55 protein-coding genes and 1 pseudogene (1 of these 56 running past the window's edge) are annotated in these 55,079 nt (G+C 65.3%); 35 read left to right on the top strand and 21 right to left on the bottom strand.

Going from position 1 to position 55,079, the window contains the following annotated elements; translation table 11 throughout:
* The 3 genes from BZL41_RS08165 to BZL41_RS08170 form a co-directional block, all read left to right on the top strand.
* The coding region (locus BZL41_RS08165) for an RHS repeat-associated core domain-containing protein (protein ID WP_305884103.1) at positions 1-771 on the top strand (771 nt) is incomplete at its 5' end.
* Between the two features lie 4 nt (positions 772-775).
* A complete protein-coding gene (locus BZL41_RS27890; protein WP_143518045.1) occupies positions 776-1,402 on the top strand; it encodes a hypothetical protein in 627 nt (208 codons plus the stop codon).
* Positions 1,403-1,679: 277 nt separating this feature from the next.
* On the top strand, positions 1,680-1,910 hold the full coding sequence (locus tag BZL41_RS08170; protein WP_095598830.1) for a DUF1161 domain-containing protein: 231 nt from the start codon (positions 1,680-1,682) through the stop codon (positions 1,908-1,910).
* A 24-nt stretch (positions 1,911-1,934) separates the two neighbouring features.
* Here BZL41_RS08170 and BZL41_RS08175 read toward each other — a convergent pair whose 3' ends face one another.
* The gene (locus tag BZL41_RS08175) at positions 1,935-2,477 is read right to left on the bottom strand and encodes a gamma carbonic anhydrase family protein (RefSeq protein WP_095598831.1); all 543 of its coding nucleotides are present in this window, start codon (positions 2,475-2,477) and stop codon (positions 1,935-1,937) included.
* A gap of 139 nt (positions 2,478-2,616) precedes the next feature.
* Between BZL41_RS08175 and prlC the strand changes: the two genes are divergently transcribed.
* The 6 genes from prlC (at position 2,617) to BZL41_RS08205 (ending at position 9,254) form a co-directional block, all read left to right on the top strand.
* On the top strand, positions 2,617-4,665 hold the full coding sequence (gene prlC / locus BZL41_RS08180) for an oligopeptidase A (RefSeq protein ID WP_095598832.1): 2,049 nt from the start codon (positions 2,617-2,619) through the stop codon (positions 4,663-4,665).
* Positions 4,662-4,943 (top strand): YheV family putative zinc ribbon protein, encoded by a 282-nt coding sequence (locus BZL41_RS08185; RefSeq protein WP_095598833.1) that lies wholly within the window; start codon positions 4,662-4,664, stop codon positions 4,941-4,943. The genes prlC and BZL41_RS08185 overlap by 4 nt, the downstream gene beginning before the upstream one ends.
* Before the next feature lie 163 nt (positions 4,944-5,106).
* A complete protein-coding gene (locus BZL41_RS08190) occupies positions 5,107-6,168 on the top strand; it encodes a PA0069 family radical SAM protein (RefSeq protein WP_095598834.1) in 1,062 nt (353 codons plus the stop codon).
* A 315-nt stretch (positions 6,169-6,483) separates the two neighbouring features.
* Positions 6,484-7,218 carry a carbonic anhydrase gene (locus tag BZL41_RS08195; protein ID WP_095598835.1) on the top strand — a complete coding sequence of 245 codons (735 nt, stop codon included), beginning with the start codon at positions 6,484-6,486 and terminating at the stop codon, positions 7,216-7,218.
* A 159-nt stretch (positions 7,219-7,377) separates the two neighbouring features.
* On the top strand, positions 7,378-8,907 hold the full coding sequence (locus tag BZL41_RS08200) for a SulP family inorganic anion transporter (protein WP_095598836.1): 1,530 nt from the start codon (positions 7,378-7,380) through the stop codon (positions 8,905-8,907).
* A gap of 89 nt (positions 8,908-8,996) precedes the next feature.
* Positions 8,997-9,254: a hypothetical protein gene (locus BZL41_RS08205; RefSeq protein ID WP_174706144.1), complete on the top strand. Its 258-nt coding sequence runs from the start codon at positions 8,997-8,999 to the stop codon at positions 9,252-9,254.
* A 29-nt stretch (positions 9,255-9,283) separates the two neighbouring features.
* On the opposite strand, the gene BZL41_RS08210 is transcribed toward BZL41_RS08205, so the two are convergent.
* From BZL41_RS08210 to BZL41_RS08235, 6 genes are all read right to left on the bottom strand, one after another.
* The gene (locus tag BZL41_RS08210; RefSeq protein WP_095598837.1) at positions 9,284-10,276 is read right to left on the bottom strand and encodes a LacI family DNA-binding transcriptional regulator; all 993 of its coding nucleotides are present in this window, start codon (positions 10,274-10,276) and stop codon (positions 9,284-9,286) included.
* 76 nt (positions 10,277-10,352) lie between these two features.
* Entirely contained in the window at positions 10,353-11,861 is a 1,509-nt protein-coding gene (locus tag BZL41_RS08215) for a glycoside hydrolase family 32 protein (protein ID WP_174706145.1), read from the bottom strand.
* Positions 11,858-12,991, bottom strand: a complete 1,134-nt coding sequence (locus BZL41_RS08220; RefSeq protein ID WP_095598839.1) for an ABC transporter ATP-binding protein — start codon at positions 12,989-12,991, stop codon at positions 11,858-11,860. The genes BZL41_RS08215 and BZL41_RS08220 overlap by 4 nt, the downstream gene beginning before the upstream one ends.
* A 25-nt stretch (positions 12,992-13,016) precedes the next feature.
* Positions 13,017-13,859: a carbohydrate ABC transporter permease gene (locus tag BZL41_RS08225; protein WP_095598840.1), complete on the bottom strand. Its 843-nt coding sequence runs from the start codon at positions 13,857-13,859 to the stop codon at positions 13,017-13,019.
* The gene (locus BZL41_RS08230) at positions 13,856-14,824 is read right to left on the bottom strand and encodes a carbohydrate ABC transporter permease (RefSeq protein ID WP_095598841.1); all 969 of its coding nucleotides are present in this window, start codon (positions 14,822-14,824) and stop codon (positions 13,856-13,858) included. Before BZL41_RS08230 ends, BZL41_RS08225 begins: the two co-directional genes overlap by 4 nt.
* A gap of 16 nt (positions 14,825-14,840) precedes the next feature.
* Positions 14,841-16,115, bottom strand: coding sequence for an ABC transporter substrate-binding protein (locus BZL41_RS08235; RefSeq protein WP_095598842.1), 1,275 nt, complete (start codon positions 16,113-16,115; stop codon positions 14,841-14,843).
* A 155-nt stretch (positions 16,116-16,270) separates the two neighbouring features.
* Here BZL41_RS08235 and BZL41_RS08240 point away from each other — a divergent pair, with 155 nt between their 5' ends.
* The 3 genes and pseudogenes from BZL41_RS08240 to BZL41_RS08250 all read left to right on the top strand — a co-directional run.
* On the top strand, positions 16,271-17,863 hold the full coding sequence (locus tag BZL41_RS08240; protein ID WP_095598843.1) for a carbohydrate porin: 1,593 nt from the start codon (positions 16,271-16,273) through the stop codon (positions 17,861-17,863).
* 83 nt (positions 17,864-17,946) lie between these two features.
* Positions 17,947-18,888: a carbohydrate kinase gene (locus BZL41_RS08245; RefSeq protein WP_095598844.1), complete on the top strand. Its 942-nt coding sequence runs from the start codon at positions 17,947-17,949 to the stop codon at positions 18,886-18,888.
* Between the two features lie 36 nt (positions 18,889-18,924).
* Positions 18,925-19,953, top strand: a pseudogene (locus BZL41_RS08250) (glucose-6-phosphate isomerase); the annotation flags it as partial.
* Between the two features lie 19 nt (positions 19,954-19,972).
* On the opposite strand, the gene BZL41_RS08255 reads toward BZL41_RS08250, so the two are convergent.
* Positions 19,973-20,629 (bottom strand): hypothetical protein, encoded by a 657-nt coding sequence (locus BZL41_RS08255; protein WP_095598845.1) that lies wholly within the window; start codon positions 20,627-20,629, stop codon positions 19,973-19,975.
* Positions 20,630-21,003: 374 nt separating this feature from the next.
* On the opposite strand from BZL41_RS08255, the gene coxB reads away from it, so the two are divergent.
* The 4 genes from coxB to BZL41_RS08275 are packed head-to-tail and all read left to right on the top strand — an operon-like array spanning position 21,004 to position 25,196.
* Entirely contained in the window at positions 21,004-22,128 is a 1,125-nt protein-coding gene (coxB, locus tag BZL41_RS08260; RefSeq protein ID WP_095598846.1) for a cytochrome c oxidase subunit II, read from the top strand.
* Between the two features lie 11 nt (positions 22,129-22,139).
* Positions 22,140-23,735 carry a cytochrome c oxidase subunit I gene (gene ctaD / locus BZL41_RS08265; RefSeq protein ID WP_095598847.1) on the top strand — a complete coding sequence of 532 codons (1,596 nt, stop codon included), beginning with the start codon at positions 22,140-22,142 and terminating at the stop codon, positions 23,733-23,735.
* A gap of 10 nt (positions 23,736-23,745) precedes the next feature.
* Positions 23,746-24,294, top strand: a complete 549-nt coding sequence (locus BZL41_RS08270; RefSeq protein WP_084338996.1) for a cytochrome c oxidase assembly protein — start codon at positions 23,746-23,748, stop codon at positions 24,292-24,294.
* A gap of 14 nt (positions 24,295-24,308) precedes the next feature.
* Positions 24,309-25,196, top strand: a complete 888-nt coding sequence (locus BZL41_RS08275) for a cytochrome c oxidase subunit 3 (protein WP_095598848.1) — start codon at positions 24,309-24,311, stop codon at positions 25,194-25,196.
* A gap of 39 nt (positions 25,197-25,235) precedes the next feature.
* Here BZL41_RS08275 and BZL41_RS08280 read toward each other — a convergent pair whose 3' ends face one another.
* Complete coding sequence (locus BZL41_RS08280; protein WP_095598849.1) at positions 25,236-25,439, bottom strand: twin transmembrane helix small protein; 204 nt, start codon at positions 25,437-25,439, stop codon at positions 25,236-25,238.
* A 71-nt stretch (positions 25,440-25,510) separates the two neighbouring features.
* Here BZL41_RS08280 and BZL41_RS08285 point away from each other — a divergent pair, with 71 nt between their 5' ends.
* Genes BZL41_RS08285 through BZL41_RS08305 form a run of 5 tightly spaced genes read left to right on the top strand, consistent with a single transcriptional unit; the run spans position 25,511 to position 29,421 of the window.
* Complete coding sequence (locus BZL41_RS08285; protein ID WP_095598850.1) at positions 25,511-26,242, top strand: SURF1 family protein; 732 nt, start codon at positions 25,511-25,513, stop codon at positions 26,240-26,242.
* On the top strand, positions 26,217-26,798 hold the full coding sequence (locus BZL41_RS08290; RefSeq protein WP_095598851.1) for a hypothetical protein: 582 nt from the start codon (positions 26,217-26,219) through the stop codon (positions 26,796-26,798). Before BZL41_RS08285 ends, BZL41_RS08290 begins: the two co-directional genes overlap by 26 nt.
* A gap of 18 nt (positions 26,799-26,816) precedes the next feature.
* Positions 26,817-27,893, top strand: a complete 1,077-nt coding sequence (locus tag BZL41_RS08295; protein WP_095598852.1) for a heme A synthase — start codon at positions 26,817-26,819, stop codon at positions 27,891-27,893.
* A complete protein-coding gene (cyoE, locus tag BZL41_RS08300) occupies positions 27,890-28,789 on the top strand; it encodes a heme o synthase (RefSeq protein ID WP_095598853.1) in 900 nt (299 codons plus the stop codon). Before BZL41_RS08295 ends, cyoE begins: the two co-directional genes overlap by 4 nt.
* On the top strand, positions 28,786-29,421 hold the full coding sequence (locus BZL41_RS08305) for an SCO family protein (RefSeq protein ID WP_084339006.1): 636 nt from the start codon (positions 28,786-28,788) through the stop codon (positions 29,419-29,421). Before cyoE ends, BZL41_RS08305 begins: the two co-directional genes overlap by 4 nt.
* Before the next feature lie 174 nt (positions 29,422-29,595).
* Here the strand turns inward: BZL41_RS08305 and BZL41_RS08310 are convergent, their stop codons facing one another.
* Entirely contained in the window at positions 29,596-30,021 is a 426-nt protein-coding gene (locus tag BZL41_RS08310; RefSeq protein ID WP_095598854.1) for a VOC family protein, read from the bottom strand.
* 107 nt (positions 30,022-30,128) lie between these two features.
* Between BZL41_RS08310 and BZL41_RS08315 the strand changes: the two genes are divergently transcribed.
* On the top strand, positions 30,129-30,998 hold the full coding sequence (locus BZL41_RS08315; protein WP_095598855.1) for a LysR family transcriptional regulator: 870 nt from the start codon (positions 30,129-30,131) through the stop codon (positions 30,996-30,998).
* A gap of 162 nt (positions 30,999-31,160) precedes the next feature.
* Here BZL41_RS08315 and BZL41_RS08320 read toward each other — a convergent pair whose 3' ends face one another.
* The 7 genes from BZL41_RS08320 to zur form a co-directional block, all read right to left on the bottom strand.
* Positions 31,161-31,931, bottom strand: a complete 771-nt coding sequence (locus BZL41_RS08320; RefSeq protein WP_095598856.1) for a MetQ/NlpA family ABC transporter substrate-binding protein — start codon at positions 31,929-31,931, stop codon at positions 31,161-31,163.
* Positions 31,932-31,980: 49 nt separating this feature from the next.
* Positions 31,981-32,646, bottom strand: coding sequence for a methionine ABC transporter permease (locus BZL41_RS08325; RefSeq protein WP_095598857.1), 666 nt, complete (start codon positions 32,644-32,646; stop codon positions 31,981-31,983).
* Positions 32,646-33,653, bottom strand: a complete 1,008-nt coding sequence (locus tag BZL41_RS08330) for a methionine ABC transporter ATP-binding protein (RefSeq protein ID WP_095598858.1) — start codon at positions 33,651-33,653, stop codon at positions 32,646-32,648. The genes BZL41_RS08325 and BZL41_RS08330 overlap by 1 nt, the downstream gene beginning before the upstream one ends.
* Before the next feature lie 148 nt (positions 33,654-33,801).
* Entirely contained in the window at positions 33,802-34,635 is an 834-nt protein-coding gene (locus BZL41_RS08335) for a PA5502 family lipoprotein (RefSeq protein ID WP_095598859.1), read from the bottom strand.
* A gap of 80 nt (positions 34,636-34,715) precedes the next feature.
* Positions 34,716-35,504, bottom strand: coding sequence for a zinc ABC transporter permease subunit ZnuB (gene znuB / locus BZL41_RS08340; protein ID WP_095598860.1), 789 nt, complete (start codon positions 35,502-35,504; stop codon positions 34,716-34,718).
* Positions 35,497-36,270, bottom strand: coding sequence for a zinc ABC transporter ATP-binding protein ZnuC (znuC, locus tag BZL41_RS08345; protein ID WP_095598861.1), 774 nt, complete (start codon positions 36,268-36,270; stop codon positions 35,497-35,499). The genes znuB and znuC overlap by 8 nt, the downstream gene beginning before the upstream one ends.
* On the bottom strand, positions 36,267-36,749 hold the full coding sequence (gene zur, locus BZL41_RS08350; protein WP_095598862.1) for a zinc uptake transcriptional repressor Zur: 483 nt from the start codon (positions 36,747-36,749) through the stop codon (positions 36,267-36,269). The genes znuC and zur overlap by 4 nt, the downstream gene beginning before the upstream one ends.
* Before the next feature lie 63 nt (positions 36,750-36,812).
* On the opposite strand from zur, the gene znuA reads away from it, so the two are divergent.
* The 4 genes from znuA to BZL41_RS08370 all read left to right on the top strand — a co-directional run bounded on the left by znuA (position 36,813) and on the right by BZL41_RS08370 (position 41,107).
* Positions 36,813-37,775, top strand: coding sequence for a zinc ABC transporter substrate-binding protein ZnuA (znuA, locus tag BZL41_RS08355; protein WP_095598863.1), 963 nt, complete (start codon positions 36,813-36,815; stop codon positions 37,773-37,775).
* A gap of 98 nt (positions 37,776-37,873) precedes the next feature.
* Complete coding sequence (locus BZL41_RS08360; protein ID WP_095598864.1) at positions 37,874-40,015, top strand: adenosylcobalamin-dependent ribonucleoside-diphosphate reductase; 2,142 nt, start codon at positions 37,874-37,876, stop codon at positions 40,013-40,015.
* Between the two features lie 15 nt (positions 40,016-40,030).
* Positions 40,031-40,711, top strand: coding sequence for an NrdJb (locus tag BZL41_RS08365; protein WP_095598865.1), 681 nt, complete (start codon positions 40,031-40,033; stop codon positions 40,709-40,711).
* Between the two features lie 69 nt (positions 40,712-40,780).
* Entirely contained in the window at positions 40,781-41,107 is a 327-nt protein-coding gene (locus BZL41_RS08370) for a hypothetical protein (protein ID WP_143518046.1), read from the top strand.
* A 12-nt stretch (positions 41,108-41,119) separates the two neighbouring features.
* Here the strand turns inward: BZL41_RS08370 and BZL41_RS08375 are convergent, their stop codons facing one another.
* Complete coding sequence (locus tag BZL41_RS08375; protein WP_095598867.1) at positions 41,120-42,070, bottom strand: homoserine kinase; 951 nt, start codon at positions 42,068-42,070, stop codon at positions 41,120-41,122.
* A gap of 15 nt (positions 42,071-42,085) precedes the next feature.
* Complete coding sequence (locus BZL41_RS08380) at positions 42,086-42,370, bottom strand: DUF2782 domain-containing protein (protein WP_095598868.1); 285 nt, start codon at positions 42,368-42,370, stop codon at positions 42,086-42,088.
* Positions 42,371-42,444: 74 nt separating this feature from the next.
* Here BZL41_RS08380 and polA point away from each other — a divergent pair, with 74 nt between their 5' ends.
* Complete coding sequence (gene polA, locus BZL41_RS08385; RefSeq protein WP_095598869.1) at positions 42,445-45,183, top strand: DNA polymerase I; 2,739 nt, start codon at positions 42,445-42,447, stop codon at positions 45,181-45,183.
* Between the two features lie 339 nt (positions 45,184-45,522).
* Here polA and yihA read toward each other — a convergent pair whose 3' ends face one another.
* Positions 45,523-46,170: a ribosome biogenesis GTP-binding protein YihA/YsxC gene (gene yihA, locus BZL41_RS08390; RefSeq protein WP_095598870.1), complete on the bottom strand. Its 648-nt coding sequence runs from the start codon at positions 46,168-46,170 to the stop codon at positions 45,523-45,525.
* Between the two features lie 195 nt (positions 46,171-46,365).
* Here yihA and BZL41_RS08395 point away from each other — a divergent pair, with 195 nt between their 5' ends.
* From BZL41_RS08395 to BZL41_RS08415, 5 genes are all read left to right on the top strand, one after another.
* Positions 46,366-46,659 carry a cytochrome c5 family protein gene (locus tag BZL41_RS08395; RefSeq protein ID WP_095598871.1) on the top strand — a complete coding sequence of 98 codons (294 nt, stop codon included), beginning with the start codon at positions 46,366-46,368 and terminating at the stop codon, positions 46,657-46,659.
* A 43-nt stretch (positions 46,660-46,702) separates the two neighbouring features.
* The gene (locus BZL41_RS08400; protein ID WP_084338567.1) at positions 46,703-47,308 is read left to right on the top strand and encodes a cytochrome c; all 606 of its coding nucleotides are present in this window, start codon (positions 46,703-46,705) and stop codon (positions 47,306-47,308) included.
* Between the two features lie 142 nt (positions 47,309-47,450).
* Positions 47,451-48,092 (top strand): thiol:disulfide interchange protein DsbA/DsbL, encoded by a 642-nt coding sequence (locus BZL41_RS08405; RefSeq protein ID WP_095598872.1) that lies wholly within the window; start codon positions 47,451-47,453, stop codon positions 48,090-48,092.
* 16 nt (positions 48,093-48,108) lie between these two features.
* Positions 48,109-48,993, top strand: a complete 885-nt coding sequence (locus tag BZL41_RS08410) for an endonuclease/exonuclease/phosphatase family protein (protein ID WP_168190967.1) — start codon at positions 48,109-48,111, stop codon at positions 48,991-48,993.
* On the top strand, positions 48,986-50,866 hold the full coding sequence (locus tag BZL41_RS08415; RefSeq protein ID WP_095598873.1) for a diguanylate cyclase: 1,881 nt from the start codon (positions 48,986-48,988) through the stop codon (positions 50,864-50,866). Before BZL41_RS08410 ends, BZL41_RS08415 begins: the two co-directional genes overlap by 8 nt.
* Here BZL41_RS08415 and BZL41_RS08420 read toward each other — a convergent pair whose 3' ends face one another.
* Complete coding sequence (locus BZL41_RS08420; RefSeq protein WP_095598874.1) at positions 50,867-52,288, bottom strand: DASH family cryptochrome; 1,422 nt, start codon at positions 52,286-52,288, stop codon at positions 50,867-50,869.
* 273 nt (positions 52,289-52,561) lie between these two features.
* Between BZL41_RS08420 and BZL41_RS08425 the strand changes: the two genes are divergently transcribed.
* The 3 genes from BZL41_RS08425 to BZL41_RS08435 all read left to right on the top strand — a co-directional run.
* Positions 52,562-53,155 (top strand): MarC family protein, encoded by a 594-nt coding sequence (locus tag BZL41_RS08425; protein ID WP_095598875.1) that lies wholly within the window; start codon positions 52,562-52,564, stop codon positions 53,153-53,155.
* The gene (locus BZL41_RS08430) at positions 53,152-53,979 is read left to right on the top strand and encodes an N-acetylmuramoyl-L-alanine amidase (protein ID WP_095598876.1); all 828 of its coding nucleotides are present in this window, start codon (positions 53,152-53,154) and stop codon (positions 53,977-53,979) included. Before BZL41_RS08425 ends, BZL41_RS08430 begins: the two co-directional genes overlap by 4 nt.
* Positions 53,980-54,180: 201 nt before the next feature.
* A protein-coding gene (locus tag BZL41_RS08435; RefSeq protein ID WP_095598877.1) for an EAL domain-containing protein crosses the window boundary here: on the top strand, positions 54,181-55,079 show its 5' portion. 706 nt of this gene lie beyond the right edge of the window; the window shows 899 of its 1,605 coding nt (coding positions 1-899); it begins with the start codon at positions 54,181-54,183; its stop codon lies beyond the right edge, outside the window.

Below are 55,079 nucleotides of genomic sequence, written 5' to 3' on the forward strand. Positions count from 1 at the left end.
GAACTGAGCTACGCCAGCGACGGCACCACCCTGGCGAGCAACCGCCTGTACTACCTGCACGCCGACCACCTCAACACCCCGCGCCTGGCCACCGACACCCAGCAGCGCCTGCTGTGGAGCTGGAACAGCGACGCCTTCGGCGTCGGCCCCGCCAACCCCGACGTGGACGGCGACGGCATCGCCATCGACATCCCCCTACGCTTCCCCGGCCAGCTCTACGACGCGCACAGTGCGCTGCACTACAACTACTTCCGGGACTACGATCCGGAGACTGGGCGGTATGTGGAAAGCGACCCCATCGGCCTGAACGGCGGGTTGAATACGTATGGGTATGTAGAAGGTAATCCGATTTACTATTCGGACCCAAGTGGGTTAGAGCCACACGTCCCATACGATACTTTCGCGGAGGCTCGAATCGAAATGCTTAAAGATCTACGCGAAAGAGGTATTAAAACAGGGTTCGAGTGGACAGCATATATTTACAGACTCCCCTCAGAAGGCTGTGTTTTCTGGGCCTACACTGAGCAATCGACTATTCAAAACCCGTCAAAGGTTCCACCGCAACCTCCTATTGACTCGGAGACCCCGCCTTATGAGCATGGTCACAACCATCCAAGTAATAATGGTTTTTCTCCTGAGGACCGAGCGGTATCAGAGAAATTACATGTCCCAGTTTCTGTAATAACCCATGACGGCCGATATCGAGTCTACTACCCATCGAGCCCCAAAGGTCCTGCAAGGGAAACAGCGTTCAGGGATTTGCCGAGATAAGAATATGAAGCTAAAGCTCCTGCTACTCACCGTTTTCCTTATGGTACAGCCACAATTAACCTGCGTCTCCTATGGAAGCGAACCTTACTCGACATCTTCAGAAACGGCTGGGGAGATTGAACTTAGGTCTTATGCAGAGTCGCAAGACACAGACTACAAAGCGTTCAGGTTTACATTGTTAAGAGGAGAGCTTGAGGACAAGCTTATTTATACGCTGATATTAAGAAATGGAAATGAAAAGCCGAGCTTGACAATAAAGAAATATAGAAATGGGAAAGATCAGTTTGTCGAGAAAAAAATCTGGCTAACTGAAAGGCAGCTTATTAATCTCCGCAGCTTTGAGCGGGCCTCGAATTTCTGGAAGCTACCAACCGAGCATGGGGTAAAAGGATTCGATGGAGCGACATGGACTTTAGAAGGAGTAGATGGTCCTATCTATCATCGGACCAATAGATGGTCTCCACTCCCTCCCTATTACAGCTCAGTAATGGATCCCAAGACTCACGAGCTTGTTAAATCTCCTCACACTCCGCCAGGGAGTGACTTTAAGTATTCTGATGAGGTTGGCTTGGATATGTTTTGTCTGCTGATAATTTTAATGCAGCCCGGGTTCGATGACTTGATCTATTAACTGGGCGGTTGCAGGAGCTGAGTGCAACACGGTTATTGAATTGAGGCGGGTACCAAAAAGTAAGCTGATAATCCTTGCGAGCCGAGGTGCTGTGACGTTAGCGCTTGGCGCGGCTCGTATGTTTACCTGTTTTTCTGGTGACCGCTTATTCCATACATTGACGGTCGGCATTGATCCTTTCAATGTCGACCCTGCTTCCTTCACAGGTGCTTCATCGCGTGGCTGTTTCTTCTCGGTTGACGTCTCAACTTCACCCTATCCGAAACCAGAGTCTCCCATGCCCCGCTACCCTTTTGCCCTGACCCTCAGCCTCCTGGCCACGCCGCTGCTGGCCGCGCCCAAGCCCTGTGAGGCGTTGAAGGAAGAGATCGAAGTGAAGATCCAGGCCGCTGGCGTCACCACCTATACGCTCGAGATCGTGCCCAACGACGAGGTGGAGGATCAGAGCATGGTGGTGGGCAGTTGCGACAACGGCACCCGGAAGATCATCTACCAGAAGAACGGCTGACGGCGCGCCGCCAGCCATCCCGCCTCACCCCTGATACCCCTCCACCAGGTGCTGGTCCTTCAGCCGCACGTAGTTGTCGGCGCTGTAGCGGAAGTAGCTGCGTTCCTTGTCGGTGAGCGGGCGGGCCTGTTTGGCCGGGCTGCCGACGTAGAGGTAGCCGCTTTCCAGGCGCTTGCCTGGCGGGACGAGGCTGCCGGCGCCGAGGACGACTTCGTCTTCGATCACCACGCCATCCATGACGATGCTGCCCATGCCGATCAGCACGCGGCTGCCGATGCTGCAACCGTGGAGGATGACCTTGTGGCCGATGGTCACGTCGTCGCCGATGGTGAGGGGGTAGCCGCCGGGGTTGAAGGGGCCGGCGTGGGTGATGTGCAGCACGCTGCCGTCTTGGACGCTGGTGCGTTCGCCGACGCGGATGCTGTGCATGTCGCCGCGGATCACCGCCAGGGGCCAGACGGAGCTGTCGGCGCCGATCTCCACGTCGCCGAGTACCACGGCGGAGGCGTCCACGAAGACCCGCTCGCCGAGCTGCGGAGTGAAGTGCTGGTAGGTGCGAATCGACACGATAGAAACCTCTTGGGCTGCGGTGGAAGGCGATTGTAATTAAGATGGCGCGCATAGCCCGCTGTCAAAACGGTGCCGGGGAGCAACCCCGGTCGACCGTGGTCACAGCTTGAAGTCCATTGCCACAGGTGAAGACGCCGTGTCTGCGAACAACCCCTTGCTGCAGCCTTTCGACCTGCCACCCTATTCCGCCATCCTTCCGGAACACGTCGAGCCGGCCATCGATGCGATCCTCGCCGACAATCGTGCGGCTATCGCCGACCTGCTTTCCCGACAGTCTGGCACACCGAGCTGGGACGGGCTGGTGCTGGCCCTGGACGAACTGGGCGAGCGCCTTGGCCGCGCCTGGAGCCCGGTCAGTCACCTCAATGCAGTGCGCAACAGCCAGGACCTGCGCCAGGCGTATGAAGCCTGCCTGCCGAAGCTGTCCGCCTACTGGACCGAACTGGGCCAGAACCGCGCGCTGTTCGATGCCTACAAGGCGCTGGCCGAAAGCCCCGCGGCGAGCGCGTTCGACGTGGCGCAGAAGACCATCCTCGACCATGCCCTGCGCGATTTCCGGCTGTCCGGTATCGATCTGCCGGAAGCCGAGCAGAAGCGTTACGCCGACATCCAGATGAAGCTGTCCGAGCTGTCCAGCCGCTTCTCCAACCAGTTGCTCGACGCGACCCAGGCGTGGACCAAGCACGTCACCGACGAAGCCGCCCTGGCCGGGCTGACCGACTCGGCCAAGGCGCAGATGGCCGAGGCCGCCAAGGCGAAGAGCCTCGATGGCTGGCTGATCACCCTGGAGTTCCCCAGCTACTACGCGGTGATGACCTACGCCGAAGACCGCGCCCTGCGCGAGGAGGTCTATGCGGCCTACTGCACCCGCGCTTCCGACCAGGGGCCGAACGCCGGCCGGTTCGACAACGGTCCGCTGATGGAGGAAATCCTCGACTTGCGCCAGGAACTGGCCAAGCTGCTCGGCTACGCCAATTTCGCCGAGCTGAGCCTGGCGACCAAAATGGCCGAGTCCAGCGAGCAGGTGTTGCACTTCCTCCGCGACCTGGCGGTGCGCAGCAAGCCGTTCGCCGAGCAGGACCTGGCCGAGTTGAAGGCATTCGCCGCCGAGCAGGGCTGCACCGACCTGAAGAGCTGGGATGTCGGTTATTACAGCGAGAAGCTGCGCCAGCAGCGCTACAGCATTTCCCAGGAAGCGCTGCGCGCCTACTTCCCCATCGACAAGGTGCTTTCCGGGCTGTTCGTCATTGTCGAGCGCCTGTATGGCATCCAGATTCAGGAGCTGTCCGGCTTCGACAGTTGGCACCCGGACGTGCGCCTGTTCGAGATCCGCGAGAACGGCCAGCACGTCGGCCGCTTCTTCTTCGACCTCTACGCCCGCTCTAACAAGCGCGGCGGTGCCTGGATGGACGGCGCCCGCGACAAGCGCCGCACCGTCCAGGGCGAGCTGGTCAGCCCGGTGGCCAATCTGGTGTGCAACTTCACCCCGCCGGTGGGCGGCAAGCCGGCACTGCTCACCCATGACGAAGTGACCACCCTCTTCCACGAGTTCGGCCATGGCCTGCACCACCTGCTGACCCGCATCGAGCATGCCGGTGCCTCCGGCATCAACGGCGTGGCCTGGGACGCGGTGGAGCTGCCCAGCCAGTTCATGGAGAACTGGTGCTGGGAGCCGGAAGGTTTGGCGCTGATCTCCGGCCATCACGAAACCGGCGAGCCGCTGCCCCAGGACCTGCTGGACAAGATGCTGGCGGCGAAAAACTTCCAGTCCGGCCTGATGATGGTGCGCCAGCTGGAGTTTTCCCTGTTCGACTTCGAGCTGCATGCCACCCATGGCGACGGCCGCAGCGTGCTCGACGTGCTGGAAGGTATCCGCGACGAGGTAGCGGTGTTGCGTCCGCCAGCGTACAACCGCTTTGCCAACAGCTTCGCCCACATCTTCGCCGGCGGTTATGCAGCCGGTTACTACAGCTACAAATGGGCCGAGGTGCTGTCCGCCGATGCCTTCTCGCGCTTCGAGGAAGAAGGCGTGTTCAACCCCGAGACCGGCCGCGCCTTCCGCGAGGCGATCCTGGCCCGTGGCGGTTCCCAGGAACCGATGGTGCTGTTCGTCGCCTTCCGCGGCCGTGAGCCGTCCATCGATGCCTTGTTGCGCCACCTCGGCCTGAGCCAGGAGGCGGCATGAGCGACGCGCCTTCCAAGGTGACTGCGAAGCGCTTCATCGCCGGTGCCGTATGCCCGGCGTGCAGCCAGATGGACACCATCAAGATGTGGGACGAAGACGGCGTGCCGCACCGCGAATGCGTTGCCTGCGGCTACGCCGACACGCTCAACGCCCAGGGCCAATCGGTACCCAGGGAGCTGAGCACGCGGGTCAACAAGACCACGCCCAAGCCGGCCAACCCGAAGGTGCAGCCGGTGCAGTTCTTCCCCAATCCGAAGCTGAAGAAGCCGAAGGAATAGCGCGCTGGCGATCCCCGGATTGCGCTGCGCTGATCCGGGCTACGGATGTAGGAGCGAATTCATTCGCCCAACGAAGTCACGTCAGGACGCTGGTCGGGAAGGGCTGACGAAAACGAAAAGGCTCGCCATACTGTATGGATAAACAGTGTTCGTGAGCCTTGCCATGTCCCATCCAACCCTTCCTCCGCGTGGCCGCGGCACGGCCAGCAATCCACACAACCGTTTCGCCCCGACCCGCGCCGAAGCCTACGACGACGGCTGGTTCCAGGAAGTCCCGCCCTGCCGCGCCACCGAGGTGCGCAGCGAGACGGCGAAGACGGTGATCACCCGCAACAAGTCCCCGGACGTGGGTTTCGACCGTTCGGTGAATCCCTATCGTGGCTGCGAACATGGCTGCATCTACTGTTTCGCACGCCCCAGCCATGCGTACTGGGATATGTCGCCGGGGATCGACTTCGAAACCCGGCTGATCGCCAAGACCAACCTCGTCGCTTCCCTCGAACAGGAGCTGAGCAAGCCGGGCTACGTGCCGCAGCCCATCGCCCTGGGTATCAACACCGACGCCTACCAGCCGATCGAACGGGAGCAGCGCCTGACACGCGGTGCGCTGGAGGTGTTGCTGCGCTACCGCCATCCGGTGCACATCATCACCAAGAGTTCGCTGATCCTGCGCGACCTCGACCTGCTCAGCCAGTTGGCCGAACAGCGGCTGGTCAGCGTGGCGCTGAGCCTGACCACCCTGGACGACGAATTGAAACGGATCATGGAGCCCCGCGCCGCCTCGCCGTCGGCGCGCCTGCGGACCCTGCGCGTGCTGCACGAGAACGGCGTGCCGGTGAACGTGCTGTGCGCGCCGATCATCCCGATGATCAACGACATGGAACTGGAACGCATGCTGGAGGCCGCGCGCGATACCGGCGCCCGCTCGGCCGGCTACGTGCTGATCCGCCTGCCCCACGAAATCGCCGAGCTGTTCGAAGAATGGCTACGGGCGCATTTCCCCGACCGCGCCGAGCACGTGATGAGCCTGATCCGCCAGTGTCGCGGCGGCAAGAATTACGACAGCCGATTCGGCACCCGCATGCGTGGCGAAGGCATTTATGCCGACCTGCTGGCGCAGCGTTTCCAGATCGCCATCCGCCGGCTCGGCCTCAACCGCCGCGACTATGGTCTCCTGGATTGCAGCCGTTTCGCGCCACCGGGTGGGCAGTTGTCGTTGTTGTGAGGTTCTGGCGAGGGCCGCGGGGCTTCGATGGGCGAATGAATTCGCCCCTTGGTTGTCCGTGGATGAGTCGCCTCCTGAGCCAGCTCTGCTGGCGATAGCGATTGGAGAGCGCTATTTCGCCACCCCCGAAGACTGTGCGGGAATGGCCATCTGCCTGCCTGAAGCGCCCGTCTTAGAGCGGTTTCGTTCAGTTTCGCTTAAGTTTTTTGGCTTAGCCTTGCGAACGATGTGACCACGGGGTCACAGCCTGCCGTCCAGCTCTCGTCAGGTTCGAAAAGTGCGAAACTTGTCTCATTCGTCATGGAGGTCCGAAAAATGAACGATCGCGAACCCACTCGACCCGAGCCCACCGGTGCATTACCCCAGGCGGAAGGTGCGCAGGAGGCGCTGCAACACATCGTCGAAGGCTTCCAGCGTTTCCGGCATGAAGTCTTCCCGCAGCAGGAAGAGCTGTTCCGGAAACTGGCCAACGCCCAGCGGCCGCGCGCCATGTTCATCACCTGCGCGGACTCGCGCATCGTCCCCGAGCTGATCACCCAGAGCTCGCCAGGCGATCTGTTCGTTACCCGTAACGTCGGCAATGTCGTACCGCCTTACGGGCAGATGAACGGCGGCGTATCCACCGCCATCGAGTACGCGGTAATGGCGCTGGGCGTGCACCACATCATCGTCTGCGGTCACTCCGACTGCGGTGCCATGAAGGCAGTGATGGACCCGCAGACCCTTGAGCGCATGCCCACGGTCAAGGCCTGGCTGCGGCATTGCGAGGTGGCCAAGACGGTGGTGGCGGAGAACTGCCATTGCTGCGGCGACCAGGAAACGCTGGAAGTACTGACCGAAGAGAACGTCGTCGCCCAGCTCAATCATCTCTCCACCCACCCCTCGGTGGCGTCGCGCATCGCCAGCGGCCAGTTGTTCATCCACGGCTGGGTCTATTGCATCGAAACCAGCGAAATCAAAGCCTACGACGCCGAGCTCGGCGCCTTCCGCCCGCTCGATGGCGAGGGGCCGGTTCCCCTGGCGACACCCAGACCGCGCTACCAGCAGTGACTGCCTGTCGCATGGGTGGCAGCTGACAATAATTACACCGCTGCCGATCGCATTGCCGGTCACCTGATCTTTTCTTCACTGCCTTCGACGCCCGACGCTGAGCCTCGCGCTCCGTGTCGCGGCGAATCACGTGCCGACTTTTTGTGAGGAGACAGCGCCATGTCTGTCGAAACCCTGAAATCCACGCTGCCACGGGACGCCCTGGCGTCCGTGGTGGTCTTTCTCGTCGCCCTGCCGTTGTGCATGGGCATCGCCATCGCCTCGGGCATGCCGCCGGCCAAGGGGCTGATCACCGGTATCGTCGGCGGGTTGGTGGTCGGCTTCCTGGCCGGCGCGCCGTTGCAGGTCAGTGGGCCGGCCGCCGGACTGACCGTGCTGGTCTTCGAGCTGGTGCAGCAGTTCGGTGCCGCCATGCTCGGACCGATCCTCCTGCTTGCCGGTGCGATCCAGTTGCTGGCCGGACGGCTGCGCCTCGGCTGCTGGTTCCGCGTCACCGCGCCGGCGGTGGTGTACGGCATGCTCGCCGGCATCGGCGTGCTGATCGTGCTGTCCCAGCTCCACGTGATGCTGGATGCCTCTCCCCAGGCGTCCGGACTGGACAACCTGCAGGCGTTTCCCGCCGCTCTGCGCGAGGCGTTGCCGCTGATCGGTGCGGGGGACGGATTCGCCGCCGGGCTGCTGGGTCTGCTGACCATCGGCCTGATGGCGCTGTGGGATCGCTTTCGTCCCGGTCGCCTGCGCCTGTTGCCAGGTGCGCTGCTCGGGGTGGCGGCAGCGACCCTGGTCGGTCTGTGGATGGAGCTCGACGTGCGCCGGGTCGAGGTGCCGGCCAACCTCGGCGAGGCCATCGACTGGTTGCGGCCTGGCGACCTGCTGAGCCTGGCCGAGCCGGGCATTCTCATCGCTGCGTTGGCGGTGGCTTTCATCGCCAGTGCCGAGACGCTGCTGTCCGCCGCCGCGGTGGATCGCATGCACCAGGGACCGCGCGCCGACTTCGACCGCGAGCTGTCCGCCCAGGGGGTCGGCAACATGCTCTGCGGCCTGCTCGGTGCCTTGCCGATGACCGGGGTGATCGTGCGCAGTTCGGCGAACGTCCAGGCCGGCGCCCGTACCCGGCTATCCGCCATGCTCCACGCGGTCTGGCTGCTGGCCTCGGTGGTGCTGCTCGCCGGATTGCTGGAGCAGATTCCGGTGGCGGCCCTGGCGGCGGTGCTGGTCTATACCGGGATCAAGCTGGTCGATATCAAGGCGTTGCGCTACCTCGGGCGCTATGGCCGCATGGCGATGTTCATCTACGCCGCCACGGCCCTGGCGATCGTTTCCACCGACCTGCTCACCGGCGTGCTGATCGGCTTCGCCCTGACCCTGGCCCAGCTCGCCTGGCGCGCGTCGCGGCTGAAGATCAACCTGATCCAGGAAGAGGGCAGCCGCCACGCGGAGCTGCGCATGATTGGCGCGGCGACTTTTCTCAAGGTGCCGCAACTGGCCAAGGCGCTGGAATCGGTGCAGCCGGACTGCCACCTGCATGTGCCGCTGGATCGCCTCAGCTACATCGACCACGCCTGCATGGAACTGCTGGATGAATGGCAGCGCGCCCATCGAGCCAGCGGGGCACGCCTGATCATCGAGCAGCGTGCCCTGAAACGACGGCTGGAAGGCCGTCGCCGGCGCTTGGCCCTGGGTGCCTGAGAGCGGAACTAATCCGCTGCGCCAGGCCCCAATCCAGAGGGAAGCGGCCGTCCGTCATCGAGAGACGGGCGTCCCTGTCTGGAGGTGCCGTGGAGACTTTTCTCGACCTGCTGCAATGGCCGGCCATGCTGGCCACGGTGATCGCCGCCTGGCTGATCGGCTCGCTGAACAAGCGTCGGCGCACCTGGGGTTTCTGGTGCTTCCTGCTGAGCAATGTGCTCTGGGTGATCTGGGGCTGGTACGCCTCGGCCTGGGCGTTGATCGCCCTGCAGGTCTGCCTGGCCGTGCTGAACATCCGGGGCGTGAAGAAGAACGATCCGGACCGAACCCGGTTGGCAGAGCCCTGATATCCACCCACGCGCTGCCGAGCGGGCGCTCAAAGCGATGCGCGGATGACCAGCGGACAGTCCACCAACTGGGGACCGGGGGTTTCGAGCGCATCGATCAAGTGGCGCGCGGCGCGCTGGCCGATCTCGTAGTAGGGCAACTGCACCGTGGTCAGGGGCGGCAGGAACAGTTCGGCGATGCCGATCATGTTGTCGTAGCCGAGCACCGCGACATCGCCGGGGATTTTCAGGCCGCGGGCCAGCAGCACCTGGTACGCGCAGAAGGCGATGCGGTCGTTGCCGCAGATCAGGATGTCGAACTGCGGCCGACCCTCGACGATGTGCCGCTCGAGGATGCCCGGCGTCTCGTCATAGGCGTCATGGGTCGAGAGGTCGTACTGCAACAGCGCCGAGGGCGGCAGGCCGGCCTCGGCAAAGGCCCGTTGCATGCCCTTCTGGCGCAGCCCCCAGGCCAGGCTCTGGCTCGGCAGGTTGATGCACAGCGGGCGGCGGTAGCCCTGGCGTAAGGCGTGCTGCACGGCGCGGTACTGGCCGCTTTCGTCGTCCGGGACGTAGCTGGTCAGGCCATGGTCCTCGGCCAGGCAGTTGGCCAGCACCAGCGGTTTGCTCTTCAGGCGATCGGGGATGCTCACCCGGCGCAGCCCCATGGCGCTGAAGATCAGGCCGTCGGGACGGTGCGAGAGCATCAGGTCGATGCTCTGCTCGCTGGGTGGATCGCTGAGCAGGTTGAGCACGAACACGTTCCAGCCGGCCTGCTGCGCGGTCCGCTCGATGGACAGCAGCAACTCCACGGCGAACGGGGTGGTCGCGGTGTCCAGGGCGAACACCCCGATGGTGCGGGTCAGCAGGTTGTCGCCGCGAATCTTGCGCGCCGACATGCTGGGCACGAATTGCAGCTCGTCGATGGCGCGGCGCACCCGTTGGTAGGTCTCGGCGCTCAACTTCTCGGGATTGTTGAGCGCCCGCGAGACCGTCATCAGGGAAACGCCGGCCAGCCGGGCGACATCTTTCACTGTAGTCATGCAGGGCTACCGGACAGGGTGTGCGATGAATCATGACACAGCGCCGACGCCTGTCGCGACTGCGCCGGCGTGTGCTTCAGAGCCAGCCGCAGCCGAGGCGCCAGGCGTTGCGGATCGCCACCCGTCCGCCGTCGGCGCTGCCGAACAGCTTCACCCCAAGGCTGTCCGGGCGCGGATAGATGCGGCTGCTGAGGCTGAAGCTGCCGTCTGCGGCGAATACCTCAATGGAGGAGCGGTCGAGGAATACCCGCAGTAGCAGCGCTTCCCGGCTGGGCGCCAGGGCTACGCTGCGCTGGCCGTCGACGCCCGCACCCGAGCGGCTGCGGTCGAGCACCAGACGCTGCAGTTGGGCGTCGTAGTAGAGCAGGGTTTCCTCGCGCCCGTCGGCGCTGCAGCGCAGGGCGATGCCCAGCCTGCCGCCGGCGCAGCCGGCCAGGTCCCAGTGCACCTCCAGTTCCAGCAGGTCGCCGCCTACCTGCGGTACCGGCTGCGTGCCCTGTCCGTCCCACCAGGCCGTGCCCTGCGCCAGCAGGGCTTGCTGGCGTAGGGCCGTCAGTTCGCGCGCGGGCTGGCTGTACAGGCGGCCGTCGCGCAACTGCAGTTCGCGCGGCAGCCCGAGCATGCCGCACCAGTGGTGGGCCTTGCTCGGCATGGGGCTGTCCCACATGTCCAGCCAGGCCCAGGCCAGGCGGCGGCCGTCGGCGGCCAGCAGGGTCTGCGCGGCGTAGAAGTCGTGACCGTTATCCAGTTCGATGAATGGCCCGCCGTCGAAGCGCCAGTCGCTGCCGAGGTGACCGACGCGGTAGCCGGTCTGGTACTTGTTCAGCCGTTCGAAGCCATCCGGCTGCATGCCTTGGGGGGAGTAGAGCAGCACGTCCTGGCCGTCCAGGCGGAACAGGTCCGGGCACTCCCACATATAGCCGTCGCCCTCGCCGCCGCGGCTCGCATAGTCGAGGAATTCCCAGGTGCGCAGGTCGCTGGAGCGGTACAGCGGCAGCAGCGGCTGGTCGCCCAGGCGCGCGCCGGCGATCAGGTACCAGTGCTCGCCTTCGCGCCAGACCTTGGGGTCGCGAAAATGCATGATGGCGGCATCCGGGGCGGCGTCGATGACCGCGCCCTGCTTGGTGAAATGCACGCCGTCGTCGCTGGTGGCCAGGCACTGGACCTGGCGGATGGCGCGCTCGTCGCCCACCTCGCCCAGCCAGGTATGCCCGGTGTAGAGCAGCGCCAGATGGTCGCCGCAGACCACGGCGCTGCCGGAGAAGCAGCCGTCGCGGTCGAACGCATCGCCCGGCGCGAGGGCGATGGGAAGGTGCTGCCAGTGCACGAGGTCGCGGCTCTTGGCGTGCCCCCAGTACATCGGCCCCCAATTCGCGTCGAACGGGTGGTGCTGGTAGAACACATGGTATTCGCCACGGAAATACACCACGCCGTTCGGGTCGTTCATCCAGCCGGCCCGGGGGGCGAGGTGGTAGGCGGGACGGTAGTCATGCACGAGGCGTGCGTTACCCTCGTTCAGCGCGCGCTGGGCGAGGTCGGGGGAAACAGGCATGCAATGGCTCGTTGGATTGATGGAGTTGGTCATGCATAGCCCTGGGCCAGGGCACGCGAAGATGCGGCGTCGGGCGTGGGGCGGCGCGGCAGGGCCGCTCCCTCGGCGTCGAACAGGTGCAGGTTATCGGCGTCCGCCAGCGCCTCGACACGGTCGCCGACGCGCCAGGGGGCGTTCGTCTGGCAGCGGCAGATTAGCGGCTCGTCCTCCCCGACATCGAGATGCACATAGGTTTCGCAGCCCAGGTATTCGACTCCGGTCACGACCAATCCGGCGCTGCCCGGTGCCGTCTGCAGCGCCAGATGCTCGGGGCGCACGCCCAGGCTCAGCGGGCTGTCGGCTGTCAGTGCGCTGCTGTCGAAAGTCAGGGCCGTCAGGCGGCCGAGCGCCGGCGTTTCGATCAGGCTCTGCGGGCCGGGGGCGAGCAGGCGCGCCGGGAGAAAATTCATCCGCGGCGAACCGAGGAAACCGGCGACGAAGCGGCTCGCCGGCCGTTCGTAGAGTTCGCGCGGGGTGCCGACCTGTTCGATGCGCCCGGCATTGAGCACGACGATCTTGTCGGCCAGGGTCATCGCCTCGACCTGGTCGTGGGTCACGTAGATCATGGTGGTGCCCAGGCGATCATGCAGGCGGGCAATCTCGTTGCGCATCTGCACGCGAAGGGCCGCGTCGAGGTTGGACAGCGGTTCGTCGAACAACAGGATGTCCGGCTCGCGCGCCATCGCCCGGCCCATGGCCACGCGCTGGCGCTGGCCGCCGGACAGCTCCTTCGGCTTGCGCTGCAGGAGTTTGTCCAGTTGCAGGGTGCGTGCGGTTTCCAGCACCCGCTCGCGCAGGCTGCGCTTATCGGTCTTGGCCAGCTTGAGGCCGAAGCCGATGTTGTCGTACACGCTCATGTGCGGGTACAGCGCGTAGGACTGGAACACCATGCCGACCCCGCGCTCGCGCGGTTCCAGGTCGTTGACCCGGCGCCCGTCGATCAGCAGGTCGCCGGTGCAGATCGACTCCAGCCCGGCGATCAGCCGTAGCAGGGTCGATTTGCCGCAGCCCGAGGGGCCGACGAACACCACGAATTCGCCGCTGGCGATCTCCAGGCTGATATCGCGCAGGATGCGCAGGCCGCCCAGTTGCTTGTTCACATTGTCGAGTTGCAACTTGCTCATGCGATGGTTCCTTGTTCTCGTGGACTTAGCCCTTGAGCGCGCCGGTGGTGAGGCCGGACACGATGCGCCGCTGGAACACCAGCACCAGCAGCACCAGCGGCACGGTGACCATCACCGAGGCGGCCATCAGCAGGCCCCAGGGCAGCTCGTGCTGGCTGCCACCGGAAATCAGCGCGATGGCCACCGGAACCGTGCGCTGCTGGTCGGTCAGGGTGAAGGTCAGAGCGAAGAGGAACTCGTTCCAGGCGGCGATGAATGCCAGCAGGCCGGTGGTCACCAGCGCCGGCCAGAGCAGCGGCAGCAGCACCCGGGTGAGCGCCACCCAGGGCGAGGCACCGTCCATGATCGCCGCCTCCTCCAGTTCGCCGGGCAGTTGCCCGATGAAGGTGGTCAGCACCCAGACGGTGAACGGCAGGGTGAAGATGGTGTAGCTGAGGATCAGCGCCCAGGCGCTGTTGTACAGGCCGAGAGCGCGGATCACCTCGAACAGCCCGGAGAGCACCGCGACTTGCGGGAACATCGACACGCCCAGGACCAGCAGCAGTACCGTGGCACGGCCGCGAAACCTGACCCGGCCCAGGGCATAGGCAGCGGTCAGGCTAAGGAACAGCGCCAGCGCCACCACGCAGACAGCGACGAACACCGAGTTGCCAATGGCGTGCATGAAGGACGCCTGTTGCAGCACCGCGGCGTAATTGGAGAGGTCCGCCTTATCGGTCCAGTAGCTCACCTGGAACAAGGCGCTGGACGGCTTCAGCGAGGTGAGTACGGCGTAGTAGAAGGGGAATACCGCATACAGTAGCAACACGCCGATCGCGCCGTAGAAACCCAGGCGTAGCAGCGCTTTCTTGAACGGACGCGGGCTCATGGGCGCACCTCCATCTGGCGGCGACCGAGATAGAGATAGAACACGGCGATCACCGCGACGATCAGGAACAGCAGGGTCGAGGCAGTGCTGCCGTAGCCGACGTCCTGGAACTCTACCAGTTGCTGGCGGGCGTAGATCGACATGCTCATGGTCGATGACGAGTTCGAAGTCAGCACGTAGATGACATCGAACACCCGCAGCGAATCGAGGATGCGGAAGATCGCCGCCACCAGCAGCGCCGGCATCAGCAGCGGCAGGGTGACCCGCCAGAACACCTTCAGCGGGTGGATGCCGTCGACCCGGGCCGCCTCATAGCAATCGCCCGGCAGCATCTGCAGGGCGGCCAGCATCAGCAGTGCGACGAAGGGTACGGTCTTCCAGACGTCGACCATGATCACCGCCCACATCGACAGGCTGGCGTCGGCGGTCCAGGCCAGGGGCGCGTCGATCAGGCCCAGGCCGAGCAGCAGGTGATTGATGATGCCGAACTGGTCGTTGAGCATCCAAGCCCAAATCTTCGCCGAGACGATGGTGGGAATCGCCCAGGGGATCAGGATCATCGCGCGCACCAGGGCCCGGCCGGCGAACCGCACGTTGAGCAGCAGGGCCACCGCCAGGCCCAGCATGATCTCCAGGCTGACCGACACCGCGGTGAAGTACAGGGTGTTGCGCACCGCGTTCCACCACAGCGGATCGACTAGGATGCCCGACCAGCCATCGCCATTGCGCGCCAGATAGTTGCTCAGGCCGACGAAGGCACCGGCGCCGGTGTCGCTCAGGCTGGTATCGGTCAGGCTGAACCAGAAGGTGCGCAGCAATGGCCAGCCGGCCACCAGCAGCAGGCACAGCAGCATCGGCGTCAGGAACAGCCAGGCGGCGCGTATGCGACGGCGCTGTACGGGCGTTTCCTTGATCGGCAGGGGCTCGTCGTAAAACGACTGAGCCCGGGAGATAGAGGTGGTCATGGCGGTTCCTTGGTTGTTACCAGTGGCGGCGTTTGATGCGCTTGAGGTCGCTGCCCAGCTCGGTCACCGCCTGGTCGACGCTGGCCTCGCCGGAGAGCACGCCGTGCACGTGATCGAACAGCGCATTGGAAACCCGTGGGTAGCGGTCGGCGGTGATCGCCGCAGGGCGCATCACGCCGTCGGCCAGGATGCTGCGCAGCTGGCTGTAGTGCGGCATGGCCGCGAGCAGGTCGGGATCTTCGTAGAGCGACTCGATGACCGGGTTGTACGCCCCGATCAGGGCGCGGCGCTTCTGCTGCTGGGCGCTGGTCAGGTAGGCCACCAGCTCTGCGGCGAGCTTGGGTTCGGCACTGTAGCGCGACACCGATAGGCCCCAGCCGCCGAGGGTGGAGGCGTGCGTGCCGGCCTCGCCGCCCTTGGGCAGCGGGGCGATCCCGACCTTGCCTTTTATGACGCTGTCCGGGCTCTGCACCAGGGCCCAGGCATAGGGCCAGTTGCGCATGAACAGCGCATTGCCGGACTGGAACACGCCGCGCCCTTCTTCTTCGGTGTAATTGAGCACGCCGCGTGGGGAAATGTCGCCCACCCAGCTCTTGGCCAGGCTCAAGGCCGTGCGCGTGGCCGGGCTGTCGACCCGGATCTCGCCCTGGGCGTCGATCAGGCTGCCGCCCGGCTGGCTGCCGATCCACTCCAGGGCGTTGCAGGTCAGGCCCTCGTAGGCGCGGCCCTGAAACACATAACCCCACAGGTTGGCGTTGCCGGCGTCGCGCTCGGACTGCTGGATGGCGCGCGCGGTGGCGGTCAGCTCGTCCCAGGTTTGCGGTACCGGTTTGGCGTACTTCTCGAGCAGGTCCTGGCGGTAGTACAGCAGGCCCGAGTCGGTGAACCAGGGCATGCTCACCAGGCGCCCGTCGACGGTGGCATTGTCCAGTTGCGCCTGGAAATAGCCTTGGGTGGCGTTCTCTGGAAGCACCTCGCGCAGATCCAGCAGGTGATTGGCCAGCATCCCCGGCCAGACCACGTCGATCTGGATGATGTCGATGTCGGCAGATTGAGCACTGAGGATCTGCTGATAGAACGACAGGCGTTCGGTCGCCGAATTGGGCGTCGACACCACCTCGACCTTGTGTCCGGTCTGCTGCGACCAAGCCTCGACGGCTTCCTTGCACAACTGCAACTCCGCGCCCACGGCGCCGCAGGAAATGGTCAGGTTGGCCGCTCCGGCCAAGGCTGGCAGGCCGCCGCAGAGCGCCAGTAAGGCAGTGGGAAGAATTGCTTTGAGTCGTTGCATAAGAACTCCTTCATTTTTATTCTTGTTGAAGATAACGTTAACATCGCTAATATAGCAGTGCATCTTGAGATGTACACCTCATTTCCCTGCTTTTGCCGACCGCCGGACAAAGCCCCACGGTTGATGCACAGAATAAAAACAAAAGAGGAAAAACCATGCAGCATGCCTCACCCTGGCTACTGGCCGGATTGCTCGGCGCCTGGCCGCTCGCCCCGCTGGCCCAGGCCGCCACCCCCATGACCCTGGAAGAGCGCATGGCCGCGCTGGAAGCCAGGGCCAGCGCGGCCGAAATGCGCGCCTCCGCCGCCGAACGACAGGCCCAGGCCATCGCCCTCGAACTGCAGCGGCTCAAAGGCGAGCGCCCCGATCTTTCCGTCTCCTCCCCTGCCGCGCAGGCCGCGACCCTGGCTCCGGCCCTGGACGCCCGCCTGGCGCAAGTCGAAGCCCGCCAGGAGGCCCTGGAAAAGCTGGGCCGCAGCGAGACCAAGAACCCCGGCAAACTCACCGATGGTTTCAGTTTTAACGGCTATGCCCGTTCCGGGTTGCTGGTCAACGAAGAGCTGAGTGGCGGACGTGGCGGCCCCTACGTCACGCCGGCCGGCTCGGTCGGCGGCGCGGTCGGGCGGCTCGGCAATGAAGATGACACCTACATGCGCATCGACCTGGCGAAAGAGGCCTACGCGCAGAATGGTACCCGCTCGAAATTCACCGTTTCGATCGCCGATGGGGTGGAAAGCTCCAACGACTGGACGGCCGAAGAAAGCAGCCTGAACGTGCGCCAGGCATTTGCCGCCCTCGACCATATCGCGGCGTTCAAGGGTAACCCCATGCTGGAAAATGCCACCCTGTGGGCCGGCAAGCGCTACGACCGGGACACCTTCGACATCCACTGGCTGGACTCGGATGTGGTCTATCTCGCCGGTACTGGCGGCGGCATCTACGATGTGCAGCTCGGCGACAACTGGCGCTCCAACTTCTCCCTGATGGGCCGCGACTACGGCGACTTCAGCGCCAGCGGCGGTGACGCCGACGTGGAAAGCTACATCCTCACCGCCAACCAGTTCTTCGCCGAAGACCGCTGGCAGTGGATGGTCAATGCCGTTGGCTCGAACAAGAACGAAAACCGCAGCAACGCCGCCGGGCTGACCCCTGCCGAATCCGGCGTGCATAGCATGCTGGCCTATCACCAGAAGGACTTCTTCGGTCGCGAGGGCTTCTTCAAGACAGCCTTGCTCTACGGTCAGGGCCTCGGTGCGGAGGTCAAGAACCTGGGTTCGGACGGCGAACTGCTCGACGATGCACGGGCCCTGCGCCTGGCGCTCTATGGCCAGACGCCCCTGGCCCGTGGCTGGCGCATCGGCCCCAGCTTGCTGGCCGAGCAGAGCCGGGACAGATACGTCGACGGCGACGATTACCGCTGGCTGACCCTCAACCTGCGTCTGGCCAAGGAAATCAGCAGCAACTTCGAGATGGTCTACGAAATGAGCTGGCAAACCATGGACCTCGACCCCAAGGGCTATCGGCAGCGCAATGCGGTCGATGGCGACTTCTGGAAACTGACCGTGGCCCCCACGTTCAAGCCGGACATCGGCGACTTCTTCACCCGCCCCGAACTGCGGGTGTTCGCCAGCCTCATGGACTGGTCGTCCGACCTGGATAACTACAGCACCTCCGATGCCTTCGGCGAGGAGGGCTTCCAGGCCGGTGGCCTCTGGCAATTCGGCGTGCAAATGGAAACCTGGTTCTAACCGGCCGTGGCGCCATGGACGGCGCAAAGGGTCCGGGCCGAGCGCAGCAGTCTTTCAATGATCTGTCGATGTGGAGACATCCCATGTACCTGGTATGCGGCGAAGCCCTGTTCGATTTCTTCAGTCTGGCGCCCGGCGCGCGCAGCAGCGAGCTGGCGTTCAAGGCGCTGGCCGGTGGTTCCCCCTTCAATGTCGCGGTCGGCCTGCGCCGCCTGGGTGTCGCTTCGGCGCTGTCCGGCGGGCTCTCCACCGATTTCCTCGGTGTCCGCTTGCGCCAGGTGCTGGCCGAGGAGGGGGTGAACGGTGATTACCTGGTCGCCAGCGACGCACCCACCACCCTGGCCATGGTCGGTGTCGATGCCCAAGGTTCGCCGCAGTACAGTTTCCGCGGCGAGGGCTGCGCCGACCGCCTGCTGCGCCGCGAGCACCTGCCGGAGCTGGATGCGCGAGTGCGCGGCCTGCATGTCGGCTCCTATTCCCTGGTGGTAACGCCGATCGCCGATACCCTGTTCGAGCTGGTCGGCCGGGAAAGCGATCGGCGCCTGATCAGCCTGGACCCGAACGTGCGGCTCAACGTCGAGCCGGATATCCAGCTGTGGCGTCGGCGTATCGAAGCCTTCGCCGCCCACGCCCACCTGATCAAGGTCAGCGAAGAGGACCTGGGCTTGCTCTACCCAGAGCGCGATCCCCAGGACGTCGCCCGCCAGTGGCTCGGCGAGCGCTGCCAACTGGTGTTCCTCACCCATGGCGGCGACGGTGCCAGCGTGCACAGTCGCCGGCACGGCCACTGGTCGGTACCGGCCCAGGCGGTGCAGACCCGCGACACGGTCGGTGCCGGCGACACCTTCCAGGCCGCGCTGCTCGCCTACCTGGCCCGCCATGGCCTGGACAGCGCGCAGGGCTTGGCCGGCATATCCCGCGAGCAGCTCGACGGCATGCTCGAGCTGGCGATCCGGGCCGCCGCGCTGACCTGTTCGCGGGTCGGTCCGGACCTGCCGTATTGGCATGAACTCGACGCACTCTGAATTGCCCAGCCGTATCCCTTGTCCGCAGGAGCCGTTATGCCGCACTCTTCTTCACCATCCGACGTCACCCGCCTGGCCAGTTGGAAGGCCCTCGCGCGCATCGCGAAAAGCTGGCCGATTTCAATCTGCGCCAGGCCTTCGCCGGAGATCCCCAGCGCTTCGCCGAGTTCTCGCTGGACGACTGCGGGCTGTTTCTCGATTACTCGAAGAATCTGATCGATACCCGCACTCGCGAATTGCTGGTCGGCCTGGTCATGGAGGCGGGCCTGCAGCAGGCGATCGAGGGGTTGTTCGATGGCGCCCTGGTCAACGCCTCGGAAAATCGCCCGGGCGAGCTGGTGGGGCGGGTGCACGACGGCCTGTGGCGCGGCTACACGGAAAAGCCGATCACTGATGTGGTGAATATCGGTATCGGCGGTTCCTTCCTCGGCCTGCAACTGGTGTCCGAAGCCCTGCTGCCGTTCGCCTAGCGCGGCGTGCGCTGCCATTACCTGGCCAATATCGACGGCAGCTCGTTCCACGAACTGGCGGCCAAGCTGCGCGCCGAAACCACCCTGTTCATCGGGACTGGATCGGAGGGCGCTATTCGCTGTGGTCGGCGATTGGCCTATCCATCGCCATGTCGATTGGCATCTCCAACTTCAAGGAGCTGCTGGCCGGCGCCTACCGCATGGACCAGCACTTCCAGAGCGCGCCCTTCGAACGCAACATGCCGGTGCTGCTGGCCTTGCTCGGCATCTGGTTCGGTAATTTCTGGGGCGCCCAGAGCCACGCCATCCTGCCTTACGACCACTACCTGCGGAACATCACCAAGCACCTGCAGCAACTGGACATGGAGTCCAACGGCAAGAGCGTGCGCCAGGATGGCAGTCCGGTGACCACCGGCACCGGTCCGGTGATCTGGGTGGCGTCGGCTGCAACGGCCAGCACGCCTACCACCAGTTGCTGCACCAGGGCACCCCGCTGATCCCGGCGGACTTCATCGTGCCGGTGAGCAGCTACAACCCGGTCGTCGATCATCACCAGTGGCTGTTCGCCAACTGCCTGTCGCAGAGCCAGGCGCTGACTCGGAGCGGACGTGGCCTCAAACGGCCGCGCGCGGCTGGTCCAGTACCAGTTCGAACCCCAGTTGCCGCGACAGACAGGGCCAGCGTCTCCAGGCCGCCTCGGTTTGCGGAGCGTTGAGGCGTTCGCGGTAGGCCTGCACCGATGCCTGGGCGAAGGCGGAGTCGTCGAGCATGCTCTCCACGGCGTGGTGCACCGCTTCGTCCAGTTGATTGGCGAAGGGCTCGCCGATCAACTGATGGGCGATCAGGTTGGCCACGGTGGTATCCAGGGGAATCAGCGGCTGGCCGAGATGAGCAATGTAGCGGTCGTTCACTTCTTCCACCAGGCGGTGGGCCAGGTAGGCTTCGTCGAGCAAGCCAGCCAGGCCCGGGTGCTCCGCCACCGCTGCCGGAGGTTGCAGGAAGAACTGCTCGGCGATCTTCAGCACCGGCTTGATCTGCGCCTCGATGCCGGCCTCGCGGGCGACGCTGTTGGCGGCGTCGAGCACGTCCGGCACCTGGTCGATGTAGGCCGAGACGAAGCGCCCCAGCAGGTCCCGCGCGCCGCTGCTCGGCAGGCGGATCGACGGATGCAGGTGGGCCAGTTGGGCGTCCAGTTGGCCGGCGAGCTGGCCGCTGGCGGTTTCCTGCTGCTGGGCGTTGCGGATGAGCTCGCGCAAGGCGGCGGTGTTCATGACGACTCCTGTGGGTAACGACTGCGAGAAGTGGAACAAAGACCTTAGCTCGCGAGACAGCCGGGCTAAGACTCGATTGTCATAATTTTTCCACGGTTATGCGAGGTCGCTATAACCGTGCTCCCGCTCTGCGCTGCGGCCCGCGCCGTCCGTGGCGTTTAGCTCAGGCGTTCGCGGCCGTTGGGGAAAGCGCGGGGCGCGTTGCCAGCCGAAAGTCCCCGTCTATACTCCGACTCGAAAGGCGCTACCTGATGAAGCCCGACTGCGCTCCGGCAGGCCGAGGTTTCGGCAGTTAAAGTCAGCTTTCTTAGCAGCCGCTCCCTTGGCCGTCGGCTCAGCCGGCGGGATAACAAGAACGATAAGGGGAACCCGCAATGATGCGACATCCACGAGTCTGGATGGGACTCCTGCTGTGGTCGATTTTCAGCCAGGCGCAGGCTGCCTGGACTGTAAACATGTCTCCGGGGGCGACTGAAGTCAGCCGCTCCGTCTTCGATCTGCACATGACCATCTTCTGGATCTGCGTCGTCATTGGCGTCGTGGTCTTCGGGGCCATGTTCTGGTCGATGATCATCCACCGCCGCTCCACCGGCCAGGAGCCCGCACACTTCCACGAGAACACCCGCGTCGAGGTGCTCTGGACGGTGATCCCGCTGCTGATCCTGATCGGCATGGCCGTGCCCGCGACCCGGACGCTGATCCACATCTATGACCCGTCCGAATCCGAACTGGACGTGCTGGTCACCGGCTATCAGTGGAAGTGGCACTACAAGTACCTGAACCAGGACGTCGAGTTCTTCAGCAACTTGGCCACCCCGCGCGAGCAGATCAGCAACCAGGTCGACAAGGACGAGCACTACCTGCTGGAGGTGGACCAGCCGCTGGTCCTGCCGGCCGGCGCCAAGGTGCGCTTCCTGGTCACCGCCGCCGACGTGATCCACTCCTGGTGGGTGCCGGCCCTGGCGGTGAAGAAGGACGCCATCCCCGGCTTCGTCAACGAATCCTGGACCCGCGTCGACCAGCCCGGTCTCTACCGCGGCCAGTGCACCGAGCTGTGCGGCAAGGACCATGGCTTCATGCCCATCGTGGTGGAGGTGAAGTCGAAGGAAGACTTCGATGCCTGGATGGGCGAGCGCAAGGCCGAAGCGGCCAAGCTGAAGGAGCTGACCAGCAAGGAGTGGACGCTGGAAGAGCTGGTCTCGCGCGGCGAGAAGGCCTACCTGACCAACTGCGCTTCCTGCCACCAGCCCACCGGCGAAGGTCTGCCGCCGATGTTCCCGGCCCTGAAAGGCTCGAAAATCGCCACCGGGCCGAAGGAAGGCCATATGAACATCGTCATCAATGGCAAGCCGGGCACCGCCATGGCCGCATTCGGCAAGCAACTGTCGGAAGTCGACATTGCCGCGATCATCACCTACGAGCGCAATGCCTGGGGTAACAAGGTCGGCGACATGGTCACACCGAAAGACGTGCTGACCTTCAAACAGGCCCAGGAATAGGAGAGACCGAGATGAGTGCAGTGATCGACACTGATACCGGTCATGCCGGGCATGACCACCACCACGGCCCGGCCAAGGGCCTGATGCGCTGGGTGCTGACCACCAACCACAAGGACATCGGCACGATGTACCTGTGGTTCAGCTTCTGCATGTTCCTGCTCGGCGGCAGCATGGCCATGGTCATCCGCGCCGAGCTGTTCCAGCCGGGGCTGCAGATCGTCCAGCCGGAATTCTTCAACCAGATGACCACCATGCATGGCCTGATCATGGTCTTCGGTGCGGTGATGCCGGCCTTCGTCGGCCTGGCCAACTGGATGATCCCGCTGATGGTCGGCGCGCCGGACATGGCCCTGCCGCGGATGAACAACTTCAGCTTCTGGCTGCTGCCGGCGGCCTTCACGCTGCTGGTCTCGACCCTGTTCACCGAGGGTGGCGGGCCGAACTTCGGCTGGACCTTCTACGCGCCGCTGTCCACCACCTACGCGCCGGAGAGCGTCACCTTCTTCATCTTCGCCATCCACCTGATGGGCATCAGCTCGATCATGGGCGCGATCAACGTGATCGCCACCATCCTCAACCTGCGCGCTCCCGGCATGACCCTGATGAAGATGCCGCTGTTCGTCTGGACCTGGCTGATCACCGCCTTCCTGCTGATCGCGGTGATGCCGGTGCTGGCCGGCGTGGTGACCATGATGCTGATGGACATCCACTTCGGCACCAGCTTCTTTAATGCCGCGGGCGGGGGCGACCCGGTGCTGTTCCAGCACGTGTTCTGGTTCTTCGGTCACCCCGAGGTGTACATCATGATCCTGCCCGCCTTCGGCGCGGTCAGCTCGATCATCCCGGCGTTCTCGCGCAAGCCGCTGTTCGGCTACACCTCGATGGTCTACGCCACCGCGGCGATCGCCTTTCTGTCGTTCATCGTCTGGGCGCACCACATGTTCACCGTAGGCATCCCGCTTACCGGCGAGCTGTTCTTCATGTACGCCACCATGCTGATCGCCGTGCCCACCGGGGTGAAGGTGTTCAACTGGGTAAGCACCATGTGGCAGGGTTCGCTGACCTTCGAGGCGCCGATGCTGTTCGCCGTGGCCTTCGTCATCCTGTTCACCATCGGCGGCTTCTCCGGGCTGATGCTGGCCATCGCCCCGGCGGACTTCCAGTACCACGACACCTACTTCGTGGTGGCGCACTTCCACTACGTGCTGGTGCCGGGGGCGATCTTCGGCATCTTCGCCTCGGCCTACTACTGGCTGCCCAAGTGGACCGGGCACATGTACGACGAAACCCTGGCCAAGTTGCATTTCTGGCTGTCCTTCGTCGGCATGAACATGGCGTTCTTCCCGATGCACTTCGTCGGCCTCGCCGGCATGCCGCGGCGGATTCCCGACTACAACCTGCAGTTCGCCGACTTCAACATGGTCTCGTCCATCGGTGCCTTCACCTTCGGCGCGACCCAGTTCCTCTTCCTGTTCATCGTCATCAAGTGCATCCGTGGCGGCCAACCCGCCCCGGCCAAGCCCTGGGACGGCGCGGACGGGCTGGAGTGGACCGTGCCGTCGCCGGCGCCCTACCACACCTTCAGCACCCCGCCGGAAGTGAAGTGAGGTCGCGGCCATGAGTGAAGCCCTGAGCACCCGCCGCCTGGTCCAGCGCCTGTTGCTGGTGGTGGTGGCGATGTTCGCCTTCGGCTTTCTCCTGGTGCCGATCTACGACGTCATGTGCCAGGCCTTCGGCATCAACGGCAAGACCGCCGGGGCCTACCAGGGATCGCAGCAGGTGGATGAGGCGCGTCAGGTGCGCGTGCAGTTCCTCGCCACCAACTCGGCCGGCATGGTCTGGGAATTCGGTCCGAAGGCCGAGGAGCTGACGGTGAAGCCGGGGGCCACCAACGAAATACTGTTCGTGGCCTACAACCCCACCGACAAGCCGATGACCGCCCAGGCCATTCCCAGCGTGTCGCCGTCCAAGGCGGCCGCCTATTTCCACAAGACCGAGTGCTTCTGCTTCACCCAGCAGGTGCTGCAACCGGGCGAGCGCATCGAGATGCCGGTGCGCTTCATCGTCGACCGCGACCTGCCCGCCGACGTCCGCCACCTCACCCTTGCCTACACGCTGTTCGATATCACTGCCCGCCAGCCGCCCGTTGCTCACAACGGCGGCTAAGGAGAACAAGAGAAATGGCAACTCACGAGCAGTACTACGTTCCCGCCCAGAGCAAATGGCCGATCATCGCCACCATCGGGTTGGCGACCACCGTCTACGGCCTCGGCACCTGGTTCAACGACCTCAAGGCCGGGCGCGACGAATCCAACGGCCCGCTGATCTTCTTCATCGGCGGCCTGCTGGTCGCCTACATGCTGTTCGGCTGGTTCGGCAACGTCATCAAGGAAAGCCGTTCCGGGCTGTACAGCGCGCAGATGGACCGCTCGTTCCGCTGGGGCATGAGCTGGTTCATCTTCTCCGAGGTGATGTTCTTCGCCGCCTTCTTCGGGGCGCTCTTCTACATCCGCTACTGGACCGGCCCCTGGCTGGGCGGCGAGGGCGACAAGGGCATCAGCAACATGCTCTGGCCGAACTTCGAGTACACCTGGCCGCTGCTCAACAACCCGGACCCGAAGCTGTTCCCGGCGCCGGAAGGCATCATCGACCCGTGGAAGCTGCCGCTGATCAACACACTCCTGCTGGTGACCTCCAGCTTCACCGTGACCTTCGCCCACCATGCCTTGCGCAAGGGCGAGCGGCAGAAGCTCAAGCTCTGGCTGGCGGCAACCATTCTGTTGGGCGTGACCTTCCTGGTGTTGCAGGTCGAGGAGTACGTACATGCCTACACCGAACTCGGCCTGACCTTGGGCTCGGGCATCTACGGTGCCACGTTCTTCATGCTCACCGGTTTCCACGGCGCCCACGTGACCCTCGGTGCGCTGATCCTCACGGTGATGCTGGTCCGCATCCTGCGCGGGCACTTCACGCCCGAACACCACTTCGGCTTCGAGGCCGCCAGCTGGTACTGGCACTTCGTGGACGTGGTGTGGATCGGGCTGTTCACCTTCGTCTATGTGCTTTAGGCAGGCTGCAAGTTTGCAAGCGACAAGATTGGAAGAGCGTTACCAGGTGACATGGGTCGTGAGCTGGCCGCTGTAGAAACCCCAGGCGATCAGGGCCAGGGTGAGGGCGGCCAGGGTCACGCGGACGAACAGGGCGTTGACCAGCCGATTGGTACGGCCCTCGTCCTTGATCAGGAAGAACAGGCCGCTGAACAGACTGACCACAGTGGCGAGCAGCAAGAAGACGATCGCGGCCTTGAGCATGCGGGGATCCAGGGGAAAGGGGGAACGTGGTGGAGTATAGCCAGTCGTCTTCGCGGATTCGGGAGCGCGGCATGAGCCGTTTCCGGCCCGGGCTGGTGCCGACCCTGGTGGTGCTGGCACTGTTGCCGCTGCTCGTCTGGCTGGGATTCTGGCAGTTGCAGCGGGCGGACGAGAAACGCGCCCTGCTCGCCGCCCAGGCCGCGCGCCTGCAAGCCGCGCCGGTGGCAGTCGGCGAGCTGGAGCGCAGTCGTGACCCGGCATTCCTGCGGGTGCGCCTGGAAGGCTTCTTCGACGACCGCCACAGCCTGATCCTCGACAACCGCAGCCGTGACGGCCAGGTCGGCGTCGAGCTGCTGCAACCGTTCTACGACCAGCCGAGCGGGCTCTGGCTGCTGGTCAATCGGGGCTGGCTGCCCTGGCCGGACCGGCGCCAGCCGCCGCGCTTCGACACCCCGGAACAACCCCTGACGCTGACCGCCTGGGTCTACGTGCCAGCCGGCAAACCCTTCCAGTTGCGCGCCGATGCCGCATCCGACAGTTGGCCGCGACTGATCACGGCGGTCGAGCCGGCGGCGCTCTGGCAGCACCTCGGGCGTGGCGGCCTGCCCTACGAAATCCGTCTCGAACCGGGTCCGGCAGCCTACCGGGCGGAGTGGCCGGTGGTCACCATGGGCCCGGAAAAACACCTCGGCTATGCCGTGCAGTGGTTCGCCCTGGCGGCTGCCCTGCTCGGCTTGTTCGTTTACCTCGGACTGCACAATGCGCGGGAGAAAAAAGATGAATCCAGCCATCGCCCTGCCTGAAGCCCCGGCACGTCGCCGACGCGGCCGTTGGCAGCTGATCCTGCTGATCGCCGTGGCGGTCGGGCCCATGCTGCTGGCCTCGGGCATGTACCACTGGCGCTTCTGGGTGCCGGACGGGCGCAGCTACCACGGCGAGTTGATCGGTAACGGCCTCGGTCGCACGGATATCGGTGTGACGACGGCCGACGAACACCTCTGGCAGCTTCTGGTCACCGCACCGCAGGACTGCGCCCAGGACTGCCAGCAACTGGTCTACCTGGCCCGGCAGATTCATATCGGCCTCGGTCGCGAGGCGTCGCGCGCCGGCCATGCGCTGGCCAACGCCCGGCCGCTGGACGACGACTTCGCCGCCCGTCTCGAACGCGAATACCCGCAGCTGCAACGCTACGGCCTGGATGCCGACGCCTATACCCGCGGCACCCACGATCTCGGCGGCGCGCAGCTGTGGATCGTCGACCCGCACGGCAACCTGGTGCTGCGCTACGACGCCAAGGCGAACGGCAAGCAAATCCTCAACGACCTTCGCCATCTGCTGAAACTGTCGAAGATCGGCTGAGCCGACGGGGGAACGAGGATGGATAGAGCGCTGCGCAGAGCCGGTTATCGCCTGACAATCGTCGCCACCCTGCTGGCGTTGGTGGTGGTGCTGCTCGGCGCCTACACCCGCCTGACCCACGCCGGCCTCGGCTGCCCGGACTGGCCGGGCTGCTACGGCTTCATCGGCGTGCCCAAGACCGAGGCGCAACTGGCCCATGCCGAGCGCCACTTCCCCGACGCGCCGGTGGAGGCGGAGAAGGGTTGGAACGAGATGGTCCATCGCTATTTCGCCGGCACCCTCGGACTGCTGATCCTCGTCCTCGCGGTCCGTTCGCTACGTCGCCGTGGCCGCGACGGGCAGCCGCTGAAGTTGCCGCTGCTGCTGCTCGGCGTGGTGATCACCCAGGCGGCCTTCGGCATGTGGACGGTGACCCTCAAGCTCTGGCCGCAGGTGGTGACCGCGCATCTGCTCGGCGGCTTCACCACCCTGGCGTTGCTGTTCCTGCTCTGCCTGCGGCTGTCGCGGGAGTTCCCTTTCCTGTCCGGGGTACCCCGGCGGCTGCGCATCCTGGCGGCGTTCGCCCTGTTGCTGGTGATCGGCCAGATCGCCCTGGGTGGCTGGGTCAGCAGCAACTACGCGGCGGTTGCCTGCATCGACCTGCCCACCTGCCACGGCGAATGGTGGCCGGCGATGGACTTCGCCAATGGCTTCCACCTGACCCAGCACATCGGCCCCAACTACCTCGGCGGACAACTCGACAGCGATGCCCGTACCGCCATTCACATGACCCACCGTCTCGGCGCCTTGACCGTCACCCTGGTGCTATTGGTGCTCGCCTGGCAACTGCGCCGCCATGGCCTGTCGCGGCTGGCCGGTCTGTTGCTGCTGGCGCTGGCCGTGCAGGTTGGGCTGGGCATCAGCAATGTGCTGTTCCACCTGCCACTGGCGGTAGCGGTGGCCCACAACGGCGGCGGGGCGCTCCTGCTGCTGGTGATGGTGGCGGTCAATTACCGGCTGCGTTCCGTTCCTCAACCTGCCAGCCAGCCGGAACGGCAAGCCTGGGTACCGCTGCAACCGACCTCGAGATCACTCGCCATAAGGAGATCATCATGACCACCCTGCTGCGCGAACGAAGTGTCCACGCGAGCTGGCGCGACTACCTGGAGCTGACCAAGCCGAAGGTGGTGGTGCTGATGCTGATCACCTCACTGGTCGGCATGTTCCTCGCTACCCGTGCCGGCGTGCCATGGACCGTACTGCTGTTCGGCAACCTCGGCATCGGCCTATGTGCCGGGGCCGCGGCGGCGGTCAATCATGTGGTGGACCGTCGCATCGACTCGATCATGGCGCGCACCCACAAGCGCCCGCTGGCTGAGGGGCGCGTGTCGCCGGCGGCGGCCCTGGGCTTCGCCCTGCTGCTGGCGGTAGCGGGCATGTCCCTGCTGCTGGTGTTCACCAACGAAATGGCGGCCTGGCTGACCCTGGCCTCGCTGCTCGGCTATGCGGTGGTCTACACCGGTTTCCTCAAGCGCGCCACGCCGCAGAACATCGTCATCGGCGGCCTGGCCGGCGCCGCGCCGCCGCTGCTTGGCTGGGTCGCCGTCACCGGCCATCTGTCCGCCGAACCGCTGCTGCTGGTGCTGATCATCTTCGCCTGGACGCCGCCGCACTTCTGGGCCCTGGCGATCCACCGCAAGGCCGAATACGCCAAGGCGGACATCCCCATGCTGCCGGTCACCCACGGCGAGGGCTACACCAAGCTGCATATCCTGCTCTACACCCTGGTGCTGCTGGCGGTGAGCCTGCTGCCCTACGCCATCCACATGAGCGGACCGCTCTACCTCGCCGGCGCGTTGCTGCTCGGCGGACGCTTCCTGCACTGGGCCTGGGTGCTGTACCGTGACGCCCGGCCGCACGCGGCGATCAACACCTTCAAGTACAGTATCTGGTACCTGTTCCTGCTGTTCATCGCGCTGCTCGTCGATCACTACCTGTTGTTGGCCCTATGACCCGAGTCCAGAAAACCGTCTTCATCCTCGTTGCCCTGATCGCCCTGGTGATCGGCCTGACCTTCTCCAAGGTGCTCAACGCGCCGCGCCAGGCCGATCCGACCCAACTGCTCGACGCCGGTATCGTGCTGCTGCCGCAGAGCCGGACGCTCCCCGAACTGCAACTGACCGACCAGGACGGTCAGCCGATGCGGATGGATCAATTGAAGGATCGTTGGAGCCTGCTGTTCTTCGGCTACACCTTCTGCCCGGACGTCTGCCCTACGACGTTGGCGCAGTTGCGGCAGATCAAGGGCATGCTGCCGGAAGCGATGCGCGGCGACCTGCGCATGGTGCTGGTCAGCGTCGACCCCAACCGCGACACCCCCGAGCAGCTCAAGCAGTACCTGGGCTATTTCGACGCCGGCTTCGAGGGCGTGACGGGCGACCTGGCGGATATCCAGAAGCTGGCCAATGCGGTGAGCATCCCCTTCATTCCGGGCGATACCAGCAAGGAAAACTACACCGTCGACCACAGCGGCAACCTGGTAATCATCGGCCCCGACGGCACTCAGCGCGGCTTTATCCGCGCCCCGCTGAATGGCCAGAAGCTCGCCACGCAACTGCCGGAGTTGATGAAGCCGCGGGGTTGATAGGTCGCCGGGGTAGCGCGAATTTGTCCGCCCGACTTCACCCTCGCCGGGCGAATGAATTGAGCCCGCCTTGTAGGAGCGAGCTTGCTCGCGAAGGGACCGTAGAGAAGCTTCGCCAGCAGAGCTGGCTTCTACAGGAGAGAGGGGGGATCACCCGCCAACCCCAAGCCCACCTCACTTCGCGAACAACTGGCCGATGTCCTTGAACGCCTTGAACTCCAGCGCATTGCCGCAGGGGTCGAGGAGGAACAGGGTGGCCTGCTCGCCCACCTGCCCCTTGAAGCGCACATAGGGTTCGATGACGAACGTCGTGCCGCGCGCCTTGAGCCGGTCGGCCAGCCGTTCCCAGTCCTCCCAGGCCAGCACTACGCCAAAATGCGGCACCGGCACGTCGTGGCCATCCACCGGGTTGCGGTGTGCCTGCTCCTGGGAGTCGGTCTTCGGCGCCTCGTGGATCACCAGTTGATGACCGAAGAAATCGAAATCCACCCAGTGCTCGCTGCTGCGGCCTTCGGGGCAGCCGAAGACTTCGCCGTAAAAGTGCCGGGCGGCGGCCAGGTCGTAGACGGGTATCGCCAAATGAAAGGGGGCAAGGCTCATCGATCGGTTCTCCTGGTTGGATCGCCTCATTCTCAGCAGCAGTCGTTTCGATGGAAAGCGAATATCCTTGCGATCGAGCACGAAAGATTTCGATCAGTGGAGGCCGCATGCTGCGCGAGTTGAAGACCTTCGTCACCGTGGCCCGCCTGGGCACCTTCGCCGCCGCCGGCCAGCGGATCGGCCTGACGCAATCGGCGGTCAGTGCGCAGATCCGCGTGCTGGAGCAGGGCCTCGGCGTTCGCCTGTTCGACCGCAGCGGTCGGGCGGCCGTCCTGAACGCTGCCGGCCGGCACGCCCTGCCCCTGGCCGAGCAGATGCTCGCCCTGTACGGGCAGATGGCGCTGCCCTCGGAGGTGGCCGAGTGGCGCGGCGAGTTGAAGATCGGCGCCATCGCCACGCTGCAGACCGGGCTGCTGCCGGAGGCCCTGCCGCGTTTCCGCGAGCAGGCGCCGCACATCGAGCTGAAGCTGGTGCCGGGCGTATCGCTCAACCTGCTGGGCCAGGTGGATGCCGGCGAGCTGGACCTCGCCCTGCTGATCAAGCCGCCCTTCGCCCTGCCCAAGGAGCTGCTGGAAGTCTCGCTGGCCCGCGAGCCCTTCGTGCTCATCGCCCCGGAAAGCCTGCCCGGCGACGATCCCCTGCAACTACTCGCCGAGCAGCCCTTCGTGCGCTACGACCGCGCCTCCTTCGGCGGGCGGCTGGTCAGCGGTTTCCTCCGCGAACAGCGCTTGCAGGTTCGCGAGGCGCTGGAGCTGGACGAGCTGGAGGCCATCGTGCGGATGGTGGAGTGCGGCCTGGGCGTTTCCCTGATCCCGCGTGCGGGGCTCTGGCTGCAACGGCCGACCCGGTTGCGAGTGATCGAACTGGGCGAACTGACCTTCCACCGCGAACTGGTGGCGGTCATGCGTCGAGCCCAGCGGCAGCCGGCGCTGGAATGCCTGCTGGAGTGCCTGCGAGGGGCCGCCTCCTCAGCGTAAGCCGGGACTTCGCCGTCCCGGATTGCGCCAAGGCTTATCTGGGCTACGTATTCGCCCGGTCCCGTAGCCGGGATAAAACGCAGCGCAATCCGGGGATCGCTTATCCGAGGAACACGCATGAAAAAGCCCGCACGCGGCGGGCTTCTTCGTTTGCGAGGGCGATCAGAACGCCGGCACTACGGCGCCTTTGTACTTCTCTTCGATGAACTGCTTCACCTCGGCGCTGTTCAGAGCCTTGGCCAGCTTTTGCATGGCGTCGCTGTCCTTGTTGTCCGGGCGGGCGACGAGGATGTTCACGTAGGGCGAATCGCTGCCTTCGATCACCAGGGCATCCTTGGTCGGGTTCAGCTTGGCTTCCAGGGCGTAGTTGGTGTTGATCAGCGCCAGGTCGACCTGGGTCAGCACGCGCGGCAGGGTGGCGGCTTCCAGTTCACGCACTTTCAGCGACTTCGGGTTCTCGACGATGTCTTTCGGTGTGGCGAGGATGTTGCTCTTGTCCTTCAGCTTGATCACGCCGGCCTTGTCCAGCAGCAGCAGGGCGCGGCCGCCGTTGGTGGCGTCGTTGGGGATGACCACGGTGCCGCCCTGGGGCAGCTCGTCCAGGCTCTTGATCTTGCTGGAGTAAGCGCCGAACGGCTCGACGTGCACACCGGTGACGGCGACCAGCTCGGTACCCTTGCCCTTGTTGAACTCATCCAGGTACGGCTGGTGCTGGAAGAAGTTGGCGTCCAGGCGCTTCTCGGCGACCTGGATGTTCGGCTGCACGTAGTCGGTGAAGACCTTCACGTTCAGCTCGACCCCTTCCTTGGCCAGGGCCGGTTTGACGAATTCGAGGATTTCCGCGTGCGGCACCGCGGTGGCGGCGACGGTCAGGCTTTCGGCCTGGGCGGAGAGAGCCGCGAAGGCGGCGACGGCAGCGAGCAGTTTTTTCATCGGTTCGGTTCCTTATGGGAAGAGGTCGTTCCGGCGGATAGCCGATCAGTCATTTACGGGAAAAATGCACCACCAGCTTGTCGCCGACGGTTTGCAGAATCTGTACGAGCACCAGCAGCAGGACCACGGTGACCACCATCACATCGGTCTGGAATCGCTGGTAGCCGAAGCGGATGGCTAGGTCGCCGAGGCCGCCCGCGCCGACCACACCGGCCATCGCGGTATAGGAGACCAGGGTGATGGCGGTGACGGTGACGGCGGCGAATATGCCCGGCCGCGCTTCCGGCAGCAGGGCGTTCCAGATGATCTGGCGGGTGGTGGCGCCCATTGCCTGGGTCGCCTCGATGATGCCGCGATCCACTTCGCGCAGCGCCGTTTCCACCAGACGGGCGAAGAACGGCGTGGCGCCCACCACCAGCGGCGGGATGGCGCCGGCCACGCCCAGCGAGGTGCCGGTGAGCAGCACGGTGAAAGGAATCATCACGATCAGCAGGATGATGAACGGCAGCGAGCGCAACACGTTGACCAGCAGCGAGAGCAGGCCGTAGAGCGCCTTCTGCTCGAACAATTGGCGCGGTCCGGTGAGGAACAGCAACACGCCCAGCGGCAGGCCGAGGATCACGGTGAACAGCAGCGAGCCGCCCAGCATCAGGAGGGTGTCGAGAGTCGCCAGCCAGATTTCGTACCAGTCGACATTGGTGAACAGGGCTTCCATCAGCGCAGCACCTCCACATGTACATCGGCCGCGTTGAGACGGATCAGCGCGGATTCGACGTCACCGCCGATCAGCGCCAGGGTCAGTTGGCCGTAGGGCGTCTCCTTGATGCGGTCGATGCGTCCGGCCAGGATGCTGTAGTCCACGCCGGTATCGCGGGCGATGGTGCCCAGCAGCGGCGCGTAGGTGGCTTCGCCGCGGAAGGTCAGGCGCAGGATGCGGCCCGGCACATGGGCGAAGTCGTCGTGTTGTTCGTTCTCGTCCACGTGCTCGGCTTCCAGGACGAAGCGGCGAGTGGTCGGATGCTGCGGGTGGAGGAAGACGTCGGCCACCGGACCCTGTTCGACGATCACCCCGCCATCCATCACCGCGACGCGGTCGCAGACGCGGCGGATCACGTCCATCTCATGGGTGATCAGTACGATGGTCAGGCCCAGCTCGCGGTTGATCTCGGCCAACAGTTGCAGGACCTGGCCGGTGGTCTGCGGGTCGAGGGCACTGGTGGCTTCGTCGCAGAGCAGGATCTTCGGCCGGGTGGCCAGGGCGCGGGCAATGCCGACGCGCTGCTTCTGTCCGCCGGAGAGTTGCGCCGGGTACTTCTTCGCGTGGTCGCTGAGGCCGACACGGGCCAGCAGCTCGGCGACCCGGGCGTCGATCTCCGCCGCCGACAGCTCGCCGGCCAGGCGCAGCGGCATGGCGACGTTATCGGCGACGGTCTTGGAGGCAAGCAGATTGAAGTGCTGGAAAATCATCCCGACACGCTGGCGGAAGCGCCGCAGGCCGTCGGCGTCCAGCGCGGTGACGTCGATCCCGTCGATGACGATGCGCCCGCCGGAAGGCTCTTCCAGGCGGTTGATCAGGCGCAGCAGGGTGCTCTTGCCGGCACCGGAGTGGCCGATCAGCCCGAACACCTGGCCGCCCTGGATATCCAGGGTGGTGGGTTGCAGGGCGGGGATGTCGCGTCCGGCGACGCGGTAGGTTTTATAAACCTGCTGAAACTCGATCACGGAGCGAACCTTGTGGGTGCGGTCAGGGCGAATGAAAGAGAAAGCCTAGGCGTTTGGCCAAAGGCGCGCATTCTAGCCTGTTTGCTTATGCGCTCTTAGTCTTTCTTGCTTGGTTGTTCGCCGGTTCTGGAATAAGTGAAGCGGCGTGTCACCGGCGCGGGCTGAGTACCAGACGCGGGACCTGTTCCGGCTTCAGCGACTGGCTCAGGCGCAGGCCGAAGGCCGGGTCGAGCTTTTTCACCCGGGCCGACAGCAGCGCGGCGACCCAGGGGTAGTCCTTGGCTTGGCGGACTTCGACCCGCACCGCGCAATCGAACGCCACCACGTCGGCGGCCACGGCATCGAGCAATTCGCGCAGGCTGTCGTTGTCCTGGCTGTCCAGCATCGGTAGTGGCACGGCGCTGCTGGCGGCGGCCGGGTCGATCAGGCGTGCGCCCGGCTTGGCCGGTGCGGGTTTTTCTTCCTGCGGCGCACCGGGCAATTGGGTGGCCTGGATCGCCTGGGCCTGACGCTCGGCGGCCTCCTGAAGACGGCGGGCCTGTTCGTTGCGTGCCGCCGTTTCGCGAGCGGCTCGTTCGGCAGCCTGCTTTTCGGCCTCGCGGGCCTGGTTGAGTGCGCCGTCCAAGCCGGTGGCGAGCGCCGGGGCGTTGGGCATCAGGCTGCGTGCATGGCTGAGGGCCTTGGCAGCGGCGTCCAGGTCGTTGTTCTGCAAGGCAGCCTGGCCCTGTTGCAGGTAGGCCTCGGCCAGTTGCCGCTGGTACTGCTCCAGGCGGGTATCGCCGGCCGCGTTCCGCTGGAGAGTTGCGAGCTGGCTTTCGGCGCTTTCCAGGTTGCCGCCGTTCAGGCTCTGTTCCAACTGGCGGAACGCTGCGACGCGCTCATCGACGGGCGGCTCATAGGGTTGGCTCGGGCGGTGCTGGCAGGCGGCCAGTAGCAGCGATATCAGCGCAACGGGCAGGTAACGGGTAGCGAATGGCGTCATTCCTGCAGCATCTCGATCTGGACGAAAGAGTCAAGTCTACACTGCGCGGCGAAGCGGCACCAAACCGCCGCGACGCCGTGTCACGCCGTGCGGCGCGGCAGCACGAAGCTGAGCAGGAACAACGAGGCGGCGCTGACCACGATGGACGGGCCGGCCGGGGTGTCCTCATACCAGGACAGCGCCAGCCCGCAACAGACCGCCACCAGTCCCAGGGCGCTGGCGCCCAGGGCCATTTGCTCCGGGGTGCGCGCGTGGCGCTGGGCCGCGGCGGCCGGGATGATCAGCAGCGAGGTGATCAGCAGCACGCCGACGATTTTCATCGCCACCGCGATCACCACGGCGATCAGCAGCATCAGGGCGAGGCGGATGGCCGCCACCGGCAGCCCTTCGACCTTGGCCAGTTCCTCGTGAACGGTGATCGCCAGCAGCGGCCGCCAGAGCGGAATCAGGATCAGCAGCACCAGCGCGCTGCCGCCGAGTATCCAGGTCAAATCGCCGGGGCCGACCGCGAGCAGGTCGCCGAACAGGTAGCTCATCAGGTCGACGCGCACGTCGTCCATGAAACTCAGCACCACCAGACCGAGGGACAGGGTGCTGTGGGCGAGGATACCCAGCAGGGTGTCGGAGGCCAGCGGCTGGCGCTGCTGCAGAGTCACCAGCAGCACGGCGAGCAGCACGCAGCCGGCGGTCACCGCCAGGGTCGGGCTGACGTCCAGCAGCAGGCCCAGGGCGACGCCGAGCAGCGCCGCGTGGGACAGGGTGTCGCCGAAATAGGCCATGCGCCGCCAGACCACGAAGGAGCCGAGCGGGCCGGCCACCAGGGCCAGGGCGAGGCCGGCGAGCAGGGCGTTGAGCAGGAAGTCAGCCATGGTTGCAGTTCGGCCCGTGCACGTGGGGTTTGCCGACCACCACGCTGCCGTGTAGATCGTGGGCGTGGTCGTGATGGTGGTGATAGATGGCCAGGCTGCGGGCATCCTGGCCGAACAGTTCGACGAATGCGGGGTCGCCGCTGACCTGCTCCGGGTGGCCGGAGCAGCAGACGTGGCGGTTCAGGCAGACCACCTGGTCGGTGGTGCTCATCACCAGGTGCAGGTCGTGGGAGACCATCAACACGCCGCAGCCGTGGCGGTCGCGTAGACGGGTGATCAGGCGGTACAGCTCGGCCTGCCCGGCCACGTCGACGCCCTGTACCGGCTCGTCCAGCACCAGCAGTTCCGGCTCGCGCAATAGGGCGCGGGCCAGCAGCACGCGCTGCAACTCGCCGCCGGAAATGCTCTGCAAGGGGCTGTCGATCACCTGTTCCGCGCCCACCTCGCCCAGCGCCGCCAGTACCCGCGCGCGGTCCACACCGGGTACCAGACGCAGGAAACGCAGCACGGTCAGCGGCAGGGTGGCATCCACTTGGAGCTTCTGCGGCATGTAGCCGATGCGCAGGCGCGGACGGCGCCAGACCTCGCCACTGTCCGGAGTCAGCAGGCCGAGCACGGCGCGCACCAGGGTGGTCTTGCCGGCGCCGTTGGGACCGATCAGGGTGACGATCTCGCCCGGCTTCACGCTCAACTGGACGTCTTCCAGCACCGCCTGGCCGGCGTAGCGCACGCCGACTCCGCTCAGGCGCACCAGCGCATCGCTCATGCGGCCTCCCGGCAGGCGGCGCACAGGCCGACGACTTCCACGGTCTGCCCTTCCACGGCGAAGCCCACCGTCCGCGCGCCGGCGACGATCGCCTCGCTGATCGCTGGCTGCTCCAGCTCAATGGCCGTGTGGCACTGGCGGCAGATGAGGAACTGACCCTGGTGGGCATGCTCCGGGTGGTTGCAGCCGACGAAGGCATTGAGCGAGGCGATGCGGTGCACCAGGCCGTTTTCCAGCAGGAAATCCAGGGCACGGTAGACGGTGGGCGGCGCGGCGCGGCGGCCGTCCTCCTCGCTCAGCACGGCGAGGATGTCGTAGGCACCCAGCGGCTTGTGGCTCTGCCAGACCAGCTCCAGCACGCGCCGGCGCAGGGCGGTCAGCCGCACGCCCTGGCGCGCGCAGAGCGCGTCGGCTTCGCTGAGGGCGCTATGCACGCAGCGGGAGTGGTCATGGGGGCGGCAAGCCAGGGGTGTTTTCATGGGCGGCGACGTCCGGGAAAAGAGACGTTATTCTATTACTCTTTTGTCCCCGAGTGACTGCCCGTGTTTCGCCTTTTCCTTCCGCTCGTACTGTGCGCCTTTTCCTCCCTGGCCCAGGCCGAGGTACGCCTGCTTACCAGCATCAAGCCTCTGCAACTGATCGCCGCCGCCGTGCAGGACGGCGTGGCGAAGCCGGACGTCCTGCTGCCGCCGGGCGCGTCGCCGCATCACTTCGCCCTGCGCCCTTCCGACGTGCGGCGGGTGCGCGAGGCCGACCTGTTCTACTGGATCGGCCCGGACATGGAGAGCTTCCTCGTGCGCGTGTTGGAAGGCCGCGACAAGCCGAGCCTGGCCGTACAGGGCCTGGCGGGCCTGAACCTGCGCCATTTCGGCGAGGAAAGTCATCACGAAGACGCCGACGACGAGCATGGCCACGAGCACGACGAGCATGCCGGCGAACACCACGGGGAAGACAGCGACGAGCATGATCACGCCCACCGTCCCGGCAGCCTGGATGCCCACCTCTGGCTGCTGCCGGCCAACGCCCGGACGATCGCGGCGCGCATGGCGTCCGATCTGAGCGCCATCGATCCGGCCAACGCCGCGCGCTACCAGGCCAACCTGACGGCCTTCCAGCGGCGTCTCGACGCCCTCGACCAGCGTCTTGCGGCCCGCGTGAAGCCGTTGGCCGGCAAGCCTTTCTTCGTCTTCCACGAGGCGTTCGACTACTTCGAAGTGGCCTATGGCATTCGTCACGCCGGCGTGTTCAGCGTCGCTGCCGAGGTGCAGCCGGGCGCCCGTCATGTCGCCGCCATGCGCGAGCGCCTGAAGGCGGCCGGTCCGACCTGCGTGTTCAGCGAACCGCCGTTGCGCCCGCGTCTCGCCGAAACCCTGAGCGCCGGCCTGCCGGTGACCCTCGCCGAGCTGGATGCCATGGGTAGCGGCGTTGTGGTCGATGCCGGCGGCTACGAGCGCCTGCTGGATAATCTGGCGGGTGGATTGGCGAGCTGTCTCGAGAACCTCTGATCGCTGGCCGGGAACTTCGCTCCCCCCAATACGCGCTAAGGTGAAAAGGAGGCAGCCCACTTCGCTGCCGACTCGCAACGCGTTGAGGGGGCCGCAGCATGGCGAAGACCGGCGGTACCACCACGGCGCAGCTCCAGGGTATCCCCCTGCAGGCCGCCTCGGTGGAAATCTGGGAAGCGAAGTACCGGCTGCGCGACCGCGAAGGTTCGCCGCTGGAAAGCCGTATCGACGAGACCTGGCAGCGCGTTGCCCGTGCTCTGGCGGACATCGAGGCGCCGGAGCTGCGCGAACATTGGTACGAGCAGTTCCTCTGGGCTCTGCGCAACGGCGCGGTGCCGGCCGGGCGGATCATTTCCAACGCCGGGGCGCAGAGCTACAAGCCGGCCACCTCGACGATCAATTGCACCGTCTCCGGCACCATCGGCGACTCGATGGATGACATCCTCGGCAAGGTTCACGAAGCCGGCCTGACCCTCAAGGCCGGCTGCGGCATCGGCTATGAGTTCTCCACCCTGCGCCCGCGCGGCGCCTACGTGTCCGGCGCCGGCGCGCACACCAGCGGGCCGCTGTCGTTCATGGATATCTTCGACAAGATGTGCTTCACCGTCAGCTCGGCCGGCGGGCGGCGGGGCGCGCAGATGGCCACCTTCGACGTCGCCCACCCGGACGTACGCGAGTTCATCCGCGCCAAGCGCGAGGACGGCCGGCTGCGCCAGTTCAACCTGAGCCTGCTGATCATCGACGAGTTCATGCAGGCGGTGGAAGCCGATGCGGACTGGCCGCTGTTGTTCCCGGTGCACGCCAAGGAGCACGACGAGCTGGACCTCGACGACCCGGCCCAGGTGCACTGGCGCGAATGGCCGCTGCACGAAGGTTACTGCACGCGGGAAGACGGCCTGGTGGCCTGCAAGGTCTACGGCAGCGTGCGGGCGCGTCACCTGTGGGACCTGATGATGGTCTCCACTTACGATTACGCTGAGCCGGGCTTCATTCTCATCGACCGGGTCAACCAGTCGAACAACAACTGGTGGTGTGAGGACATTCGTGCCACCAATCCCTGCGGCGAGCAGCCGCTGCCGCCCTACGGCTCCTGCCTGCTCGGCTCGATCAACCTGACCGGCTTCGTGCTTGACCCTTTCACCCCCGATGCCCGTTTCGACTGGGATCGGTTCCGCCAGGTGGTGCGCATCTTCACCCGCCTGCTGGACAACGTGGTGGAAATCAACGGCCTGCCGCTGGAGCCGCAGCGCCGCGAAATCCTCGACAAGCGCCGCCACGGCATGGGCTTCCTCGGCCTTGGCTCTGCGCTCGCCCTGCTCCGCCTGCGCTACGGCAGCCCGGAGGCCTGCGTGTTCACCGAGGAAGTGGCGCGGGAAATGGCGCTCACCGGCTGGCAGGTGGCGCTCGAGCTGGCCCGGGAGAAAGGCCCGGCACCGCTGCTGGCGCAGACCTTCGAGGTCAGCGCCGAGATGTTGCGCAAGCGCCCGGAAATGATTGCCGACGGCTACAAGGTGGGCGACCGACTGCCCGGCCGGGTGCTGCACGCCCGCTATTCGCGCTACATGCAGCGCCTCGCCGAACATGCGCCGGAGCTGGTGGCGGCATTGGCCGAGCACGGGGCGCGCTTCACCCACCACAGCTCCATCGCGCCCACCGGCACCATCAGCCTGAGCTTGGCGAACAACGCCTCCAACGGCATCGAACCGAGCTTCGCCCACCAGTACTCGCGCAACCTGATCCGCGCCGGCCGCAAGAGCAAGGACAAAGTGGAGGTGCTCAGCTACGAGCTGCTGGCCTACCGCGCCCTGGTCAACCCACGCGCACGCCCCGGTTCGGATGACCCCGCCGAGCGCCTGCCGGATTACTTCGTCACCGCCGACGACATCGGCCCGACCCAGCATGTGGATATCCAGGCGGCAGCGCAGAAGTGGGTGGACTCGTCCATCTCCAAGACCGCCAACGTGCCCACCGACTACCCCTTCGAGGCATTCAAGGATATCTACCGCTACGCCTGGAAGCAGGGGCTCAAGGGCTGTACCACCTTCCGCTTCAACCCGGCCGCATTCCAGGGCGTGCTGGTCAAGGAAGCCGACCTGGAGAAGACCCGTTACCGCTTCGAACTGGAGGACGGCAGCGTGGTGGAGCTGAAGGGCAACGAGGAGGTGGAGTACGACGGCGAGGTGCACACCGCCGCCAACCTCTTCGATGCGCTGAAGGAAGGCTATTACGGCAAGTATTGAACGCGGAGAGTCGCCATGACCGTGAAGATCGACAAGCGTATCAAGAGCTTCAAGGTGATCGACGAGCGTGTCGCGCCGCCGTCGGTCTCCGAAGCCGGTGCGCCGGTGGAGATGGACGAGAGCCTGGAGCGCCCGGAAACGCTGGTAGGGGTAACCTACAAGATCAAGTCGCCGCTGTTCGAGCACGCGCTCTACGTGACCATCAACGACATCTTGCTGAATGCCGGAACGCCCTACGAGCAGCGGCGACCCTTCGAGATTTTCATCAACTCGAAGAACATGGACCACTTCCAATGGATCGTGGCCTTGACCCGCATCATGTCGGCCGTGTTCCGCAAAGGCGGAGACTGCACCTTCCTGGTGGAAGAGCTGAAGGCGGTGTTCGATCCGCGTGGCGGCTATCTCAAGCGCGGCGGGGTGTACATGCCTTCGATCGTGGCGGAGATCGGCGCGGTGCTGGAGCGGCACATGATCGCCATCGGCCTGCTGCCGGGACAACCGCTAGACGAGGCCCAACGGCGCTACCTGGCGGAAAAACGTGCGGCCTACGAGGCCAGCCAGAACGCCGTGGCGGTCGAACCCGGCGACGGTTTCCCGCCGGGCGCGCAGCTCTGCGGCGCCTGCCATACCCAGGCGGTGGTGCAGGTGGAAGGTTGTGCCACCTGCTTGAACTGTGGGCATTCGAAGTGTGGATGAGGATTTTCCCGGATGGCGCTGTGCTGATCCGGGCTACGGCGGTTCAGGATGAAGTTGATGGGAGAGGGCATGCGCAAGACGAGGTGGCTGTTCGCCGGTGGGGCCGTGCTGCTGGCAGCGATCACCGGCATGGCCGGGTATGCAGTGGGCCTGCAGGTATCCGGTGATCGCGACCTGTTTTGTCCGGGCGGCTTTCAGGACTACCGCACCCGCGTCGTCCTGCGGAGCGACCAGGGTGTGACGATTCCGGCCGACACCGTGCTGCGCCTGCGCTTCTGCGAATACAACGCCCAGGCGCGGCTGGAATTCCGCTTGGACAAGGGCGACTTCGATACCGTTGAGCCGTTGCCCGACGATCCCGAGCGAGGGCGTTGGCTCTACGGGCTGGGGCCTTGAGACCCTAGCCATTCAGAGTGCGAAAGGCAGCGCCAAATCCACCTGTTGGCGCTGGGCCAAGCGACGCTGGAACTCGGCGGGGTCGTGGATCAGTACTTCCTGGCCGGCGAAGGAGTCGGCGGCGATCAGCCGCGACAGCCAGAAGCGCACGCAGGCGATCCGCAGCATGGCCGGCCAGATCCGGGCCTCGGCGGCGGTGAAGCGGCGCAGCGTGGCGTAGGCACCGAGCAGGGCGTGGGCGAGGTCTTCGTTCAGGCGGCCGTCCGGCTCCGAGCACCAGTCGTTGAGGGCGATGGCCAGGTCGTAGAGCATCGGCCCCGAGCAGGCGTTGTAGAAGTCGATAACCCCGGCGAGGTGCGGGCCGTCGAACAGCACGTTGTCGCGGAACAGGTCGGCATGCAGATTCGCCCGCGGCAGGGCGAGCACCTTGTCCTTCACTTCGGCGATTTCCGCCAGTGCGTCGCGCAACAGCGGGAGCTGGTCCTCGGGCAGTTTCAGGGCTAGGCACGGCCCTTCCTGCAGCATCCAGTCCAGGCCACGGTCGCTCTTGCGCTCGATGATGCGTTCGCAGGTCGCCAGGTGCAGGCGTGCCAGCAAAGTGCCGACCTCTGCGCAATGATGGGCGTTGGGCTGGGCGACATGCTTGCCGGGCAGGCGCGGCTGTAGCAGCGCGGGCTTTTCCGCCAGGCTGCGCAGGGCTTCGCCGGTGCCGGTACGCAGGGCGTAGGGCACCGGGAGGTCGGCGTCGTGCAGCACATCGAGCAGTTCGATGAAGAACGGCAGGTCCTGTGTCGGCCCCCGCTCCACCAGGGTCAGGACGAATTCGCCCCGCTCCAGGCTGACGAAGAAATTGCTGTTCTCGCTGCCGGCGGCGATGCCTTGAAAGTCGCGCAGGCGGCCGAGGCCGTACGGCTCGAGGAAGATTTCCAGCTCGTGCCGTTCGAGGGGGGTGAACACCGACATGTCAGGAACGCTCGCTTACCATTTGAAGATTTCCCAGGCGGGAATCAGCATGTCCGGCTGGTCGGACCGCACGAAGTTGCCGTCGCTGCCATCGGCCCGCACCAAGAAATAGGGTTTGCCACCTTTCGGCGTGACCTTGATGGCATAGAGGAAGCCATTGACGCGGTACTCCTCGACGGTCTTGTCGCCCTCCTGGCGGATGGTCACATCCGGGTCGCCGGTCACCGGGCCTTCTTCGGCCAGCGTGGCGAGCGGCATTGCCAGCAGGCTGGCCAGCAACAGGCGATTCAGTGTGCGCATGGTAACCTTGTCCCTTTGTCGTCAACGGTCCATTCAGTTTAACCCCGGACCCATGGAAAAGGTTGATCCCGCGCATGTCACACGCTCCCCTCGTGCTGGTGGATGGTTCGTCTTACCTGTACCGCGCCTTTCACGCCCTGCCGCCGCTCACCACGTCGAGCGGGCTGCCCACCGGCGCGGTGAAAGGCGTGCTGAACATGCTGCTGAGCCTGCGCAAGCAGTACCCGGACAGCCCCTTCGCCGTGGTCTTCGATGCCAAGGGCAAGACTTTCCGCGACGAACTGTTCGAGCACTACAAGTCGCACCGCCCGCCGATGCCGGACGATCTGCGCGTGCAGGTCGAACCGCTGCACGCGAGCATCCGCGCGCTCGGCCTGCCGCTGCTGTGCGTCGATGGCGTGGAGGCGGACGATGTGATCGGTACCCTGGCCCGGCAAAGCGCGGCGCGGGATTGCCCGGTGGTGATCTCCACCGGCGACAAGGACATGGCGCAACTGGTCGACCGGCACATTACGCTGGTCAACACCATGACCGGTAGCAGCCTGGATGTGGATGGCGTGAAAGAGAAATTCGGTGTCGGTCCTGAGCTGATCATCGATTTCCTCGCCCTGATGGGCGACAAGGTGGACAACATCCCCGGCGTCCCCGGCGTCGGCGAGAAGACCGCCTGCGGCCTGCTCAATGGCGTCGGCGGCGGCCTGGAAGTGCTCTACGCCAACCTGGACAAGGTGCCCGAACTGCCGATCCGCGGCGCCAAGAGCCTGCCGGCCAAGCTCGAAGAGCACCGCGAGATGGCCTTCCTGTCCTACCAGTTGGCCACCATCAAGACCGACGTACCCCTGGATATCAACGTCGAGGCGCTGCACCCGAAGGCGCCGGACCGCGAGGCGCTGGTCCGTCTATATCGCGAACTGGAGTTCAAGGCCTGGTTGGACGAACTGCTGCGCGAGGCCAAGGCTTCCGGGGAAACGGTCGCTACGCCGGAGCAGGAAGCGGTACCGGAGGCACGCTACGAGATCGTTTTGGAGCCGGCACGTTTCCAGGCTTGGCTGGAGAAGTTGCGCCAGGCCGAATTGATCGCCTTCGACACCGAGACCACCAGCCTGAACGCCCAGCAGGCGCAATTGGTGGGCCTGTCCTTCGCCGTCGAGGCCCATGAAGCGGCCTACATCCCGGTGGCGCACAGCTACATGGGCGTGCCGGTGCAACTGGACCGCGACGAAGTGCTCGCTGCGCTCAAGCCGATCCTCGAAGACCCGGCCAAGGCCAAGGTCGGTCAACACGCCAAGTACGACATGAACGTGCTGGCGCTCTATGGGGTCGAGGTACAGGGCCTGGCCTACGACACCATGCTGGAGTCCTACGTGCTGGACTCCACCGCCACCCGCCACGACATGGACAGCCTGGCCCTGAAATACCTGGGGCACAGCACCATCCGCTTCGAGGACATCGCCGGCAAGGGCGCCAAGCAACTGACCTTCGACCAGATCGCCCTGGAGCAGGCCGGTCCCTATGCCGCGGAGGATGCCGACGTCACCCTGCGCCTGCACCAGCACCTGTGGCAGAAGCTGGAGGCCATCCCCAGCCTGGCCAAGGTGTTGCGGGAAATCGAGATGCCGCTGGTGCCGGTCCTGGCCCGCATCGAGCAGCAAGGGGCGTTGGTGGATGCCCGTCTGCTTGGCCAGCAGAGCCTGGAGCTGGGCGAGAAGATGGTCGAGCTGGAACGCCAGGCCTACGAACTGGCCGGCGAAGAGTTCAACCTCGGTTCGCCCAAGCAGCTCTGCGCCATCCTCTATGAAAAGCTCGGTCTGCCGGTGATCGCCAAGACCGCCACCGGTCAGCCGTCCACGGCGGAAAACGTCCTCGCCGAGTTGGCGGAACAGGACTTCCCGCTGCCCAAGGTGATCATGCAGTACCGCACGGTGAGCAAGCTGAAGAGCACCTACACCGACCGTTTGCCGGAGCAGATCAACCCGCGTACCGGGCGCATCCACACGTCCTATCACCAGGCGGTGGCCGCCACCGGGCGGCTGTCCTCCTCCGACCCGAACCTGCAAAACATTCCGATCCGCACCGCCGAAGGGCGGCGCATCCGCCAGGCGTTCGTCGCGCCGCGCGGCTACAAGCTGGTGGCCGCTGACTATTCGCAGATCGAGCTGCGCATCATGGCCCATCTGGCAAAGGACGAGGGCCTGTTGGATGCCTTCCGCCACGACCGCGATGTACACCGCGCCACCGCCGCCGAGGTGTTCGGCGTCACCCTGGAAGACGTCAGTCACGACCAGCGCCGCAGTGCCAAGGCGATCAACTTCGGCCTGATCTACGGCATGAGTGCCTTCGGCCTGGCCAAGCAGCTCGGCGTCGACCGCAAGGAGGCCCAGGCCTATATCGACCGCTATTTCGCCCGTTACCCGGGCGTGCTGGCCTACATGGAGCGCACCCGCGAGCAGGCCGGGGCGCAGGGGTTCGTCGAGACCTTGTTCGGGCGCCGGCTGTACCTGCCGGAAATCCATTCGAAGAACGGTGCCATGCGCAAGGCGGCCGAGCGCACCGCGATCAACGCGCCCATGCAGGGCACGGCGGCGGACATCATGAAGCGCGCCATGGTGCGGGTGGACGGATGGCTGGCGGAGTCCGGACTGGACGCCAAGGTCATCCTGCAGGTGCATGACGAACTGGTTCTGGAAGTCCGCGAGGATTTGGTCGATCAGGTGAAGGAGTCGATCCGGCCATTGATGAGCGGTGCCGCCGAACTGGACGTGCCGTTGGTGGTAGATGTGGGGGTAGGCGATAACTGGGACGAAGCCCACTGACCGGTTTTCGAGCCCCTTTCTGGGTCGAAACGAAGAAAACGGCTGCGGCATAAGGTCGCGGCCGATTACTTTTTTATTCGATTATCGAATCAGCGTGTCGAGCAAAAAGAACAAATAGTTTTTAAAATTTCCTGAACTTTCTTCTTGGCCGGGCAGTCAGAGCTTACGAATGGGTGAAGCCGTTCAATGCTCCTTGTTGTGTTTTAGTGTTGGCAGATCTCTGGACCCCGCCCTAGCGGTCCGGACTTAGACCCCGAACTTCTCCCTCCCCATATGAAGTTCGGGGTTTTTTTTGCCTGCGAAAAAGTACTGGCCTATCGCCTCAAACGGCGCGGACTGTCACGGCGCAGCCGGCGCCTCGTCGTCTTCTTCCAGCAGGCCCAGCCACTGCGCCAGCACGCCGTGGGCTTCCTCGACGCCTTGGCGCTTGGGTGCCGAGAACAGTTGCACGCTGACGCCTTTCCCCCAACCCTTACGTACCTCGTTCTGCACCTTGAGCAGCGCGTTCTTGGCGGCACCGAAGGCCAGCTTGTCGGCCTTGGTGAGTAGGATGTGCAGCGGCATCTGGCTGGCGGCGGACCAGTCCAGCATCAGCCGGTCGAACTCGGTCAGCGGGTGGCGGATATCCATCAGCAGCACCACGCCGACCAGGCTTTCGCGGCTGCCCAGGTAGGCTTCCAGGTGGTGTTGCCAGTGCTGCTTCAATGGGATCGGCACTTTGGCATAGCCGTAGCCGGGCAGGTCGACCAGACGGCGCTCGTCGTCCAGGCGGAAGAAGTTCAGCAACTGGGTGCGCCCAGGGGTTTTCGAGGTGCGTGCCAGGTTAGCGTGGGTCAGGGTATTGAGCGCGCTGGACTTGCCGGCGTTGGAGCGGCCGGCGAAGGCGACTTCGTAGCCCTGGTCGTCCGGGCACTGGTCGACCTTGGCGGCGCTGAGCATGAAGGCAGCCTGTTGGCACAGGCCCAGGATGGGATTCTTCGGCGGCATGGGGATAATCCGGTGAGGGCTCTGCCGCTTATAGCGCGGCGTGCGGTGTCGTTTCCGTTTCAGGCTCGCCAGTATATAATGCCGCAGATTTTGTGTGCGCTTTGTCCCACCCGAAGGATAAGTGTTCACGGGAGCGATATAGACGGTCTGCGCATGAGAACGCAGGACGCTCCCATCCCTGATGAGGCCGATCTCATGAAGAAATTGCTGATCGCAGCCGGCGTACTGCTGCTGCCGTTTACCGCCACCCAGGCTGCGCAGGACCCGGAAGCCGTCTATAACCGCTCCTGTGCCGCCTGCCACAACGGGCAGTTGCCGATGGCGCCGAAGAAGGGCGACAAGGCCGCCTGGGAACCGCGTCTGGCCCAGGGCATGGACGTGCTGGTGCAGCACGTGACCAACGGATTCAACGCCATGCCGCCCCGCGGCCTGTGCATGGATTGCAGTGCCGAGGATTATCAGGCCGTCATCCAATGGATGAGCCAGTAATCTGCTCCTAATCTCCCACCCTTAGCCGTTATTGGATTAGCTGATGAACAAAGTACTCGTGAGTCTGCTGTTGACCCTGGGCATCACCGGTATGGCCCACGCTGCCGGCGACGCCGCCGCTGGCCAGGGCAAGGTTGCCGTGTGTGGCGCCTGCCATGGCATGGACGGCAACAGCCCTGCCCCCAACTTCCCCAAGCTGGCCGGCCAGGGTGAGCGCTACCTGCTCAAGCAACTGAACGACATCAAAAGCGGCAACCGCGTCGTGGTGGAAATGACCGGTCTGCTGGACAACCTGAGCGAGCAGGACCTGGCCGACATCGCCGCCTACTTCGCCAGCCAGAAGATGAGTGTGGGCGCCGCCGATCCGAAACTGGTCGAGCGTGGCGAAGCGCTGTTCCGCGGCGGTAAGCTGGAAGAAGGCATGCCGGCCTGCACCGGTTGCCACTCCCCGGACGGTTCGGGCAACGCCCAGGCCGGCTTCCCGCACCTGGGCGGCCAGCATGCCCAGTACGTGGCCAAGCAGCTGACCAACTTCCGCGAAGGCGACCGCACCAACGACGGCGACACCATGATGATGCGCGCCATCGCCGCGAAACTGAGCAACAAGGACATCGAAGCCGTTTCCAGCTATATCCAGGGCCTGCACTGAGTCCTGGCTGGAAAACAGCGGTAAACAAAAGGGTGGCGGATGCCACCCTTTTTCGTTGGACTGGCCGCTACAATAGTTCGAACCGCGCCCTTGCGTCGGACCGGTCCGGACGCATCGCGGAGCCATCAGTCAAGGAGTCTCCATGCGTAACCTGATTTTCAGTGCCGCTCTCGCCACCGCGAGCCTGTTCACCGCCCTTGTCGCCGCTCCGCTGCAGGCGGCCGATATCCAGGCCGGCAAGCAGTATGTCGAACTGAACAGCCCGGTGCCGGTCGCCCAGCCTGGCAAGATCGAGGTGGTGGAGCTGTTCTGGTACGGCTGCCCGCACTGCTTCCAGTTCGAGCCGACCCTCAACCCCTGGATCGCCAAACTCCCTGAAGACGTCAACTTCGTGCGCATCCCGGCCATGTTCGGTGGCCTGTGGAACGTCCACGGCCAACTATTCATCGCCCTGGAGTCGATGAAGGTCGAGCAGAAGGTTCACGACGCGATCTTCCATGCCATCCACAAGGAAGGCAAAAAGCTGTCGACCCCGGACGAAATGGCCGAATTCCTCGCCACCCAGGGCATCGACAAGGATGCCTTCCTCAAGGCCTACAACTCCTTTGCCGTGAAAGGCCAGATGGAAAAGGCCAAGAAGCTGGCGATGGCCTACCAGATCACCGGCGTACCGGTGATGGTGGTCAACGGCAAGTACCGCTTCGATATCGGCTCGGCCGGTGGTCCCGAGCAGGCACTGGAAGTCGCCGACTTCCTGATCGCCAAGGAGCGCGCCGCCCAGTGAGCGGCGCGTAGCCAGCATGCTGCGCCGTTGGAGCAATGACCGTGCAGTGGGCTTGCACAGCCCCCGGGTCAACCCGCATTGCCTCGATGCGAGCGGGTTACCCGCCAACGGCCGGCTGCGGCTGCTCAGTTTCAATATCCAGGTCGGTATCAGCACCCAGCGCTATCGCCATTACCTGACCCGCAGCTGGCAGCACCTGCTGCCGCATCAGGGGCGTGCGCTGAACCTGCAACGGATCGGCGACCTGCTCGCCGATTTCGACTTGGTGGCTCTGCAGGAGGCCGACGGTGGCAGCCTGCGTTCGGGCTTCGTCAATCAGGTGGAACACCTCGCCCACCTGGGTGCTTTTCCCTACTGGTACCAACAGCTCAACCGCAACCTGGGGCGTTTTGCCCAGCATAGCAACGGCCTGCTCAGCCGCCTGCACCCCGGGCTGCTGGAAGACCATCCGTTACCGGGCCCGCCGGGACGTGGCGCCATCCTGTTGCGCTTCGGCGAGGGGCCGGACGCGCTGGTCGTGGTGATGATGCACCTGGCCCTCGGGCCGCGAACCCGTACCCGCCAGCTCGCCTACATCCGCGAACTGATCGGTGGCTACCGCCATCAGGTGCTGATGGGCGACATGAACACCCATGCCGTCGATCTGCTCGAACATTCCCCCCTGCGCGACCTGGGCCTGCTGGCGCCGCAGGTCGAGGCGACCTTCCCGAGCTGGCGGCCGCAGCGCTGCCTCGACCATATCCTCATCAGCCCGAGCCTGACGCTGGAGCGCGTACAGGTGCTGGCCCAGCCGATCTCCGATCATCTGCCGGTGGCTGTGGATATCCGTTTGCCCGAATCGGTCGGTAACGATGTATCGCCTGTCCCGGCGAAGCCTGCCGTCGAGCGAAACCATGAGTGACGACGGCCAGCGCTGGAAAGCCAAGTACCTGGAGAACCTGGAGCAACAGGAGAAGCTCGAGCGGCGCTGGGATGCCCGCCTCGACCTGCTGCGCCGTGGCCTGGTGCGCAGCAGCCTCGCCGCCGAGGGCGCGGACAAGGCGGTCGACCAGTGCATGCAGGAGATGCGCGAGATTCTCCGTCGCGATGAGATCGATGCCGGCCTCTCGGCGTTGATTCCCCGTCTGGAGAAGGCGGTGCTGGATTCCGAGCAGCGCCGTCAGGAGCGGGCGGCGCAGATCGTCTCGGCGCTGTCTTCCCTTGCCGGCCAGCTCCAGGCGTTGCCGTTGCCGCGCGAGGTGCGCAAGCCGCTGAAGGGTTTCACCAAGCGCCTCGAAAGCCGCGCCGGCCAAATTCGCGAGCTTCCCGCCCTGCTGGCCGAGCTGAGCCAATTGCAGCGCCAGGCCCTGGCCTTGCTGGAACGCGAGGAGGTCGAACGGCCCGGCCTGCTGCAACGGTTGTTCGGAGGACGCGAACGCACCTCCGACGAGTCGGACGAGGCATCTGCGATCACCCCGCCGACACCGGCTGCTCAGGTCGTGTCCACGCAGCCCGAGTCGCAGCCGGACGGCGCTGAAACACCGGCAGCCGTTGCGCCCGTCGAGGCACTCCGTCCGCCCCCGGCCGAGCCGGTCGAGACTTTACCGCCGCCGCGTACTCCGCTGCTCGACAGCCTGCCGTTGTCGGCGTCGTTGCTGACCGAGTCGACGTCCTCCGCTGCGGAAAGCCCCGCTCCGCTTCCCGAGCCGGCCGACGCCGAGTACGCCCTGCCACCCTCGCCCGAGCCGGGCTACAGCGCCATTGCCGAACACGTCGAGGCGACGCTGCTCGGCCTGCTCGACGAGCTGAGCCTGCCGGAGCGGCACCAGGCCCAGGCCGAGGGGCTGCGCGAACGCATCCGCCATGGCCTCAACTGGTACGAGCTGGTGCCGGTGCTGGACGACGTCTCGGTACTGATGCTGGCAGTGGCTGGCGGCAGCCAGCAGGAATTCGAGCGTTACCTGAAGCAGCTCAACGAACGGCTGTCGGCTTTCCAGGAGGGCTTGCAATTTGCCCGCGAGGGCTACAGCGACAGCCTGGAGGCCGCGCGCGAGCTGGACAGCGAGCTGCGCGAGCAGATGGACGACCTGCACAGCAGCGTGCGCGACGCGGTGGATCTGGAAAGCCTCAAGCGTGCCGTCGAGAGCCGACTGGATGGCCTGCTGGGCAGCATGGACCGCTACCAGCGGCTGCGCGACGAGCGCGAGCAGACGATCGCCGACCGCCTGCAACATCTGGTGGAACGCGTCGCGAGCATGGAGCAGGAGGCCAAGGGCTTCCGCGAGCACCTCGAGGAGCAGCGACAGAGGGCCCTGGTCGACCCGCTGACCGGCCTGCCGAATCGTGCCGCCCTGGATGAGCGCCTGGAGCTGGAGGTGGCGCGCTGGCAGCGCTACGGTGGAGACCTGCTGCTGGCGGTGCTGGACGTTGACCACTTCAAGCGGATCAACGACAACTACGGTCATCTCGCCGGCGACAAGGTGCTGAAGATCATTGCCGGAGAGTTGACCAAGCGTCTGCGCAAAACCGATTTCATCGCTCGTTTCGGCGGCGAGGAGTTCGTCCTGCTGGTGCCCTCGACGCCCCTGGAGGGGGGGCAGCAACTGCTGGAAACGCTGCGGGCCGCCATCGAGGCCTGCCCGTTCCACTTCCGTGGCGAGCGTCTGACCATCACCTTGTCCGCCGGGCTCGCCGCCTTTGCCGACGGCGAGCGAAGCGAACGGACCTTCGAGCGCGCCGACCAGGCGCTCTACCGGGCCAAGCGCGGCGGGCGCAACCGCATCGAAACCGCCTGATTAGGCAACGCTGGGCAGATACGGCCGCCAATCGCTGGGAATGCGTTCCAGACGGGGATACTGCAGGGTCTCGAGTTGCAGGCGCGGCAGCAGGAACGGCGTATGCCGCAAGGCTGGTGGGACGTGTTGCAGTTCGGGCAACCAGAGGCCGACGTAATCGCCCTCGGGGTCGAACCGCTGGGCCTGGCGCAGCACATTGAACGCGGCGCGGCGCTGCGGATCGCTGCCCGCGCCGGCGAGATAGGCCCAGTTGCCCCAGTTGCTCGCCGGGTCGTAGTCCAGCAGGTGCTCTTCGAACCAGGCCGCGCCGTGCCGCCAATCCTGCTCCAGGTCATGGATCAGGTAACTGGCGGCGATCTGCCGGCCGCGGTTGGCGAGGAAGCCGGTGGCGGCCAATTCGCGCATGCAGGCATCCACCAGGGGCACGCCGGTGCGGCCCTGGCACCATTGTTCAAAACGTTCGTCGAGGTTCTGCGGCGCGTGTGCCGTGGCTTTCAGGCCGCCGGCGCGGAACAGCGCGTCGCCGTGACGGACCAGCGTCCAGCGGAAGAACTCCCGCCACAGCACCTGTTGCCAGAGGCAGCGGGTGGAATCGTTCCGGCCGTATTGCGCCTCGTGGCGGCGCAGTTCGGCGGCGACGCGGCGAGACGACAGGCAGCCGGTGGAAAGCCAGGGCGAGAACTTCGACGAGTATTCAGTACCGGTCAGCCCGTTGCGGGTCTCTTCGTAGGTGCGCACGCCCAGGCTTTCCCACAGGTATTCGCGCACCCGCGCCTGGCCCGCGGCTTCGCCCCCGGCGAAGGGGAAGGCACTGCCGGGCACGGCCAGGGGCTCTCCGAGGCCGAGCTGCGACAGGCTGGGCAGCGGCTCCAGCAGGCTCTCCGCTCCGTTCGGCAAGGGGGGCAGGTCGTCCGGCGCCGGCTGCGGCTGGAACACCGTCTGGCGTTGATCCATTAGTTCGCGGAAGCGGCTGAACACCTTCGGCAAGGCCTCGGGCGGGCAGGGCAGCTCTTCGGTGCGGAACAGGCCGTTGCCGGGCTGCTCGCGCAGAGCCACCGGGCCGAGGGCCTGGCGCAGGCGAGCCATTTGCGCCCGCTCGTCCGGCGCGATCTCTTCGAGGGTCAACACCTCACGCAGATTGAACTGCTCGGCCAGCGCCGGGATGATCAGCTCCGGCGTACCGGAGCGAACCAGCAACCGCGAGCCACGCTGACGCAGGGCGCCGTCCAGGGCCGCCAGGCTTTCCAGCAGGAAGCGCGCACGGTGCACGCCCAGCCGGCGGCTGCCCAGCGGGCCGCTCTCCAGCAGCGAAGGGTCGAGTATGAACAGCGGCAGCAGGCAATCGGCATCCAGCGCAGCGCGCAGGGCGGAGTGATCGTCGAGACGCAAGTCCTGTTTGAACCAGAGCAATACGCGGCGCATGGTGGGTCCTCTGCATTCCGTTGGCCGGAGCCCGGCGGGATCGGCAAGCCTAGCTATAGAGCGGCCCGGCACGGCGGTCGTTCCCTTCTCCCGATCGGTAGCTGCGCACGCCCGCGGCGGTGGTGCCCGGCAGCGCGCTGCGTATAATCCGCCTCCCCTTTGAGCGTAGCGGCGTTGCCTTGGCTTCGCCCGCCGAAGCGCCATGCGGCAGGCTATGCTCGACGGAGGGTCAGAGCTGTTCTCGCCGGTTTCGGATTCCCTGGAGTCGTATCGATGGATATCTTCGGCATCGCCGTCCTGATCTTTCTAGTGACCGATCCTTTCGGCAACATCGCCATCTACCTGGCCGCCCTGAAGAACGTCGCCCCGGAGCGGAGGGTGCGCGTGGTGGCACGGGAGCTGCTGTTCGCCCTCGCCCTTTTGCTGCTGTTCCTCACCTTCGGCGCGAAGATCCTCAGCGGTCTCGGCCTGTCCCGAGAGGCGACGGCGATCGCCGGCGGCATCATCCTGTTCGTCATCGCCATGCGGTTGATCTTTCCCAGCCCGCAGGGCCTGCTCGGCGACCTGCCGGACGGCGAGCCCATGCTGGTGCCGCTGGCCACGCCGGCGGTGGCGGGTCCTTCCGCACTGACCGTGCTGATGACCCTGCGCAACACCCACGACGGGGCCCTGTGGGAGCTTTACCTGGCGGTGTTCCTGGCCTGGGCGGCGACGTCCCTGATTCTCCTCCAGGCGGCGTTCCTGCAACGCTTCCTCGGCCCGCGCGGTCTCACCGCCATAGAACGTCTCGCCGGCATGCTGCTGATCATGCTAAGCGTCGACATGCTGTTGGATAACCTGCAGAGCGTGCTACACATCGCCCCATGAGAGCCCTCCTCCTTGCCTCGATCCTCAGCGTGCTGGCCGGTTGCGGCGGGTTGCGCATCGACACTAGCCACACCTCCCAGGGCCAGGACAGCCGGGTGCAGTTCGTCATCCTGCACTACACCTCCAGCGACCTGCCGCGCTCCCTGGCGACCCTCACCCACGGCGAGGTGAGCAGCCATTACCTGATCGGCGCCAAGCCGCCGACCATCTACCGCCTGGTCGACGAGAACCGTCGCGCCTGGCATGCCGGCGAGAGCGAATGGCGCGGGCGGACCTGGTTGAACGCCAGCTCCATCGGCATCGAACTGGTCAACCCCGGCTACACCGAGACCGCCGATGGCCAGCGGCGGTGGTACCCCTATCCCGACGAGCAGATCGACGCCTTGATCCTGCTGCTCAAGGACATTATCCGCCGGCACGGTGTGCCGCCGGGCAACATCATCGGCCACAGCGACATCGCACCGCTGCGCAAGGTCGATCCGGGACCGCTGTTTCCCTGGAAGCGCTTGGCCGATGCCGGCCTCATCGTCTGGCCCGATGCCCGCGAAGTGATTCGCTGGCAGACGCATTTCGCCCGCGGCGGCCTGCCGGACGTGGCTTGGTTTCAGCAACAGCTGGAGCAACAGGGCTATCGGGTACCGCGGCACGGCGAGCTGGACGAGGCCACGCGCCGCGTCATCGCGGCGTTCCAGATGAAATACCGTCCGTCGCGTTTCGATGGCGAGCCGGATGCGGAAACCGCGGGCCTGCTCGCGGTACTGAACGGCGATGCACCGGCGGACGTGCCCCTGGCGGCGGACCCGGGACAGGGCCTCTCCATGTAGAACCCGCCCTGGCGTCGCGGGGAGATTTTTGGGCGTCGTTCCTGCGCGGCAGCCTGCCGCTCGGGCGGGTAGAACGGAACCCGACTATCGGTTTGTGACCGGCTGAACAGTCGTCGAGCGAACCGGGAAGTGTTTCAGGGGCCTAACAAGGTGCGCCTTGCGCTATACCTGAAAAAGGTCAACGACGTTGGGAAGCCGAGTATGTCGCACCCGATAGCGCGTTTGCGCCGAGCTTTCTATCATCCCTGGCCGATGGCCCTGCTGGCGGTCCTGTTGAGCGCCGCGGTGCTTCTGCTGGGGAGTCTCACACTCGCGGCGCAGCAGGCGAGGATGGTGGAGAGCGAGCAGATGAATGCCCGCGGCGAACGCTTCCTCCAGCGCCTGGAGCAGGTCTTCGGCCAGTTGCGCCAGGGGCTGGACCACTTGGAGGCGCAACCGTTGCGCGGCTGCGACATCGCCATGGTCGAAACCCTGCGGCAGGTCGCCTTCAAGCATCGCTTCATCTACGAGGCCGCCTTTGTCGGTGGCCGGCAGCGCTGTTCGTCCTGGCCACGGCAGAGTTCGCTGGGCGCCGAGCGGCCGGCGGATATCCAGGATGAGACCTACCGCTACTGGCTGAACACTGCCTCCCAGGTCAACGATGACCTGGCGGCCTTGGTGGTGGGGCGTGGCTACTTCCGCGTTTCCGTGGCGCGCGGGCATTTCGCCGACGTGGTCGACCTGCCCGAAGGCGGCAGCCTGCTGTTCGTGCCCAAGGCCGGCGGTGCACCGCTGCCGATCCTCGGCGCCGAACATTACTGGCCACCCGCCGAGGGCTGGCCGCCGAAGGATGACGACGCCCTGGTGCTCACCGAGGGGCAACTGATCTACCGCATGCCGAGCCGGATTCCCCAGTACGATCTGGTGCTGGCCGTTCCGCGCGACGATCTGATGCAGAAGGTGCGCGACGGCTGGCGCATGCTGGTGCCCGGCAGCCTGATCCTGGCGCTGCTGATTGGTGCGCTGGTGCTGCAACTGGTCCGTCACCGCCAGTCCCTCAGCGGCGAGCTGGAAGGAGCCTTGCACCGCCGCGAGCTGCGGGTGCGTTACCAGCCCATCTT

Origin of the sequence: Pseudomonas sp. PIC25 (genome assembly GCF_002286785.1) — a bacterium.
Taxonomy (GTDB): Bacteria; Pseudomonadota; Gammaproteobacteria; order Pseudomonadales; family Pseudomonadaceae; genus Pseudomonas_M.

What these genes read in the sequence shown, in the direction of transcription:
- BZL41_RS08255 (WP_095598845.1), bottom strand. Translation starts at nt 20,629, where the DNA reads ATGAACACCGCCGCCTTGCGCGAGCTCATCCGCAACGCCCAGCAGCAG.
- BZL41_RS08280 (WP_095598849.1), bottom strand. Translation starts at nt 25,439, where the DNA reads ATGCTCAAGGCCGCGATCGTCTTCTTGCTGCTCGCCACTGTGGTCAGT.
- BZL41_RS08405 (WP_095598872.1), top strand. Translation starts at nt 47,451, where the DNA reads ATGCGTAACCTGATTTTCAGTGCCGCTCTCGCCACCGCGAGCCTGTTC.
- BZL41_RS08275 (WP_095598848.1), top strand. Translation starts at nt 24,309, where the DNA reads ATGGCAACTCACGAGCAGTACTACGTTCCCGCCCAGAGCAAATGGCCG.
- BZL41_RS08290 (WP_095598851.1), top strand. Translation starts at nt 26,217, where the DNA reads ATGAATCCAGCCATCGCCCTGCCTGAAGCCCCGGCACGTCGCCGACGC.
- cyoE (WP_095598853.1), top strand. Translation starts at nt 27,890, where the DNA reads ATGACCACCCTGCTGCGCGAACGAAGTGTCCACGCGAGCTGGCGCGAC.
- BZL41_RS08310 (WP_095598854.1), bottom strand. Translation starts at nt 30,021, where the DNA reads ATGAGCCTTGCCCCCTTTCATTTGGCGATACCCGTCTACGACCTGGCC.
- BZL41_RS08215 (WP_174706145.1), bottom strand. Translation starts at nt 11,861, where the DNA reads ATGACCAACTCCATCAATCCAACGAGCCATTGCATGCCTGTTTCCCCC.
- BZL41_RS08285 (WP_095598850.1), top strand. Translation starts at nt 25,511, where the DNA reads ATGAGCCGTTTCCGGCCCGGGCTGGTGCCGACCCTGGTGGTGCTGGCA.
- BZL41_RS08425 (WP_095598875.1), top strand. Translation starts at nt 52,562, where the DNA reads ATGGATATCTTCGGCATCGCCGTCCTGATCTTTCTAGTGACCGATCCT.
- BZL41_RS08230 (WP_095598841.1), bottom strand. Translation starts at nt 14,824, where the DNA reads ATGACCACCTCTATCTCCCGGGCTCAGTCGTTTTACGACGAGCCCCTG.
- BZL41_RS08365 (WP_095598865.1), top strand. Translation starts at nt 40,031, where the DNA reads ATGACCGTGAAGATCGACAAGCGTATCAAGAGCTTCAAGGTGATCGAC.
- BZL41_RS08195 (WP_095598835.1), top strand. Translation starts at nt 6,484, where the DNA reads ATGAACGATCGCGAACCCACTCGACCCGAGCCCACCGGTGCATTACCC.
- BZL41_RS08270 (WP_084338996.1), top strand. Translation starts at nt 23,746, where the DNA reads ATGAGTGAAGCCCTGAGCACCCGCCGCCTGGTCCAGCGCCTGTTGCTG.
- BZL41_RS08400 (WP_084338567.1), top strand. Translation starts at nt 46,703, where the DNA reads ATGAACAAAGTACTCGTGAGTCTGCTGTTGACCCTGGGCATCACCGGT.
- znuC (WP_095598861.1), bottom strand. Translation starts at nt 36,270, where the DNA reads ATGAGCGATGCGCTGGTGCGCCTGAGCGGAGTCGGCGTGCGCTACGCC.
- BZL41_RS08335 (WP_095598859.1), bottom strand. Translation starts at nt 34,635, where the DNA reads ATGACGCCATTCGCTACCCGTTACCTGCCCGTTGCGCTGATATCGCTG.
- BZL41_RS08315 (WP_095598855.1), top strand. Translation starts at nt 30,129, where the DNA reads ATGCTGCGCGAGTTGAAGACCTTCGTCACCGTGGCCCGCCTGGGCACC.
- BZL41_RS08200 (WP_095598836.1), top strand. Translation starts at nt 7,378, where the DNA reads ATGTCTGTCGAAACCCTGAAATCCACGCTGCCACGGGACGCCCTGGCG.
- BZL41_RS08370 (WP_143518046.1), top strand. Translation starts at nt 40,781, where the DNA reads ATGCGCAAGACGAGGTGGCTGTTCGCCGGTGGGGCCGTGCTGCTGGCA.
- BZL41_RS08395 (WP_095598871.1), top strand. Translation starts at nt 46,366, where the DNA reads ATGAAGAAATTGCTGATCGCAGCCGGCGTACTGCTGCTGCCGTTTACC.
- BZL41_RS08225 (WP_095598840.1), bottom strand. Translation starts at nt 13,859, where the DNA reads ATGAGCCCGCGTCCGTTCAAGAAAGCGCTGCTACGCCTGGGTTTCTAC.
- BZL41_RS08235 (WP_095598842.1), bottom strand. Translation starts at nt 16,115, where the DNA reads ATGCAACGACTCAAAGCAATTCTTCCCACTGCCTTACTGGCGCTCTGC.
- BZL41_RS08380 (WP_095598868.1), bottom strand. Translation starts at nt 42,370, where the DNA reads ATGCGCACACTGAATCGCCTGTTGCTGGCCAGCCTGCTGGCAATGCCG.
- BZL41_RS08410 (WP_168190967.1), top strand. Translation starts at nt 48,109, where the DNA reads ATGCTGCGCCGTTGGAGCAATGACCGTGCAGTGGGCTTGCACAGCCCC.
- BZL41_RS08420 (WP_095598874.1), bottom strand. Translation starts at nt 52,288, where the DNA reads ATGCGCCGCGTATTGCTCTGGTTCAAACAGGACTTGCGTCTCGACGAT.
- yihA (WP_095598870.1), bottom strand. Translation starts at nt 46,170, where the DNA reads ATGCCGCCGAAGAATCCCATCCTGGGCCTGTGCCAACAGGCTGCCTTC.
- ctaD (WP_095598847.1), top strand. Translation starts at nt 22,140, where the DNA reads ATGAGTGCAGTGATCGACACTGATACCGGTCATGCCGGGCATGACCAC.
- BZL41_RS08245 (WP_095598844.1), top strand. Translation starts at nt 17,947, where the DNA reads ATGTACCTGGTATGCGGCGAAGCCCTGTTCGATTTCTTCAGTCTGGCG.
- BZL41_RS08210 (WP_095598837.1), bottom strand. Translation starts at nt 10,276, where the DNA reads ATGACTACAGTGAAAGATGTCGCCCGGCTGGCCGGCGTTTCCCTGATG.
- BZL41_RS27890 (WP_143518045.1), top strand. Translation starts at nt 776, where the DNA reads ATGAAGCTAAAGCTCCTGCTACTCACCGTTTTCCTTATGGTACAGCCA.
- BZL41_RS08360 (WP_095598864.1), top strand. Translation starts at nt 37,874, where the DNA reads ATGGCGAAGACCGGCGGTACCACCACGGCGCAGCTCCAGGGTATCCCC.
- coxB (WP_095598846.1), top strand. Translation starts at nt 21,004, where the DNA reads ATGATGCGACATCCACGAGTCTGGATGGGACTCCTGCTGTGGTCGATT.
- BZL41_RS08305 (WP_084339006.1), top strand. Translation starts at nt 28,786, where the DNA reads ATGACCCGAGTCCAGAAAACCGTCTTCATCCTCGTTGCCCTGATCGCC.
- polA (WP_095598869.1), top strand. Translation starts at nt 42,445, where the DNA reads ATGTCACACGCTCCCCTCGTGCTGGTGGATGGTTCGTCTTACCTGTAC.
- BZL41_RS08430 (WP_095598876.1), top strand. Translation starts at nt 53,152, where the DNA reads ATGAGAGCCCTCCTCCTTGCCTCGATCCTCAGCGTGCTGGCCGGTTGC.
- BZL41_RS08185 (WP_095598833.1), top strand. Translation starts at nt 4,662, where the DNA reads ATGAGCGACGCGCCTTCCAAGGTGACTGCGAAGCGCTTCATCGCCGGT.
- BZL41_RS08415 (WP_095598873.1), top strand. Translation starts at nt 48,986, where the DNA reads ATGAGTGACGACGGCCAGCGCTGGAAAGCCAAGTACCTGGAGAACCTG.
- BZL41_RS08295 (WP_095598852.1), top strand. Translation starts at nt 26,817, where the DNA reads ATGGATAGAGCGCTGCGCAGAGCCGGTTATCGCCTGACAATCGTCGCC.
- BZL41_RS08190 (WP_095598834.1), top strand. Translation starts at nt 5,107, where the DNA reads ATGTCCCATCCAACCCTTCCTCCGCGTGGCCGCGGCACGGCCAGCAAT.
- BZL41_RS08325 (WP_095598857.1), bottom strand. Translation starts at nt 32,646, where the DNA reads ATGGAAGCCCTGTTCACCAATGTCGACTGGTACGAAATCTGGCTGGCG.
- BZL41_RS08375 (WP_095598867.1), bottom strand. Translation starts at nt 42,070, where the DNA reads ATGTCGGTGTTCACCCCCCTCGAACGGCACGAGCTGGAAATCTTCCTC.
- BZL41_RS08320 (WP_095598856.1), bottom strand. Translation starts at nt 31,931, where the DNA reads ATGAAAAAACTGCTCGCTGCCGTCGCCGCCTTCGCGGCTCTCTCCGCC.
- znuB (WP_095598860.1), bottom strand. Translation starts at nt 35,504, where the DNA reads ATGGCTGACTTCCTGCTCAACGCCCTGCTCGCCGGCCTCGCCCTGGCC.
- BZL41_RS08170 (WP_095598830.1), top strand. Translation starts at nt 1,680, where the DNA reads ATGCCCCGCTACCCTTTTGCCCTGACCCTCAGCCTCCTGGCCACGCCG.
- BZL41_RS08240 (WP_095598843.1), top strand. Translation starts at nt 16,271, where the DNA reads ATGCAGCATGCCTCACCCTGGCTACTGGCCGGATTGCTCGGCGCCTGG.
- BZL41_RS08220 (WP_095598839.1), bottom strand. Translation starts at nt 12,991, where the DNA reads ATGAGCAAGTTGCAACTCGACAATGTGAACAAGCAACTGGGCGGCCTG.
- zur (WP_095598862.1), bottom strand. Translation starts at nt 36,749, where the DNA reads ATGAAAACACCCCTGGCTTGCCGCCCCCATGACCACTCCCGCTGCGTG.